The sequence below is a fragment of the Bacteroides caecimuris genome (assembly GCF_001688725.2).
GTDB lineage: Bacteria > Bacteroidota > Bacteroidia > Bacteroidales > Bacteroidaceae > Bacteroides > Bacteroides caecimuris.
In genome coordinates, this window is sequence record NZ_CP015401.2 from 692,057 (window position 1) to 749,727 (window position 57,671).

The 57,671-nt window shown below is 41.4% G+C and carries 47 protein-coding genes, 2 tRNA genes and 3 pseudogenes (2 of these 52 running past the window's edge); 17 read left to right on the forward strand and 35 right to left on the reverse strand.

Annotated features, from left to right (window positions below):
* The 11 genes from prfA to A4V03_RS02630 all read right to left on the reverse strand — a co-directional run.
* Positions 1-588, reverse strand: partial view of a peptide chain release factor 1 gene (gene prfA, locus A4V03_RS02580; RefSeq protein WP_065537838.1) — the 5' portion only. It extends 525 nt beyond the left edge of the window; only the first 588 of its 1,113 coding nucleotides appear in the window; it begins with the start codon at positions 586-588; the stop codon falls past the left edge of the window.
* 3 nt (positions 589-591) lie between these two features.
* Positions 592-1,758, reverse strand: a complete 1,167-nt coding sequence (locus A4V03_RS02585; RefSeq protein ID WP_065537839.1) for an AIR synthase related protein — start codon at positions 1,756-1,758, stop codon at positions 592-594.
* 270 nt (positions 1,759-2,028) lie between these two features.
* A complete protein-coding gene (locus tag A4V03_RS02590) occupies positions 2,029-2,610 on the reverse strand; it encodes a LemA family protein (RefSeq protein ID WP_065537840.1) in 582 nt (193 codons plus the stop codon).
* Between the two features lie 49 nt (positions 2,611-2,659).
* A complete protein-coding gene (locus A4V03_RS02595) occupies positions 2,660-3,559 on the reverse strand; it encodes a TPM domain-containing protein (protein WP_065537841.1) in 900 nt (299 codons plus the stop codon).
* A 72-nt stretch (positions 3,560-3,631) separates the two neighbouring features.
* A complete protein-coding gene (locus A4V03_RS02600; protein WP_065537842.1) occupies positions 3,632-4,582 on the reverse strand; it encodes an alpha/beta hydrolase in 951 nt (316 codons plus the stop codon).
* A gap of 18 nt (positions 4,583-4,600) precedes the next feature.
* A complete protein-coding gene (locus tag A4V03_RS02605; protein ID WP_065537843.1) occupies positions 4,601-5,347 on the reverse strand; it encodes a shikimate dehydrogenase family protein in 747 nt (248 codons plus the stop codon).
* 39 nt (positions 5,348-5,386) lie between these two features.
* Positions 5,387-6,124: a bifunctional demethylmenaquinone methyltransferase/2-methoxy-6-polyprenyl-1,4-benzoquinol methylase UbiE gene (gene ubiE, locus A4V03_RS02610; protein WP_065537844.1), complete on the reverse strand. Its 738-nt coding sequence runs from the start codon at positions 6,122-6,124 to the stop codon at positions 5,387-5,389.
* Between the two features lie 163 nt (positions 6,125-6,287).
* Positions 6,288-7,232: a phosphoribosylaminoimidazolesuccinocarboxamide synthase gene (locus A4V03_RS02615; protein WP_065540255.1), complete on the reverse strand. Its 945-nt coding sequence runs from the start codon at positions 7,230-7,232 to the stop codon at positions 6,288-6,290.
* Positions 7,233-7,245: 13 nt separating this feature from the next.
* On the reverse strand, positions 7,246-8,193 hold the full coding sequence (locus tag A4V03_RS02620) for a PhoH family protein (RefSeq protein WP_065537845.1): 948 nt from the start codon (positions 8,191-8,193) through the stop codon (positions 7,246-7,248).
* A gap of 74 nt (positions 8,194-8,267) precedes the next feature.
* Positions 8,268-9,824 carry an ATP-binding protein gene (locus A4V03_RS02625; RefSeq protein ID WP_065537846.1) on the reverse strand — a complete coding sequence of 519 codons (1,557 nt, stop codon included), beginning with the start codon at positions 9,822-9,824 and terminating at the stop codon, positions 8,268-8,270.
* Between the two features lie 113 nt (positions 9,825-9,937).
* Entirely contained in the window at positions 9,938-10,615 is a 678-nt protein-coding gene (locus A4V03_RS02630) for a DUF5715 family protein (protein WP_065537847.1), read from the reverse strand.
* Positions 10,616-10,707: 92 nt separating this feature from the next.
* Here A4V03_RS02630 and A4V03_RS02635 point away from each other — a divergent pair, with 92 nt between their 5' ends.
* Positions 10,708-11,145, forward strand: a complete 438-nt coding sequence (locus A4V03_RS02635; RefSeq protein ID WP_024986530.1) for a DUF6078 family protein — start codon at positions 10,708-10,710, stop codon at positions 11,143-11,145.
* A 415-nt stretch (positions 11,146-11,560) separates the two neighbouring features.
* Here A4V03_RS02635 and A4V03_RS02640 read toward each other — a convergent pair whose 3' ends face one another.
* The 3 genes from A4V03_RS02640 to A4V03_RS02650 all read right to left on the reverse strand — a co-directional run bounded on the left by A4V03_RS02640 (position 11,561) and on the right by A4V03_RS02650 (position 15,021).
* Positions 11,561-12,691: an AAA family ATPase gene (locus A4V03_RS02640; protein ID WP_024986529.1), complete on the reverse strand. Its 1,131-nt coding sequence runs from the start codon at positions 12,689-12,691 to the stop codon at positions 11,561-11,563.
* Between the two features lie 165 nt (positions 12,692-12,856).
* Positions 12,857-14,503, reverse strand: a complete 1,647-nt coding sequence (locus A4V03_RS02645) for a flotillin family protein (RefSeq protein WP_065537848.1) — start codon at positions 14,501-14,503, stop codon at positions 12,857-12,859.
* Between the two features lie 20 nt (positions 14,504-14,523).
* Positions 14,524-15,021, reverse strand: coding sequence for a hypothetical protein (locus A4V03_RS02650; RefSeq protein WP_065537849.1), 498 nt, complete (start codon positions 15,019-15,021; stop codon positions 14,524-14,526).
* 128 nt (positions 15,022-15,149) lie between these two features.
* On the opposite strand from A4V03_RS02650, the gene truA reads away from it, so the two are divergent.
* Genes truA through A4V03_RS02665 form a run of 3 tightly spaced genes read left to right on the forward strand, consistent with a single transcriptional unit; the run spans position 15,150 to position 17,548 of the window.
* Positions 15,150-15,908 carry a tRNA pseudouridine(38-40) synthase TruA gene (gene truA / locus A4V03_RS02655; RefSeq protein ID WP_065537850.1) on the forward strand — a complete coding sequence of 253 codons (759 nt, stop codon included), beginning with the start codon at positions 15,150-15,152 and terminating at the stop codon, positions 15,906-15,908.
* Between the two features lie 26 nt (positions 15,909-15,934).
* Entirely contained in the window at positions 15,935-16,837 is a 903-nt protein-coding gene (locus A4V03_RS02660; protein WP_065537851.1) for a DMT family transporter, read from the forward strand.
* Positions 16,838-16,882: 45 nt separating this feature from the next.
* A complete protein-coding gene (locus tag A4V03_RS02665) occupies positions 16,883-17,548 on the forward strand; it encodes a DUF3256 family protein (RefSeq protein ID WP_065537852.1) in 666 nt (221 codons plus the stop codon).
* Between the two features lie 209 nt (positions 17,549-17,757).
* Here A4V03_RS02665 and A4V03_RS02670 read toward each other — a convergent pair whose 3' ends face one another.
* The 8 genes from A4V03_RS02670 to A4V03_RS02705 all read right to left on the reverse strand — a co-directional run bounded on the left by A4V03_RS02670 (position 17,758) and on the right by A4V03_RS02705 (position 26,446).
* On the reverse strand, positions 17,758-18,846 hold the full coding sequence (locus tag A4V03_RS02670) for a phosphotransferase enzyme family protein (RefSeq protein WP_065537853.1): 1,089 nt from the start codon (positions 18,844-18,846) through the stop codon (positions 17,758-17,760).
* Positions 18,847-18,876: 30 nt separating this feature from the next.
* Positions 18,877-22,218 carry a glycoside hydrolase family 2 TIM barrel-domain containing protein gene (locus A4V03_RS02675; protein ID WP_167371335.1) on the reverse strand — a complete coding sequence of 1,114 codons (3,342 nt, stop codon included), beginning with the start codon at positions 22,216-22,218 and terminating at the stop codon, positions 18,877-18,879.
* Between the two features lie 72 nt (positions 22,219-22,290).
* Positions 22,291-23,181: a YitT family protein gene (locus A4V03_RS02680; RefSeq protein WP_065537855.1), complete on the reverse strand. Its 891-nt coding sequence runs from the start codon at positions 23,179-23,181 to the stop codon at positions 22,291-22,293.
* 114 nt (positions 23,182-23,295) lie between these two features.
* Positions 23,296-24,705, reverse strand: a complete 1,410-nt coding sequence (locus A4V03_RS02685; protein WP_065540256.1) for a Gfo/Idh/MocA family protein — start codon at positions 24,703-24,705, stop codon at positions 23,296-23,298.
* 193 nt (positions 24,706-24,898) lie between these two features.
* Positions 24,899-24,971, reverse strand: a tRNA-Gly gene (locus A4V03_RS02690).
* Positions 24,972-24,980: 9 nt separating this feature from the next.
* A tRNA-Tyr gene (locus A4V03_RS02695) sits at positions 24,981-25,063 on the reverse strand.
* Between the two features lie 50 nt (positions 25,064-25,113).
* Positions 25,114-25,608 carry a 6,7-dimethyl-8-ribityllumazine synthase gene (ribH, locus tag A4V03_RS02700; RefSeq protein WP_065537856.1) on the reverse strand — a complete coding sequence of 165 codons (495 nt, stop codon included), beginning with the start codon at positions 25,606-25,608 and terminating at the stop codon, positions 25,114-25,116.
* A 154-nt stretch (positions 25,609-25,762) separates the two neighbouring features.
* Positions 25,763-26,446, reverse strand: a complete 684-nt coding sequence (locus A4V03_RS02705; protein ID WP_065537857.1) for a tetratricopeptide repeat protein — start codon at positions 26,444-26,446, stop codon at positions 25,763-25,765.
* A 160-nt stretch (positions 26,447-26,606) separates the two neighbouring features.
* Here A4V03_RS02705 and recF point away from each other — a divergent pair, with 160 nt between their 5' ends.
* Together recF and A4V03_RS02715 are read left to right on the forward strand one after the other, a co-directional pair.
* Positions 26,607-27,725 (forward strand): DNA replication/repair protein RecF, encoded by a 1,119-nt coding sequence (recF, locus tag A4V03_RS02710; protein ID WP_065537858.1) that lies wholly within the window; start codon positions 26,607-26,609, stop codon positions 27,723-27,725.
* Positions 27,712-27,999: a DUF721 domain-containing protein gene (locus A4V03_RS02715; RefSeq protein WP_065537859.1), complete on the forward strand. Its 288-nt coding sequence runs from the start codon at positions 27,712-27,714 to the stop codon at positions 27,997-27,999. Before recF ends, A4V03_RS02715 begins: the two co-directional genes overlap by 14 nt.
* 53 nt (positions 28,000-28,052) lie before the next feature.
* Here the strand turns inward: A4V03_RS02715 and A4V03_RS02720 are convergent, their stop codons facing one another.
* The 6 genes from A4V03_RS02720 to gap form a co-directional block, all read right to left on the reverse strand.
* The gene (locus A4V03_RS02720; RefSeq protein ID WP_065537860.1) at positions 28,053-28,580 is read right to left on the reverse strand and encodes a 5-formyltetrahydrofolate cyclo-ligase; all 528 of its coding nucleotides are present in this window, start codon (positions 28,578-28,580) and stop codon (positions 28,053-28,055) included.
* The gene (locus A4V03_RS02725) at positions 28,558-30,309 is read right to left on the reverse strand and encodes a S41 family peptidase (RefSeq protein ID WP_065537861.1); all 1,752 of its coding nucleotides are present in this window, start codon (positions 30,307-30,309) and stop codon (positions 28,558-28,560) included. The genes A4V03_RS02720 and A4V03_RS02725 overlap by 23 nt, the downstream gene beginning before the upstream one ends.
* A gap of 30 nt (positions 30,310-30,339) precedes the next feature.
* On the reverse strand, positions 30,340-30,789 hold the full coding sequence (locus A4V03_RS02730; protein WP_065537862.1) for a dCMP deaminase family protein: 450 nt from the start codon (positions 30,787-30,789) through the stop codon (positions 30,340-30,342).
* Positions 30,790-30,798: 9 nt separating this feature from the next.
* Positions 30,799-31,314 (reverse strand): DUF4847 family protein, encoded by a 516-nt coding sequence (locus A4V03_RS02735; protein WP_065537863.1) that lies wholly within the window; start codon positions 31,312-31,314, stop codon positions 30,799-30,801.
* 38 nt (positions 31,315-31,352) lie between these two features.
* Positions 31,353-33,413 carry a M3 family metallopeptidase gene (locus A4V03_RS02740; protein WP_065537864.1) on the reverse strand — a complete coding sequence of 687 codons (2,061 nt, stop codon included), beginning with the start codon at positions 33,411-33,413 and terminating at the stop codon, positions 31,353-31,355.
* A 175-nt stretch (positions 33,414-33,588) separates the two neighbouring features.
* Positions 33,589-34,599: a type I glyceraldehyde-3-phosphate dehydrogenase gene (gene gap, locus A4V03_RS02745; protein WP_007765077.1), complete on the reverse strand. Its 1,011-nt coding sequence runs from the start codon at positions 34,597-34,599 to the stop codon at positions 33,589-33,591.
* Positions 34,600-34,741: 142 nt separating this feature from the next.
* Between gap and mscL the strand changes: the two genes are divergently transcribed.
* Entirely contained in the window at positions 34,742-35,185 is a 444-nt protein-coding gene (gene mscL / locus A4V03_RS02750) for a large-conductance mechanosensitive channel protein MscL (protein WP_065537865.1), read from the forward strand.
* A gap of 125 nt (positions 35,186-35,310) precedes the next feature.
* Here the strand turns inward: mscL and A4V03_RS02755 are convergent, their stop codons facing one another.
* The 6 genes and pseudogenes from A4V03_RS02755 to grpE form a co-directional block, all read right to left on the reverse strand.
* Positions 35,311-36,366, reverse strand: a complete 1,056-nt coding sequence (locus A4V03_RS02755) for an SH3 domain-containing protein (RefSeq protein WP_065537866.1) — start codon at positions 36,364-36,366, stop codon at positions 35,311-35,313.
* Between the two features lie 12 nt (positions 36,367-36,378).
* Positions 36,379-36,915: a L,D-transpeptidase gene (locus A4V03_RS02760; protein WP_024987574.1), complete on the reverse strand. Its 537-nt coding sequence runs from the start codon at positions 36,913-36,915 to the stop codon at positions 36,379-36,381.
* Positions 36,916-37,221 (reverse strand): annotated as a pseudogene (locus A4V03_RS21230) (energy transducer TonB); the annotation flags it as partial.
* Positions 37,222-38,127: 906 nt separating this feature from the next.
* Positions 38,128-39,228 (reverse strand): annotated as a pseudogene (locus A4V03_RS21515) (SH3 domain-containing protein); the annotation flags it as partial.
* Positions 39,229-39,235: 7 nt separating this feature from the next.
* Positions 39,236-40,708, reverse strand: a complete 1,473-nt coding sequence (locus tag A4V03_RS02770) for an Hsp70 family protein (RefSeq protein WP_024987571.1) — start codon at positions 40,706-40,708, stop codon at positions 39,236-39,238.
* A gap of 13 nt (positions 40,709-40,721) precedes the next feature.
* A complete protein-coding gene (grpE, locus tag A4V03_RS02775) occupies positions 40,722-41,684 on the reverse strand; it encodes a nucleotide exchange factor GrpE (protein ID WP_024987570.1) in 963 nt (320 codons plus the stop codon).
* An 804-nt stretch (positions 41,685-42,488) separates the two neighbouring features.
* Between grpE and guaA the strand changes: the two genes are divergently transcribed.
* From guaA to A4V03_RS21240, 3 genes and pseudogenes are all read left to right on the forward strand, one after another.
* Positions 42,489-44,012, forward strand: a complete 1,524-nt coding sequence (gene guaA / locus A4V03_RS02785; protein WP_065537870.1) for a glutamine-hydrolyzing GMP synthase — start codon at positions 42,489-42,491, stop codon at positions 44,010-44,012.
* An 856-nt stretch (positions 44,013-44,868) separates the two neighbouring features.
* A pseudogene (locus A4V03_RS02790) lies at positions 44,869-46,143 on the forward strand (BT4734/BF3469 family protein); the annotation flags it as partial.
* Positions 46,144-46,145: 2 nt separating this feature from the next.
* Positions 46,146-46,289 carry a DUF3874 domain-containing protein gene (locus A4V03_RS21240; protein WP_236838455.1) on the forward strand — a complete coding sequence of 48 codons (144 nt, stop codon included), beginning with the start codon at positions 46,146-46,148 and terminating at the stop codon, positions 46,287-46,289.
* Positions 46,290-46,314: 25 nt separating this feature from the next.
* Here the strand turns inward: A4V03_RS21240 and A4V03_RS02795 are convergent, their stop codons facing one another.
* Positions 46,315-46,977 carry a Crp/Fnr family transcriptional regulator gene (locus tag A4V03_RS02795; protein ID WP_065537871.1) on the reverse strand — a complete coding sequence of 221 codons (663 nt, stop codon included), beginning with the start codon at positions 46,975-46,977 and terminating at the stop codon, positions 46,315-46,317.
* A 137-nt stretch (positions 46,978-47,114) separates the two neighbouring features.
* Here A4V03_RS02795 and A4V03_RS02800 point away from each other — a divergent pair, with 137 nt between their 5' ends.
* From A4V03_RS02800 to A4V03_RS02830, 7 genes are all read left to right on the forward strand, one after another.
* Positions 47,115-47,714 (forward strand): MarC family protein, encoded by a 600-nt coding sequence (locus tag A4V03_RS02800; RefSeq protein ID WP_065537872.1) that lies wholly within the window; start codon positions 47,115-47,117, stop codon positions 47,712-47,714.
* Between the two features lie 111 nt (positions 47,715-47,825).
* The gene (locus tag A4V03_RS02805; RefSeq protein WP_084081101.1) at positions 47,826-48,347 is read left to right on the forward strand and encodes an RNA polymerase sigma-70 factor; all 522 of its coding nucleotides are present in this window, start codon (positions 47,826-47,828) and stop codon (positions 48,345-48,347) included.
* A gap of 57 nt (positions 48,348-48,404) precedes the next feature.
* Positions 48,405-49,493: a FecR family protein gene (locus A4V03_RS02810; RefSeq protein ID WP_084081102.1), complete on the forward strand. Its 1,089-nt coding sequence runs from the start codon at positions 48,405-48,407 to the stop codon at positions 49,491-49,493.
* Between the two features lie 107 nt (positions 49,494-49,600).
* The gene (locus tag A4V03_RS02815) at positions 49,601-53,218 is read left to right on the forward strand and encodes a SusC/RagA family TonB-linked outer membrane protein (RefSeq protein ID WP_065537873.1); all 3,618 of its coding nucleotides are present in this window, start codon (positions 49,601-49,603) and stop codon (positions 53,216-53,218) included.
* A 23-nt stretch (positions 53,219-53,241) separates the two neighbouring features.
* Positions 53,242-54,723, forward strand: a complete 1,482-nt coding sequence (locus A4V03_RS02820; RefSeq protein ID WP_065537874.1) for a RagB/SusD family nutrient uptake outer membrane protein — start codon at positions 53,242-53,244, stop codon at positions 54,721-54,723.
* 34 nt (positions 54,724-54,757) lie between these two features.
* Positions 54,758-55,684, forward strand: coding sequence for a hypothetical protein (locus A4V03_RS02825; protein ID WP_065537875.1), 927 nt, complete (start codon positions 54,758-54,760; stop codon positions 55,682-55,684).
* A 31-nt stretch (positions 55,685-55,715) separates the two neighbouring features.
* Positions 55,716-57,671, forward strand: partial view of a TlpA family protein disulfide reductase gene (locus A4V03_RS02830; protein ID WP_065537876.1) — the 5' portion only. The gene runs 30 nt beyond the window's last position; 1,956 of the gene's 1,986 nt are visible here — the first part of the coding sequence; its start codon is at positions 55,716-55,718; its stop codon lies beyond the right edge, outside the window.

The following is a 57,671-nucleotide window of genomic DNA, read 5'->3' on the forward strand; positions in this document are numbered from 1 at the left end:
TTCCGTAGCAGGAACACGCTGTACGCGGTGTACTCCCGATTCGTATTTTAAAATTCCGTATACATTATCGCCTGTCACACTACAAACAATTTCTTTGAATCCGCCGGCTGTTCCTTCGTTTGCATTGGAGACTTCCATTTTCCAACCTTTGGTTTCACAGAATTTGGCATACATACGGAAGAGGTCACCGGCAAAGATAGCTGCTTCGTCGCCTCCTGCACCTCCGCGGATTTCGAGAATAGCGTTCTTGCTGTCTTGCGGGTCGGCAGGAACAAGCATCAGTTTGATTTCTTCTTCCAACGCCGGGAGTCGCTCTTGGCTATTGTCCATTTCTTCTTTCGCCATTTCGCGCATTTCAGCATCCGATTCATTGGCAAGGATATTTTTAGCTTCTTCAATATTACCCAGTAATTGGACATATTCTTTCCTTGCTTTCATCAAGTCGTCTAATTCCTTATATTCTTTAGTCAACTTGACATAACGTTTCTGGTCGGCAATCACTGCCGGGTCTGTGATAAGGGTAGATATTTCTTCAAAACGGGCTACGAGTCCGTCTAATTTTTCTAGTATGGTACTATTGTCTGCCATTCTTTAATATCTAAATTCTCCGAATTCGCTCTTAATGATTAATTCTGTTTGTTCACATGCCTCAACACGTCCTACAATCTGTGCCGGGATACCGAATGATTCGGAGATAGCTATCACTTCTTCCGCATGTTCTGGTGACAGGTAGACTTCGAGGCGATGTCCCATATTGAATACCTTGTACATCTCTGCCCAGTCCGTACCGCTTTGTTCTTGGATCGTTTTGAATAAAGGAGGAACAGGGAAAAGATTATCTTTTACTACACGTACGTTCTCTACAAAATGCAGAACTTTAGTTTGTGCACCACCGGAGCAGTGTACCATTCCGTGGATTTCCGGGCGCAATGCATCAAGTAATTTTTTGACTACCGGTGCGTATGTACGGGTAGGAGAGAGTACTAACTTTCCAGCATCAACCGGAGAATCTTCCACGCTGTCTGTTAGTTTTAACTTACCGGAATAAACCAATTCTTCAGGAACTGCAGCATCATAGCTTTCCGGATATTTTTCAGCAAGATATTTGCTGAATACGTCGTGGCGGGCACTCGTCAAACCGTTGCTGCCCATACCGCCATTGTATTCTTTTTCGTAAGTAGCTTGTCCGTAAGAAGCCAGACCAACGATCACGTCATCCGGACTGATATTGGCATTGTCGATAACGTCTGAACGTTTCATGCGGCAAGTTACGGTAGAGTCAACGATGATGGTACGTACCAAATCGCCGACATCAGCAGTTTCACCACCGGTTGCATATACGCCTACACCCATTTCACGGAGTTCGGCCAGCAATTCGTCTGTTCCGTTGATGATGGCGGAGATTACTTCTCCCGGAACCAACAGTTTGTTACGTCCAATAGTAGATGAAACAAGGATATTGTCTACGGCACCTACACAAAGCAGGTCGTCGATATTCATAATCAATGCATCCTGTGCAATACCTTTCCAAACGGATAAGTCACCCGTTTCTTTCCAGTACATATAAGCAAGAGATGATTTGGTTCCGGCACCATCGGCATGCATAATGTTGCAATATTCCGGGTCACCTCCCAATATATCGGGAATAATTTTACAGAATGCTTTCGGGAAGATTCCTTTGTCGATGTTCTTGATGGCGTTGTGCACATCTTCTTTCGATGCGCTTACTCCACGCATCATGTATCGTTGATTACTCATGAGTTATAGAATTATTTTGTATACGGCTACAAAAGTACAGCTTTTTTTTGGTACAGCCAACTAGGTGCTAGTAAATGTTAATCATTAACTTTTGTACTTTGGGTTATTCTATTGAAAAGGAGAAGAATAATAGAAAATTAAGAGTTAAATTCATAATAATGAAAACTATGAATTTAACTCTTAATATAGAAGTGTTTTATCTAATGAAAAAATGCCGAGATAAATATCTCAGATGATATCAGATCTCTCTTTGGGTAAATCAAATCTTTTTTAGAATTCTACCTTCGGAGCTTTCTCGCTTCCTTCTTCTGCTTCAAAGTATGCTTTCTTGTCGAAGCCGAACATTCCTGCAAAGATATTCTTCGGGAAACGGCGGATATTGATGTTATAAGCTTGTGCAGCATCATTGAAGTTTTTGCGTGCTACATTGATACGGTTTTCCGTTCCTTCCAGTTGAGCTTGAAGTTCCAGGAAGTTTTGGTTAGCTTTCAGGTCCGGATAATTCTCGGTGATGGCTAATAACTTGCCCAATGCTGATGTTACAGCACCTTGTGCTTTTTGATATTGCGTCAGCTTTTCCGGTGTCAGGTCGGCAGCGTCTACTTTGATTTGAGTAGCCTGGCTACGTGCGGCAACAACTCCTTCCAAGGTTTCCTTTTCATGCGTTGCATATCCTTTCACTGTGTTTACCAAGTTAGGAATCAAGTCGGCACGACGTTGGTATTGAGTTTCTACATTTGCCCATTGGCCACTTACATTCTCCTCCATGGTTACTAGACCGTTATATACACTTACTGCCCATATCGCAAGGATAGCCACAACGGCTAAGATGATAATAATTGACTTCTTCATGTTTCTTGTTTTTATAGAATTTGATAATTTGTTTTTTTACTTGTTTTCTTTAGAAGCGAGAGCCGGCACCACCGCCTCCGCCCATTCCTCCGCCGAAACTGCCCCCACCGAAACTACCTCCGCCAAAACCCCCGATAAAAGGACCGCCTCCACCATCTCTCCGGTGATGGTAGTCATTATCATAACTTTGTTGGCGGCGTATGATAGTATGTCCGCAGTTTCTACATGTATAGGTGACATCTTCTGTCTTCACTCCATGAATCCGGGATACGACTCTGCTTCCGCTTCTTTGCAATTGATGTTTACCACAATTCGGACAGCGACTTTGTTTGCGTGCCGAAAAGAAAGCAAGACCTCCGCCAATGGCGATAAAACAAAGGATGGCAAGAATAAAATCAAAAGAACCACCGCTGTTAGAATCGGAGAGAGCGTCATTTTCCATCGAACCGTCGAGTCGCTGGCAAGTCGCTTTTAGACCAGCCACCATTCCTGTGTCCCAATTCCCGTTTTTCAGGTAAGGAAGCATATATCTTGTTTGAATCCTTTTGCAGATAGCATCGGGAAGTACTCCTTCCAGACCATAACCGGTATAGAACTGTATACAGCGTTGATCGGTGACTAATAAAATGACCAATCCGTTGTTTTTGCCTTTTTTTCCTACACCCCATTGGTTAAGAAGTTGGTGACAGAAGTCGAAACAATCTTCTTCTCCGATTGAGGGAACTACGGCAACCACTGTTTCAATTCCAGTTTGTTGTTCCAAAGCATAAAGCATGGAGTCTATACTGTCACAAGCAGCCTGTGAAAGTATTCCGGCTGGGTTGCAAACATATTGCATTTTGTTTTGCAGGTGAACTTTCGGAAGGTTGTCTACCGTATATACTTTCTCTTGAGCTTGTAGTGGGAACAGAAGAAAAGTAGCTAATATAAAAGTAAATATTGATTTCATAACGATTATTTTACGTGTACAAATATAGAGACTTTTTCTGTTATGAATCTTAAACTCCTTGTTATAATAGGTTTAATGAATATATTGTCCGACGAATGTACGAACTCGGTCGGTATATTCCTGTTTATTCTCTTGGTACGAAACGGCATGAGCAGCTCCAGGCACAATCCACAGCTCCTTGGGCTCCGGTTTGGCTTCGTAGAGCGGGTATACCATCCAGGTAGGCACATACGTGTCCTTGTCCCCGTGGATAAATAACATTGGAAGTTGTGATTTGGCTACTTGTTTCAGTGAAGAAGCTTCTTTGAAATTCCATCCATATTTCTTTTCGCAAAGCCAGCTTGTGGTGTACATAAGTGGAAAAGGAGGAAGATGGAAACTGGCTTTAAGTTCGTGAGAGAATTCGTCCCATACGCTGGTATAGCCGCAATCCTCTACAAAGCATTTGACAAATGGCTTTTGTTCCTCACCAGATACCATCATGGTGGTGGCACCTCCCATTGAAATTCCGTGTACAACCATTTGCGTGCTGTCTCCAAAGATTTCATTGGCGATGTTCATCCATTGCAATACATCTAGACGGTCTTTCCAGCCCATTTGAATGGCTGGGCCTTCACTTTCTCCCTGATGTTGCAGGTCGGGGAGTAATATATTATATCCTAAATCACGATTATACAGATAACCGATCATAAACATGCGGATAGCATTATCCGTATATCCGTGTACAATGACTGCGGTCTTGTTGGTAGGTTGGGGAGCAGCCACATAATACGCATGTAGTTGTATACCGTGTGGGTTTATGATAAAAGTGTCTTTCAGTGCATCCGCTTGTTTCAGACTATCCACCCATGGACGCAAAAAAGGGTAGTTTTTATACATGAAAGGATAAGAGTCCGCATCTTTAGACAGAATTTTGCCATTCGGAGTCAATGAGAAGTTTAACATATAAAAACTTCCTCCGATGGTGCAGCCGGTCAATGCCAGCATGATAATAATGATGCTATATACTACTTTTTTCCTCATAAAAACTACTTTTAATCCTTATTTATGCCATATCTCCCAGGCGGCAAATGCCTGAAGCAGGAGCATTTCCAGACCGTTTTTCACAACAGCCCCTTGCGCTTCTCCTTTTTTCATGAACAGCGTAACGTTCGGATTATATAACAAATCGTAGAGCAAATGGTTTGGTGTCAGAAGTTCATAAGGGATATTAGGGCAGAAATCTACCTTAGGAAACATTCCTACGGGGGTACTATTGACAATGACTGTGTATTCTGCCATAATTTCGGGAGTCAGTTCTTCATAAGTCAGCATACCATCGGCTTTGTGGGTGCGCGATACGAAGATGCTTTCGATACCTAGATTTTTCAGACCGTGATAGACTGCTTTGGAAGCTCCGCCGGTACCCAAAATCAGCGCTTTCTTGTGATGAGGTTGCAACAAAGGTTGGATGGATTGAGTGAATCCAATGATATCGGAGTTATACCCCACCAGTTTGACTTTTCCTTTGGGCTGACGGATAATTTTAATCACATTGACTGCACCTATCTTTGCAGTGTCACGATCAAGCTCATCCAGAAAAGGAATCACTTGTTCTTTGTAAGGGATGGTGACATTGAGTCCGCATAGGTTGGGATTCTCTTCGATCACTTCCATGAAGTTATTGATACTGGGAATCTCAAAATTCACATACTCTGCGTTGATTCCTTCGGATTTGAACTTCTCATTAAAGTACCCGATAGAAAATGAATGTCGCAGAGGATAGCCGATTAAACCATATTTTTCCATAATATAATAAGGGGTAAATTAATTATTCACAATGAATTACTATTTTGTTGCAGTATAAAGCGTGCAGATGCCAAAGGTCAGCCGTTTGAAGTTGACTTCGCTAAATCCGGCTCGGGCGATGACTCCTTTCATCACTTCCCCTTGAGGAAATACTTTGATGGTGTCCGGCAGATAGCGGTAGGCACTCTTATCTTTGGAGAGCAGTTTGCCTAATAATGGAATGACGACTTTTGAGTAGATGGAAAATAACTGTTTCATCGGGAAGCGGTCCGGAGTGGTAAGTTCCAGAATCACAAGATGACCTCCCGGTCTCAATACACGGCACATTTCGGAGAGTCCTTTGTCGAGGTCTTCGAAGTTGCGGATCCCGAAAGCCACGGTGATGGCGTCAAAATCATTGTCGGCAAAAGAGAGTGAAGTACAGTCCTCCCGGGCAAAAGAAATCTTGTCTGACAGTCCTTCCTTTTTTACTTTTTCACGTCCCACATTCATCATACCTTCCGAGATATCCGTGCCGATCAGTTCGGCAGGCTGTAGTTTGCGGCAGGCGAGGATAGCAAAATCTCCTGTGCCGGTAGCTACATCCATCATACGCTGCGGTTGGAAAGGGCGTAACCAGGCAATCGCTTTTTTGCGCCAGCTGCGGTCGATACCTAAAGATAAGGTATGGTTCAGCTTATCGTATGTATGCGCGATGTTGTCGAACATTCGTTCCACTTGCTCGGTCTTTTTTCCTTCTTCGTCGTAAGGTTTGATATGTTGTTGTGGGTAGTCCATTCTTTTTAATTGATAGTTGATAAATGATAGTTGGAAGATGATAGTTGATAAATGATAGTTGGCGGATAATTAAGGTAAGGTTGAAGTTATATGCAATGAATTGCATACGAACTGTTATTTATTATCTGTCAACTATCATTTATTATCTGTCATTTGTTGACTATCAACGATTCAAGAACGTTTCAACGTTTTTGAATATGCGTTCAGCGATGTTGGTAGTATCTTCTTTCACAAACTTCTCACCGGTGATGTTTTCGAACAATTCGATGTAACGGTCACTGATGCTTTGTACGATAGCCGGAGTCATCTCAGGCACTTCCTGACCTTCTTTGCCCTGAAAACCGTTTTCCATCAACCATTCGCGAACGAACTCTTTAGAAAGTTGTTTCTGTGGTTCGCCTTTTTTGAAACGTTCCTGGTAACCTTCAGCATAGAAATAACGGCTTGAATCCGGAGTGTGGATTTCGTCCATCAGGTAGATGGTACCGTTGTGCTTGCCGAATTCGTATTTTGTATCTACGAGAATCAGTCCGCGTTCTGCTGCTATTTCAGTACCGCGTTTGAAAAGGGCTAATGTATATTTTTCGAGGATTTCATACTCTTCCGGAGTAGCCAATCCCTGTTTCAGGATTTCTTCTTTAGAGATGTCTTCGTCGTGCAATCCCATTTCTGCTTTCGTAGTCGGAGTGACGATCGGTTCAGGGAATTTTTGGTTTTCGCGCATTCCGTCCGGCAATTTCACGCCGCAAATCTCGCGGACACCGCTTTTATAGGCCCGCCATGCGCTACCGCACAGGTAACCACGCACAATCATTTCCACCGGAAAACCTTCACACAACACACCCACTGTCACCATTGGGTCCGGAGTAGCCAGTTTCCAGTTCGGACAGATGTCAGTAGTGGCATCAAGGAATTTTGCTGCAATTTGGTTCAGCATTTGTCCTTTGTAAGGAATACCTTCAGGCAGTACTACGTCAAAGGCCGAAATACGGTCGGTTGCTACCATGACGAGTTTTTCGCCGTTGATGTTGTACACATCGCGCACTTTTCCGTGGTACACACTTTTCTGTCCCGGAAAGTTGAAATCTGTTTTTGTTAATGCTTTCATAATGATATATATATTAAAATTTCGCTTCTTTATCGAACTTTTCGTAAGCATCCACGATACGTTCCACCAGTTTATGGCGTACAATATCTTTCTTATTCAGTTCAACAAAACTAATCCCTTTCACTCCCTTCAAGATGCGGAGGGCTTGCACCAATCCCGATGTTTGTGAAGCGGGAAGGTCAATCTGTGTCATATCTCCCGTCACAATCATCTTGGTGTTCATACCCATACGGGTGAGGAACATTTTGATTTGTTGGGCGGTAGTATTCTGGGCTTCGTCCAATATGACGACTGCGTCATTCAGCGTACGTCCGCGCATGAAGGCTAACGGGGCAATCTGGATAATGTTCAATTCCATGTATTCCTTTAACTTGGCGGCAGGTATCATATCTTGCAGGGCATCGTATAAAGGTTGCAGGTATGGATCGATCTTATCTTTCATGTCGCCGGGCAGGAAACCGAGTTTTTCTCCGGCTTCTACGGCGGGGCGGCTAAGAATGATTTTTTTGATTTCTTTGTTTTTCAATGCACGCACGGCAAGGGCGATAGCGGTGTATGTTTTTCCCGAACCTGCCGGACCGATGGCGAACACCATATCGTTCTTTGCGAATCCTTCCACCAGTTTCAACTGATTTTCACTTCGGGGGATGATAGGCTTTCCCGTGACGCTGAACACAATCACGTTTCCTGTCTGTTCCGCTTGCGGAGCATTTCCTTTTATAATGTCAATGATAACTTCTTCTTTCAGTGAATTATATTCGGCGCAGTACTTTTCAAGTTTGGTGATATTTTCCTCGAAGGCACACATTTCCTCCTCGTCGCCCAGCACTTTGATGACATTGCCACGGGCAACGATACGCAGCTTTGGATGTAAAGCTTTAATTAATTGCATGTTGGCGTTGTTTACACCGTAAAAAATAACAGGATCAACATCCTCAAGAACAATTGCTTTCTCTATCATTAAGTTGTATTAAAGAAAAATTTCTGCAAATTTAATCAAACGTTTTGGATTCTCTGATTGTTTGGAGGTGAATTTTATTGCAAATCTTCTACTATCCACTTTTCGATGTTTCTTGTTTCATTACTGAAATTGATGCCTATTTTAAATATTTGTCGCTTGTCGGCAGTAAACGCTTGTGCATAATGTTTATCATTGATTTGTTGCAGAGCCTCTTCGGCAGTTCCTTCCAGTTTGAATTCCATCACATAGATGAAATGATCGGTTTGCAGGACGAGGGCAATGCGCCCTTGTGAGGTATGATATTCTGCTTTTACATAGAATCCAATGAGTTTAAATACGATGAAGAGTACATTTTGATAATGTAGTTCCAAATCGCGTACCAATTCGTAAGGTGTATCGGCAAAGAAACTTTGCAGGCGGCGGAAAAAGGCATCATAATCACCTTGTTCCACTTCATCGACAAACTGCCGTATTTGGAAAGGAGATTCGATTACGTCTATATTGGTATAGAACGGAAGGAGGTATTTTACAAAACCTTCTTCTACTTCTCGATTGGGAAATCCTAGTCGATAAATTTCAAAGCGATTGTCAAATCCTTTGATCGTTAGATATCCGCTTTGATAGATAACCGGAATAGGATTTCGGGACGTCGAATCAATGCTGTTCAGTACATCTGCATCCGTTTCTTCATGCGTGATACGTTGGAGATTATAATTAGATTTCTTTAGTAATTCTACCAGATAAGTCGGGGTGCCGGTCTCAAACCAGTAACTACCGAATTTCATCTTGTAGAATGTGTTGAGCAAACTGAATGGATTGTATATTCCTATGGAATTTTCTACGAAATGATAACCATCATAACATTCTTTCAGTTCGGAGCATACCTCTTCATAAGTCATTTTTTGCTTATCAGCCAAGATATGCAAGTCTTCTTCCATATTGTCGTGGATTTCTTTCTCTGTGATACCGCAGAGTTCCACGTACTGTTCATCCATTGAAATATCAATCAGATTGTTCAGGTCGCTGAATACACTGACTTTTCCGAATTTGGTAACACCTGTAAGGAATCCGAGTTTGATGCATCCGTCTTTACTCTTTAATGCTCCATAGAAAGGCTTTAGTGTGTTTCGGTAATATTTTTGCAGTTCTTCGTTTCCGATGGCTTGCAGCATCGGTTTGTCATATTCGTCTACAAGGATAACGACACGTTGCCCGGTCTGTTCGTAAGCCCGCTGTATGATGCCTGCAAAGCGTAAAGAAAAGGAAACTTCCGACGGGCGTGTGCCATACAGGCTTTCCCAATGTTCCAGATTGTCATTGAGTATTTGGTCCAGACTTTCGGGAGTATCATATTTCTCGATATTTAAATCAAGGTGTAATATCGGATGTTTGATCCAGTCTTTTTCCAGTTGTTCGATAGCCAATCCTTCGAATAGTTCTTTCTTTCCCTGATAGTATGCTTCAAGAGTAGATATTAGCAGACTTTTCCCAAAGCGGCGGGGGCGGCTAAGAAAATAGTAACGACCGGTTTTTACTAATTGGTAAATGAGTCGGGTTTTATCTATATAAAGATAACCGTCGTTACGGAGACTTTCAAAATTCTGTATGCCGATAGGATATAGCTTGCTCATAATCTGATTTTTTTAGCGTTGGATTCATACAAAGATAGCTGTTTTCCATCTTAACGCAAAATTTACCTTGAAGGTTTTATGATATGCTGGTCAAAAATTTTGAAAAAAGGTATTTATCGGGCGGTGATATGGAAACATCCTTGCTTTAATTCATATTTAATATAGCATTTTTCCGCTTTCCGCAAGTCCCTTAATACCTCAGACAGAACGAGTTTCAGAGTATCTGAGCTTACGTCCTGTAAGGGACGTCCGTCTTTGTCTTCTACCTTTTTGAAGCGTTTCCAACTGACGTCGAAAGTGGCTCCGAAGCAATGTGCCGAGTTTGCCGAAGCATTTCGGTTGCGACGACGGAGGCGTTTCACATCGTTTTCGGTACGCAACACCGAAGTAACGATTACCTGATTCGGATTCAAGCCTTTGGCAGTCAATGAATCGAGGAAATTGGAACCGATCGTATCGAGTAGCGCGCTGGCACAAGGAACGAGATAGGGGATGGAGTGTGTCAGTGAATCTACTACATAAAACTCATTGTCGGTAATATGAGTTAGCTTTTCTTTCATAGCTTCTGCTGCCTCCCGGTCTGCCAATGGACGGATCCCAGTCTTTTTGGCTGCTTCCAGATGTGCATCGTTCAAATCAGGGAAAGAACGTTTGTAGCTGACTACGCCACGAACATTGCGCGGCTCGTTCAGTTTCAGCGACATGTCTTTCTTTTTGCAACCCGAAGTAAGCGTTGTAAGCCCGATAACTAGTAAAGATAGCGGTAATATGCGAAGCTTATAAATAGTCATTTTATATTTTTTGTTCGCAAATATACGCTATTTTTTCATACATTTGTAGCGATTTATAAAAATAGGTCACTTTCCCACTAAACATAATACACATGAAAACTGATTTCGATTACAATTCTATGCCCGTTAGCTTCGCTCATTGCTTGAACGGACATTGTTTGCGTGCGGACAAATGTCTGCGACGACAAGTATCTCTCCGAATGCCGAAAGAGCGGGCTACTGTAATGGTTATTAATCCCGAACATATCGCTTCCGATGGTGGGGACTGTACGTACTTTATTGATGAAAAGCCGGTGCTCTTTGCACGGGGCATGAAACATTTGCTGGACCAGGTGCCGCTGGCTGATGCCACCGTTATCAAACGACAGATGATGGCCTACTTCGGCAAAACGATCTATTACCGTTGTTGCAACAAGGAACGGCTGATTAAACCGAAGGAGCAGGAATACATACAGGGACTTTTCCGCAGGCGGGGAATTACCGAAATGCCTCAATTTGACGAATATGTAGAATACTATGATCTTGGGTAAGTATATCCGTTAGTTCCATTAGTCCCATATATTGTGGGAAAGTATTCCCTCATATTATGGGAATTTGTTCCCACAAAATGAGGGAATAAATTCCCACCGGCTAGGGAATCTTTTCCCACAATATGTGGGACTATCTGATTCTGTAATCCCCTGATAATAGTTGACTACCTTTTTCCCTTATCTTCGGGTTGGGTTGACATTGATTAGATAGGTATTATATAGCAGTCCCGGTATGAGAAATGCATGATGAAGGTATGAGAAATGCCTGTTTTTTATGGCATTTCAGGCAAAATACTATGAGAAATACCTTTTTGGAAAGTATTTCTCATAGTGTTAATCTTTTGAATTATAGATGATTATCCCGCAAAGTATGAGAATATGAGAAATGATTTCGAAAAATCTTTTCTAGTGCATATTAGATTACTGCATCTTTCAGCCATTTTCCGAAAAAACGGTCATAGACAATATACCCATCTGGTGTATTATATATCAGTTCTTTATTTAGTAAGGATTTTAGTGCTACGTTAACGCTACTGGGCGTTTTTAGATGGTGCTTTTTGATGAAGTCATTGGCATTTATGTTTTTTATACAGCCTTCTGTGGCAATAGCTTTCAATAAATCTACTTGATTGTTGGTTAGTAGAGTCAGGTTACTTTGATATATGGTTTCCTGTTCATCTAAAATGTCATTTATACATCTATCTACCAGTCGGTTATCAATGGGGCTGATTTTCTTTTCATACAATCGGTTGAGTATACTTTGGACGTACCATGTGTGTCCGTTTTCAAGTTGGTACAAATAGGAAAATGTTTCTAGTGTCAATTCTCTTTTTTTCTTAGCAAAGAATGAGTGTGCGAACGAATAATAATTCTCCAGTGGGATTTCCGTTAATACAATGATTTGGGTACTTTGATAAAAAGGACGTTTTGCAGAAGTAAACATTTCCTCCATTACATGTTTTTTACTTCCGGAAAAGATAAAGTGTACATTGGGCATGAATTGGATATGAGAGCGGAGCAATGCTTCTACACCTTTTTCCGGATATTCTGTAATTTGTTGGAATTCATCAATGGCAAGATAACATTGCTTCTTTGAGGCTACCATATAATTGAGTATTTCTTTCAATGTTTGTTCAGCGTGGGTGGGAGCAAAGTCTAATGTTATGGTAGGCATACCACTTCTTTCGTCAGCACTGATAATAGGACGGCAAGATTTGAAGAAAGCAGTCATTTGCCGGAGTATGTTTTGGGACAGAGTATCTAATTCTCCAAGTACATTTTGAGCAAGTAACTGGATGAATGCTTTTAAATCACGTGTAGAGTAAATGTCCATATAAAAATAGGCAGCATTCGGATTATTTTCCCGCTTCATTCGATAGAATACATTTTTGATGAGTCCCGTCTTTCCCATGCGTCGGGGGGATATTAAGGTCAGGTTACGTTCATTTAGTAAAGCTGAAATCATTTTATCAGTTTCTTTCTCCCGATCGCAAAAGTATTCGGGACTGTTGTAACCGTATACAAGGAATGGATTGTATGGCTTCATGACTTATTACATATTTTACGTTACATATTTTATGTAACACAAAGAACGTAATAAATTGGGAATATTCAAAGATTTATTTGAATTATATAAAAAAACAAACGCTGATGAGAACAAGCGATCATTCTTTTCTCATCAGCGTATATTATGTCGGATTACAACTATTTCTTATCTTTTTTCTCCGTCAGCTTTGGTTGCAGGCTTTTCCTCCGTTTTGCTTTCCGGATTGATAATACCTTTCACTGTTTCACCGATAGGAAGCTTGTCTAATACGCCAAGGCTTGGAGCTACTGTTTTTACTAATGTATTCAGGAAATTACTTGTACTGCCGTTTCCTCCGTCGAATACGGTGATATTTCCTAAGTTCATGTGTTCGAACGCCTTCACCTGTTCGCCGGCGATTTCCTTCCATTGGTCTACCATCTTATATTGGATAGCGATAGCCGGATTCGATTCGGCTGCTCTTACCATTGCTTCGAAACCTTCCGCTTCAGCAAGCAATGACCGTTTCTTACCTTCCGCTTCTGCTTCCAGTTTCATTTGAATAGCTTTTGCTTCCGCTTCGGCTTGTGCTAAAGTAGCCTTTGCGCGTGCTTCCGCTTCGCGGGTAATCTTTTCGGCGATGGCATTTGCTTGCAGGATAGCTTCCTGTCTGGCGATTTCCGCAGGAACAATCTTTTCAGCCTTCAATGAAGATTCTACTTTCCGTGCCTTAGCTTCTTCCACTTCCTTTTGTGCAATTTCGCGTGCAGTTTGTATGGCAGCCTCTGATTTTGCGGCAGCTTCACCTGCTTGCTTATCGGCATTGGCTTGTGTTACCGCCAGTTCTGCATTGGAAAGTGCTACCTCTTTCTGTGCGTCATTTCGTCCGATGGCAGCTTTCTTGGCAGCTTCCGCCTGTTTGATTTCCATATCCGAGTTTAGTTCGGCAACGCGGCTTTCTTTTTCTGTATTTGCCTGCTCGATACGGATACTCTTTTCAGCCTCAGCCTTTGCTACTTGTGATTCTTTTTCTGCATTGGCAATGGCTACTTGTGAGATTCTGTCTTTATCTGCATTTGCAACGGAAATTTCCTGTAGTTTTTTGGTTTCCGCAATAGCAATATCCTGGTCTTTGCGGGTTTCCGCTACTTTCGTTTCACGCTCCTTTATCTGGTTGGCAATTTTGATAGCACCCAGCTTTTCCTGTTCTTCAATGTTAGCCTGTGCTTCGTTCAGTGCTTTACTTTCAGCTTCCTTACCTAAATTGACAATGTAGTTGGCAGCGTCGCGAATGTCACTGATGTTGATGTTCATCAGATATAAACCGAATTTGCGAAGTTCGGTATCGATGTTGTCTTTCACTTTAGCCAGGAACTTATCTCGGTCTGAATTTAATTCTTCGATAGTCATATCGGCGATCACCATACGCATCTGACCATATACTACATCAGTGATTAAGTTCTGCTTGTCATCCATCGTTAATCCCAGCATACGTTCAGCAGCGTTTTGCATCACTTCAGGATCGGTGCTGATAGCTACAGTGATGGTAGTCGGCACATCTACACGAATGTTTTGAGCGGATAGTGCACCGGTCAGTTTACATTCGATCTGCATCGGTTTCATGGACAGGAATTCGTATCCCTGAATAATCGGCCATACAAAAGCCGCGCCACCATGATATAGCTTTGCCGACTTTTTATCTCCTCCTGTTTTACCATATACAACGAGGACTTCATCACTCTTACATTTGCGGTAGCGCGAAAGGATACCAATAAAAGTAAGTAGGATGACTGCCACTAATATAGCAGCCATGATTAACATTTCTTGTGTCATAAAATAGTGTATTTGAATAGTTATTGAATGAATAGTGTTCCGTCTTTGTAGCTGGTGATCATTGTTCTGTCGCCAGTCTGGTATGCTTTTCCGGATTCGGAGATGACGTCTACTTCGCGCATGGCTCCGTCCCGGGTGGTCTGTACGGTATATTTGCTGTTACTTTGTTTGAAATAGATTACACATTCCCGTCCCACCAGCTGGTCGGTCTGCTCGGAGCGGTTTACTTGTTGCAGTTGATAAGCTTTTTTATAAAGGAACCACACGGCGAAAACAAAGAAGAGTCCAATCAGGATGGCGATGATATAGCTTTGGATTTCCGTGTTGCCTGCCAAGTACATGTACCAGCCAAATCCGATTCCGAAATGGGTGAGTCCTTTAAAAGAAACTACGCTACTAATATCAGCATCCACGTCCATATCTGCATCTACATCTCCGAAAAAGATGGATAATACGAATTGGATAATAAAGATTCCTGTCGTAACGAGGGCGATGGTGAGGAAAATGCTACTACTCATAATTGTAAAGTATTAGTAAATCATGATTATTTTGTCCTGTAAATATACAGGTTTATGCGAATTATACAAAGATAAATGAGATAAAATGATTAATTTTGCGCGCGAAAACCCTAAAAAGAGGAATTAGCGTGCAAAGGTATTTTATTTATTTGGCTTACGACGGGGCCAACTATCATGGTTGGCAAATTCAACCGAATGGGATTAGTGTGCAGGAATGCCTGATGAAAGCATTGTCTACCTTTCTGCGTCGCGAAATAGAAATAATAGGAGCGGGTCGTACGGACGCCGGAGTGCATGCTTCTCTGATGGTTGCTCATTTTGACTTCGATGAGCTGTTGGATGAAATATCAGTTGCCGACAAATTAAACCGTCTGTTGCCTCCCGATATTTCCATTTATCGTGTTTGCCGGGTCCGGCCGGATGCACATGCTCGCTTTGATGCGACTGCGCGAACTTACAAGTATTATGTAACGACATCAAAATATCCTTTTAACCGGCAATATCGTTGGCGGGTTTATAATCAGTTGGATTATGCGCTCATGAATGAAGCTGCACGTACCCTTTTCGAGTACACTGACTTTACGAGCTTCAGCAAACTTCATACGGATGTAAAAACCAATATATGCCATATCACTCATGCCGAATGGACGCAAGAAGATGATGCTACCTGGGTATTTACCATCCGTGCCGACCGTTTCCTGCGAAATATGGTGCGAGCCATTGTAGGTACGCTGATTGAAGTGGGACGGGGGAAACTTACTATCGAAGGGTTCCGTAAGGTCATTGAACAACAAGACCGTGGCAAAGCGGGTACTTCTGCACCAGGAAATGCTCTTTTCCTGGTAAATGTAGAATACCCCGAAAGTATATTTGAAAGTAGTAAATAGTAAATCTTAAAATAGTAAATATCCTCATGTGGTTATTATTAGCATTTCTCTCGGCTACTTTGCTGGGCTTTTATGATGTATTCAAGAAGAAATCGTTGAAGGATAATGCGGTACTTCCCGTTTTGTTTCTAAATACATTTTTTTCCAGTCTCATCTTTCTGCCGTTTATCCTGATATCCGTATATAAACCGGACCTGTTGGGAGGAACGATATTTAATGTTCCCGTTGTTGGCTGGGAACAACATAAATATATCATCATCAAGTCGTTCATCGTACTGGCTTCGTGGATATTTGGATATTTCGGAATGAAACATCTGCCTTTAACCATAGTAGGACCTATCAACGCTACCCGTCCGGTGATGGTGCTCGTGGGGGCGATGCTGGTATTTGGCGAACGGTTGAATCTCTATCAATGGATCGGGGTAATGCTGGCTATTGTTTCTTTCTTTATGTTAAGTCGTTCGGGGAAGAAAGAAGGAATTGATTTTAAGCATAACAAATGGATATTCTTTATCGTGCTGGCTGCTATTACAGGTGCTATCAGCGGATTGTATGACAAGTATCTGATGAAGTCTCTGAATCCGATGTTGGTACAATCCTGGTATAATGTTTATCAGGTCTTTATTATGTGTCCGATCCTGTTATTGCTTTGGTGGCCTAAAAGAAAGTCTACCACCCCGTTTCGCTGGGACTGGACGATTATCCTGATTTCTATCTTTCTTTCGGCTGCCGATTTCGTTTACTTTTATGCATTGAGTTATGACGATTCTATGATTTCCATTGTTTCGATGGTCCGTCGGGGAAGTGTAGTAGTCTCTTTCACTTTCGGTGCGCTTATCTTCCGTGAAAAGAATTTAAAAAGCAAAGCGATTGATCTGATACTGGTGTTAATCGGAATGATATTCTTATATTTGGGGTCTAAAAGTTAAAACAGTTACATAAAATCTGTTTGCCACAGGTTAAATAAGATAGATATGAAAATAAATAAATTTGTAATCACTATATTCTTTTCTGCTGTCGGGCTCTTTGCTTCGAACACTCTTTGGGCACAAGAAGCCAAAACGCTGTTTGTGAATATGCCGGATTCTCTAAGCCCGTTACTAACCAAAGTGAACCGGGAAGATTGTATTGACTTTCTGGAAAGTAAGATGAAAGCGCAAGTAGAGAATCGTTTTGGCAAGAAGTCGGAGATGACTGATCTAAGTAAAGATTATATCCGTATGCAGATGTCTTCTCAATCTACCTGGCAGATGAAAGTATTGGCTTTGAATGACTCTACGAACGTGATCTGTACAGTCTCTACAGCTTGTGCACCTGCCTGCGATAGCAGCATCCGTTTCTATGCAGATGACTGGAAACCGCTTACGGCATCTCTCTTTATTACCCTGCCTGTGATGGGCGACTTTCTGAATACACCGGATTCAGCAGGCGTTTATGAGTTTGACGAAGCACGCCGTTCGGCAGATATGCTATTGATGAAGGCCGATTTTAATAAGGAAAATACAGAATTGACTGTTACATTAACCACTCCTGACTATATGTCAAAGGAGGCGGCAGAGAAGCTGAAACCATTTCTCCGTCGTCCTATTGTCTATCATTGGAAGAATGGGGCATTTGTTAAATTGAAAACAGAGGATTAAAAATTGAGAAATAGGGATGATTCAATAATATCCCTGATTAAAGATTTCAAAAAAAGGCTGGCTAACAAGTCTCTCATTAATAATTTCACCCGCGCTACAGATAGTTATAGCGCGGGTGATTTTCAATATTTAAAGCTCGCTAGACAGCTCCTTATATTTTAAATTCTGAGAATCTCTCAAAATAGCTGCGCCATCGCGTAGCTTATTTTTTAATTTAACAAGCAATCGTTGATGAATGCGATCATTTCCGGTGTGTTTGCTTCCACACTTTGAAGTAATTTGAATTGTGCTTTAGTACGAACCAAATTATGTTCCGGATATTTGATTTTATAATAAGTATCTCCATTGATATAGTCTGCCAAGAATCGTACACACTGCATGTATGGGAATAAAGCGGCTGCATAAGGGAGATTCTCAATCTCAATTGGAGTCAGGAATGATTTGGCTCCTTTCAGATAACCTTTAGTAAACGCTTTGAATATTTCCATATTGAGGTTTACGCGATCAAGGTCTTTATCGTCTTCATCACCCGTGTTGGCGCCTGTACGAAGGAAATCGCCATAATCGGAGAAGATAAAGCTGGGCATTACTGTATCCAGGTCGATAACGCAAAGCACTTTACCATTTTCGTCGAACATCATGTTATTCACTTTCGTATCGCAGTGGCAAACACGTTTGGGGAGTTTTCCTTCGCGATATAAACGTTCTGCTTTGCACATTTCATCTGCACGCTTCTCTATTTCATCCAGATAGTATTTCATTTCTGCTACTCGTCCGGCAGCATCTTTTGCAACAGCTTCGCGTAGTTGTTTGAGGCGGAACTCCATGTTGTGGAAGTCAGGTATGGTTTCACCCAATGTTTCCGGGATATCTGCCAGCATGGCTTGGAAGTTACCAAATGCTTCTCCAGCATAATTTGAATATTCGGGATTCACCGTCTCATACGTTTTGGCACGTGGAATGAATACCATCACACGCCAATAGTTATCACCGTCGAACCAGTATGTCTTACCCTCTTCTGTTTCAAGGAAGCTCAACACTTTGCGTTCTATATCCGATTCTCCTGCTTCCGCCAGTTTTTTGCGAATATGATTGGTGACAGCAGTAATATTGGATTGAAGCATTTCTACGTTTTGAAAAATGGCATGATTGATGCGTTGCAAAACGTAGTCGGGAGCATCTGTTTCTTTGGTGTTTACTTTGTAAGTGTCGTTGATTAGTCCTGCACCCAAAGGTTTGATTTCTTCTACTGTACCTTGGACTTTAAATTTAGCTACAATGCTAGATAAATCTTTCATGGGTTTTTTCTTTAAAAATTTATACTAAGGTTATCGATAATCGTATTTAGCCGCTTCATTAGCTTGACTAACCGAGCGAACAGGTACTAATGTGAATCCCCAATGATAATCACGGTTAGCCGGGATTTGGTGGAAAGGTTCCGGGCGTGCACCCCAACTGTCATATCCGCCTACACCTTGTTGCTTCATGTCCACACAAACCTCTACGAAATCTCTTGGAACGATGTCATTAACATGATGCATTCTCCGCAATACATTACGGGCGGCATTCTTATCATGATTGGCAACTTCTTTCGGGCTAAAGTTATTCCATTGGTAAGGGTGGGGCAGAGCTTCTTCAGAGTCAAAGTCTTCGATAGAGTTGCGCAAGGCATTGAAACCGATCGTGCTGTCGGCTACCAAAACCAGGCCGTTTCCTTTGGCTGGAGATAAAGCAACCCAACGGGTATCTGTGTGATGTCCGTTTTCCTGTGGACGTACATAGTTGAAGTACATTTTATCTGCTGTTGTCTTATATACGCCAACGAGTGTTCCATGATTGCGGTCGATATAATTCTCTTCCGGACCACGACCAAAGTATTGTACATGGTTCATCTGTGCCGGCAAGCGGAAACGAACGCCTATACGGGGAACTTCCAGTTTGGAAGCGGCCTTGCGGGCAGCGTCACTTCCGGGAGTAAACGTAGCCATGCGGGTAGCTTCGGAAACTTCAGTTTCTGTTGCCTGCATATCTGTTGACGTGAATTTGGCATGTACATTGACTACTCCGTTCGGATAGATTTTGTATGTGACAACATACAAGTTGCCGGCAGCCAATAAGTAGCTCACATGTAAGGAAACTATCTTATTCTCTGTTGTCATGGTTGCATCCGTTACGTGGAAGTTTTTGCTTGATTGCTTCCATACCTGTAAACGTTTAGGAGCGCCATTACCATAATCATTATCATTAGGAGCACGCCAGAAGTTAGGCTGAATACCAAATCTGTCTTTGAAATATTCTGTGCCGTCCACTTTATACGAGGTAACTAATCCGCTATTTTTGTTGAATACAAAGTTCACTTTGGAAGAAGAAACGATTAGCTCATCTCCTTGGCTCGTTGTTTTCAGTGCCGGACCGTTTGCTTTATAAATAGCTTTCTCTGCCTGGATAGGAAGTTGGAACTGATCGTATGCTATTTCATATCCGGTGGGAATCAACGGTTCAGGTTCTGTGGTTGTCACGCTGAAGTTTACAAAATATTCCACTCCCGGTTGGGCTTTCAAGCCGTTTACCGGTACGGTGAATTCTTTGGATGCCTGCGGAGCAATATCCAAAGATACTTTTCCACCTTTTATAGTCTTTCCGTTAGCGAGTACGCTATAGTGAATCTGATACTTTTTCAGATTGGTGAAATAGAAGCGGTTGGTGATTTTGAATATACCGGCTGCGGCATCTATTGCCTCAAAGCCTACATTCTGATGTACATATTTCACTTCAGCCATTGCCGGATGCGGACCACGATCCGGATTGACAAGACCGTTGCAGAGGAAGTTGCCATCGCTCGGCGCGTCTACGCCAAAGTCACCTCCGTAAGCCCAGTATTCTCTTCCATTCTCATCTTTCTGGAGAAGACCTTGGTCTACCCAGTCCCAGATATATCCACCCTGGAGGTTCGGGTATTTGTAAATCGCCTGCCATTGTCCCCACAGGTTTCCGGTGGAGTTTCCCATGGCATGTGCATATTCGGAAGGAGCTACAGGGCGGTCGCTGCCGTTCTTTCCTGTATTTTCCAACCAGTCGGCACCCGGATATTGGGGTACATACATATCGGAGTTCCATTCCCATTGAGCACGCTCATAGTTGACCGGACGATCCATCAGGTCTTTGTCAGCTTCTTTCAGCCACAAGTAAGTCTGATAGAAATTATATCCGTTTCCGGCTTCATTTCCCAGCGACCAGAAGGTGACGCTCGGATAGTTCTTGTTACGTTCGAACATATTGATGGTACGGTCCATGTGCGGTTTCAGCCATTCGGGATTGTTACCCAACGAACCGCCTTTCCGAAGATCGTAATACATTCCGTGGCTTTCGATATTGGCTTCATCGTATACGTAAAGACCGTATTCATCGCAAAGTTCGTAGAAACGACGGTCTTGCGGATAGTGGCAGAGGCGTACGCTGTTCAGGTTATGTTGCTTCATAAGCTCGAAGTCACGACGCATCAACTCTTCTGTTACATAATGACCTGTTGACGGGTTGTGTTCATGGATATTTACCCCTTTCAGTTTCAGTGGCTGACCATTGATGAACAGGCAAACGTATGGTTTTCCGTTAGCAGCTTTTTGTTCGATAGGTTTGATCTCAATACGGCGGAATCCTACATTAAAAGGAATGATTTCATTTACTTTGCCATTCTCTTTGACGGTCATCAGCAGTTTGTACAGATTCGGATGTTCGGATGTCCATGTGCTGATATTTGCCAACTTCTTATCGAAAGAAAGTGTACGTACTTCGTTCGATGGGATATAGGCGGTCTTCTCTTCAGTAGAGATTACTTTTCCCTGTGTATCCAATAGCTCATAAACTAATGTAAGATTAGTTGCTGCCTTCTCGTGATTTCTCAAATCGACATTCAAGCTGAAGATTCCATTCTTGTAGCTGTCATCCAGGGTAGACTTCACCCGGAAATCTTTGAGGGCTGCTTTAGGTTGTGAATATAGATAAACATCGCGTTCAATACCGCTCATGCGCCAGAAGTCCTGACATTCTAGATAGGAACCAGTGCTCCAACGGAAGATTTTAACGGTAAGCACGTTTTTGCCGGGCTTCACATAGTTGTTAATAAGAAACTCTGCCGGGTTTTTGGAGTCTTCGCTATATCCAACTTCTTGCCCGTTGATATATACATATACGCCGGACTTGGCTCCTGCCAAATGCAGGTAGATATCCCGTCCGTCCCAGTCTGCCGGAATATCGATATCCCGGCGGTAAACTCCCACCGGATTCGCTTCGGGAAGAGCCGGAGGTTGCGGATTGCGTGGCTTGAATTCATAACCATGATTGGTGTAGATGGCTATTCCGTGTCCTTGTACTTCCCAGTTGCCGGGTACCTGAATATCATTCCACGAATCTGTATTTGTATTCGGGTCAATAATGTTGTCGGGAAGCTTTTTGTAAGAGTCTACGAAGTAGAATTTCCAGGTTCCGTTCAGCAAGCGGTAATACTTGCTCCGTTCGAACTTGCCACTCAAGGCATCAGCGCGATTGTTGTATGTCATAAAAGAAGTGCGTGGATACTCTTTGTTGACTTCAACTACTTGCACATCCTGCCAATAGGGTTTCACGGCTTTTTCAGCCATTACATTAAATGTTGTCAGGGAAAATATTCCCATGAAAATGCCTGTTAATAAATGGGGGGTTGGTCGAAATCTCATGTTTCTCAATATTGGTTTTTCATTTCTTTTTTATTTTACTTTGATATGATCGAATCCTTCTCCATAAACTCCGATGACAGCACTTTGTGATACAAATGCATTCGGGTCTATATCTTTAATCAACCGGAAGATGATAGGCGATTCCCTCTTCTTGGCTAATACGAACATCATCTTTACTTCTCGTCCTGTATAAAAGCCGGTTGCATTGATAATCGTAACTCCCCGGTGTGGATATTCGTTGATATGCCGTCCTATTTCTTCATATTTATTGGATATGATAAAGAACTGTACAGATTGGCGGGCACTATTCACTACCTGGTCAAGAACGAAACTACAAATATAAAGAGTTACAAACCCATACACTACTTTTTCCCAGTCTTTTAAGACAAAATAACTGGAAGAAATAATAATCATGTCGCAGATAAGTACCACTCTTCCTAAAGTGATGTCCCGGTATTTGTTGATGATGGCGGCGATAATATCCGTGCCTCCTGTACTTCCATTAGCCGAAAAAGCAATTCCTATACCACCTCCACAGAAGGATGCTCCGATGACACATGCCATAAAGGGCTGGTCGTGAAGAAGACCGAACCCTGTTGTCAGCTTTTGGATGACAGACAGAAAGAAGGTGAGGGTAAATACTCCAAAAATAGTTTTAATGCAAAACTTCATCCCCAGCAATTTGAGGGCTAGTAGCAATAAAAAGAAGTTGATGCTGAAGTACGTATACTGTACGGGGAAACCCGTAGCCCAATATACAATAGAAGCAATACCCGGTACTCCCCCGGTAGTGATATCGTTCGGAAGTAGAAAAACGGTCCAACCGATGCCATACAAAATCATGCCGATGGCAATCATTACATAATCTCTGGCTTCACGGATAATGCTTTGCTTAGAAGGTTTTGGAATAGCTGTTTTCATAAAAGTGATTATGATAATCTATAAAATGTTCAAACACGACCTCATGAATAATCTGGCTTTGGGGGAGAAGCCGGATTGGTTCATTATGTTCGTGCTAAAAGGATATATTCAGTTTTATTTCACAAAAGCGTGACGATAACCTTGCACTTTATTCCATCCACCGCGAGTGAAATCGGGGACTTCTACCGGAGCAGAATTGTTTTCGATAGAAAGTCTGGTAAGTTCGGCCATGCAACACCATTCTGCCAAGTCATAAACGTCCATGTCTAATGGTAATCCATTCTGCAAGCAGTATGCCAGACGGTAGTCCATAATAAAGTCCATACCACCGTGGCCGCCTACTTTCTTGGCAGTTTCTTCCAACTCTATGTGAATCGGATCTTTATATTTATCCATTAAGGCTTTCTTTACATTTTCAGGTACGGAACCATGTGCATTCAGATTTTCATGATTGGGTACATTTTTAGAATCAACTTGTGAAGGTCTCAGGCAATATTCTTCAATCGGATATTTACTTGCATAACCATCGGCTCCCACTATTTGATACATGCGGCTGTATGGACGGGGTGTCATTACATTGTGCTGGATCAGCATCGTTTTGCCATTTTCCGTGCGAATCAAGGTCGAAGTCTGGTCACCGTTTTGGAAGTCGGTCACTTCTTTTCCTGTTTGTTTCTTAATGTAAGCCGGTCCGTTGACAGCTTTCGTATCCATAGATACCAATGTCTTCATACGGTCGCCACGGTGGATGTTAAGTACCTGACAAGCGGGACCCATACCGTGAGTCGCATATACGTCACCGCGATGCAGGTGGTTATAATCCATTCGCCAGTTGTTCCAGTATTCAGGCCAGAAGTCTTCCAGATTGTGGATATATGAACCTTCTACATGAAGCACTTCTCCGAATACACCCTGTTGTGCCATATTTAAAGAAGTTAGTTCAAAGAAATCATATACACAGTTTTCGAGCTGCATACAATGTTTTCGAGTTTTTTCAGAAGTGTTGATTAACTGCCAGATTTCATCCAATGTCATAGCGGCAGGAACTTCGATGGCTACATGCTTGCCGTGTTCCATGGCATAGACACCCATTGCAGCATGATGTTTCCAGTCTGTAGCTATGTATACAAGATCAATATCATCTCGTTCGCAAAGTTTTTTCCATGCATCTTCCTCTCCGCTGTAAGAAGCAGCTGCAGGGAGTCCGGCATTCTTCAAAATTTCTTGTGATTTTTCAACACGTTCGGGAAGCAGGTCGCATAACGCTACAATCTTAGTTCCCGGAATATGAGTCCAGCGTGCTACGGCGCCGGGACCACGCATTCCTAAGCCGATGAAACCGACACGTACGGTATCAATTTTAGGAGTAACGAGTTGGATTACATCTTCTTGTCTAGCAGGGCGGACAGGAGTTTCTACTTTGATAGGAGTAAAGGCTTCCGGAGCTTTTGGTTGTTGGGTACAACTGGTATGCCAGGTTAACAAAGTCAGGCCGATGGCAGTGACTGTGAGTAGTTTTTTCATCATCTTTTAAGTTTTTAATAGGGGTTATTTGCTGTTTTTCATTTACGTGTCAAAAATAGCAAATAATTAGTCAATTATTTATATTTATAACTGATATTTTCATCATGAGCTACCGTAATCCCAATGTGCCGCATGCTTGGTGGGCTAAGTAAAACAAAAAAAGAGAATCTAATTTCTTAGATTCTCTTTGGAGAGCGGAAGACGGGGCTCAAACCCGCGACCCTCAGCTTGGAAGGCTAATGCTCTATCAACTGAGCTACTTCCGCAGATTTTTGTGGGCAAAGATGGATTCGAACCACCGAAGTCGAAAGACAGCAGATTTACAGTCTGCCCCATTTGGCCACTCTGGTATTTGCCCTTTTTTGCTTTTGAGGAGGTTTGTTTCTCAATTGCGGTGCAAAGATACAACTATTTATTTAAACTCCAAACAAAATCGATCATTTTTATTGCAGAAATTGCACATTCGTCTCCTTTGTTACCCAGTTTGCCACCGGCACGATCCTCTGCTTGCTCCATTGTATTTGTGGTAATTAACCCGTAAATGACTGGTATATCGCCAGTTGCGTTTAATTCGGTAATTCCTTGTGTTGCTCCCATACAAACATAATCAAAATGTGGAGTATCTCCTTTAATTACGCAACCAATTGCAATAATTGCATCAATATCGCAATTTTCCATCATTTGATTGGCGCCAAAAGTTAATTCGAAACTTCCCGGTACAGTTTTTACCAGAATATTTTCGTCTTTTGCTCCATGTTTTTTTAATGTATCTACTGCGCCTTTCAGTAAAGCACCGGTAATATTGAAGTTCCATTCAGATACGACAATGCCAAATTTCATTGCTTCTGCATTCGGAACGGAATTGAAATCATATTCGGATAAGTTATGGTAAGCTGTTGCCATAGTAAATTAAAAGTTGAGAATTATAAAATGAAGTTTTTTGGGGTATGGGGAAATTTAAGAAGAAAGGCACGGATTTCACGGATTTCACGGTTTGAATAGATAATCCGCTTAATCCGGTGTAATCCGTGCCTCGATCTCCTTATATAATAAAGTATTATTTTTTCATCAATTTAGCCTGTTCGATATATTTGTCGATGTCCATAGCTTGATAAGACTGGAAGTATTTATCCTTGATCTTAGTGTAAGCGTTTATTGCATCGTCATATTTTCCTTGTTTTACCAGGATTTCTCCGGCTTGTATCAGGAAAATCGGGCTTAATGTGTTGTTGTCAGCTTTGTCTGCTGCCGATAGTAAAGTAGAAGCAGCTTTGTCCAGTTGACCAAGTTGTGCATAGCAGTTACCTGCAGCACCCAGGATTGCCGGAGCAACCATTTGGTCTTTTCCATTGAAGCTATCCAGCATCTTCACAGCTTCTTCATATTTGCCAAGTTGTGCGTAGCAAATACCAGCATAAGCTTTTGCCAAATTAGCTGCTTTTGTTCCGCTGTACTCATCAGCAACTTTCAGGAATCCTGTGTAACCGATGCTGTCACCGTTCAAAGCCTGTTCAAAAGCATCCTGCTCAAAGTATTCCTGTCCTTTGAAAAGAGCTGCTTGTGCTTTTTCTTCACGCGGTTCAGCATAGAGGTTTTTGTACATGATAAAACCTGCTACAATAATAATCACAGCAACAACACCGCCAATAATTGCGTTTTTGTACTTGATAAGAAATGCTTCTGATTGTGTCAGTGCATCTTCTACGTTCAGATGTTCGTTCTGATTCTTTTGTTCTGCCATTTTATATGATTCTTTTTGTTATTATTCACAGTTTGATATTTCGACTCGCAAAAGTAGTTTTTTTATATCTACAAATGAAATTTAGAAGCATCTTTTTTTGTTTTACACCCGAAAACCACGAAAATCTTGCTACTTTTGTGAACAAATTAACGTGTGCACAATGATACTGAAACGAATATCCATATTAAATTATAAAAATCTGGAAGAGGTGGAGCTGGGATTCTCTGCCAAACTGAATTGTTTTTTCGGACTGAATGGGATGGGGAAGACGAATTTGCTGGATGCAGTGTATTTCTTGTCCTTCTGTAAAAGTTCCGGCAATCCGATTGATTCTCAGAATATTCGTCATGAACAAGACTTCTTTGTCATCCAGGGTTTCTATGAAGCGGAGGACGGAACTCCTGAAGAGATTTATTGCGGGATGAAACGTCGTTCGAAGAAACAGTTTAAACGGAATAAGAAAGAATATAGTCGTTTCTCGGACCACATCGGCTTCCTGCCTTTGGTGATGGTTTCACCTGCCGATTCTGAATTGATAGCTGGAGGGAGTGATGAACGTCGCCGATTTATGGATGTAGTGATTTCGCAGTATGATAAAGAATATCTTGAAGCATTGATACGGTATAATAAAGCATTGGTGCAGCGTAATACATTGCTGAAGAGTGAGTTCCCGGTGGAGGAGGAGTTGTTTCTTGTATGGGAGGAAATGATGTCTCAAGCCGGTGAAATCGTATTTCGGAAACGTGAAGCGTTTATCCGGGAGTTTATTCCTATTTTCCAATCTTTCTATTCTTTTATTTCTCAGGATAAAGAGGCTGTGGGATTATCTTATGAGTCTCATGCACGGGATACTTCTTTGCTGGAAGTGTTGAAGCAGAGCAGGGAGCGGGATAAGATAATGGGATTCTCTTTGCGGGGGATTCATAAAGATGAGTTAAACATGTTGTTGGGTGAATTTCCGATAAAGAAAGAAGGTTCGCAGGGACAGAATAAAACATATCTGGTGGCATTGAAACTGGCACAGTTCGATTTCTTGAAACGTACGGGCAGAACTGTTCCTTTATTATTATTAGATGATATTTTTGATAAATTGGATGCTTCCCGTGTAGAGCAAATAGTGAAGCTGGTGGCCGGAGACAATTTCGGGCAGATATTTATAACGGATACGAACCGGGAACATCTCGACCGTATTTTATATAAGGTAGGTAGTGATTATAAGATATTTCGTGTAGACGAGGGTACAATTCAAGAAATGGAGGCTGACAATGAAGCGCAATGATGCCGAACAAATAGGAAAACTGATTCAACAGTTTCTTCGTCAGGAGAGTTTGGAGTCTCCGCTGAACGAACAAAGGCTGTTGGATGCCTGGCCTCAAATCTTAGGACCGGCGGCAGCTTATACCAACAATCTTTATATTCGTAATCAGACATTGTATGTGCATCTTACTTCTGCTGCTCTTCGGCAGGAGTTGATGATGGGGCGTGAAGTATTGGTGCGCACTCTCAATCAGAAAGTCGGTGCTATGGTTATTACAAACATCATTTTTCGTTGAGGAAAGGGATTCTGTCTATAATCTTTATACCCAGCTTGCGAAGTGTTTCTTCGTCACTTCCTGTCGCATGTTGGCAGTGGGCGGGATGGGTGTGATAATTCGTCTTCATTAATGGTTATAATTATATCCATGCGGACGTCGAATGATTCCGCAGGGACTTCTTCCACTAATTGAAATGGGAAACAAATTCCAGCTTTATAGGCTGATGGTATGCGTGGCAGGAGACGGTCATAATAACCTTTTCCCCGTCCCAAACGGTTACCTTTAGCATCAAAAGCTACTCCGGGAACGACAATGAAGTCGATGGCTGCATAGTCTGTGAATGCTTCCCCAGTTGGTTCTTCTATGCCATAGACACTGCAGATTGACATGTTTTCAGGTCCGGTATATATCCGAAGCTCCAAATCATCGCCTACCACTACGGGGAGCAAGATTCGCTTCTTATTGCTCCATTTTTGGATAAATTCATGTGTATCTACTTCGTCATTTAGCGAATGGTATAATAGTACGGTATTTGCCGCCCTGAAAGCCGGGTGGGCTTCAAGGGCGGTCAGTATGTTAGCTGATTGCAGCTTTCGCATAGTCGAATCCGCATGTTGGGTCTTCAGTAATGCTATACGCTTGCGCAGTTCTTTTTTTCTTTCCATCTTTTTTGTCCTTCGTCACTTCTTCCTCCTCAACGGCTACCGGAGCTTTTGGGAAAGCTTCTCCTTTTTCAAGTATCTCAATACCTTTAATAACAGTAGCATCTGTCTTGTTAAAATATTGAAGATAAGCTTCCAGTCCAAGCATATTGTAGATGATGTTACCAAAGAGGTTTTTCTCCAATAGTTTGTATGACTTTTGAATGAGGATATTTCTTCTTTTCACTCCTTTGCTGTCGGCAAAACGGACAAACTGTTCTACCAATCCTTGATGACGAAGATAATTCAGCAATTCTTCCTCTGTTTCATATTGGCTAAGTTTCTTCCGGTTGTTGTCGGTGTACCGGAATGTGAATTGAATAGTCAATCCCCGGTTGATAACAGTAGAAAGATAAGAGGTGACTCCCGTTGTATCTTGCGGTACGAATATATCCGGCATGATACCACCACCGCCGTAAACAGTACGTCCCAGGCTGGTGTTATAACGTTCGCTTTCATTCTGCTTGATACTGTCGCGTGAGAAGAATTCCCCATGTTCATAACGGGTATATAAATCCAGTTCGTAGTTGCGATCTTTACCGCTTTCGTATGGACGTTGGATGCAGCGTCCGGATGGAGTGTAGTAGCGGGCGATTGTCAAGCGGATAGCTGAACCGTCACTGAAGTCGATCGGTTGTTGCACAAGTCCTTTACCAAAGGAACGGCGTCCTACAACTGTACCCCGGTCGTTATCCTGAATAGCTCCGGTGAAGATTTCACTGGCAGAAGCAGAACCTTCGTCAATCAATACAACGAGTGGCATTTTCTGACAGCTGCCTGTACCGTTGGCGAATTCTTCTGCACGTGGATATTTACGGCCTTGAGTGTATACAATTAATTTGCCTTCGGGCAGGAACTCATTCACCATGCGGATGGCAGCTTCCATATATCCTCCAGTGTTACCTCGGAGGTCAATGATCAGACCTTTGCATTTTTTATGGTTGAGTTGTGCCAGTGCATTCAACAATTCTACATGGCTGGTACGTCCGAATTTGCTGACTTTCACGTAACCAATGTCATCGTTTAACATATAAGCTGCATCAACGGTATTTTGAGGAATGTCTCCGCGGGTTATGTTGAAATGCAGTAAGTCTTTTTCTCCCGTTCGTTTGATACCTAATTTCACTTGTGAACCTTTCGGACCTTTCAGAGTGCGCATAGCCCGTTCGTTGGTTACTTTCTTACCGACAAACAAACTGTCGTCTACAGTAACAATACGGTCGCCCGCCATCAATCCTATCTTTTCAGAAGGACCACCCTGAACAACTGCATTCACATGAATGGTGTCATTCTGTATGGTAAACTGGATACCGATTCCGCTAAAGCTACCTTCCAGTTCCGAGTTGACTTCTTCGAGATTTTGGGCTGGGATATACGTTGAATGTGGATCTAATTCGGCCAGAATCTGCGGCATGGCTTTTTCCACTAAATCGGTCATGTTTACAGTGTCGACGTATTGATCGTCTATAATGCGTAATAATGCGTTTAGCTTATTGGAGGAACCGTTGATAATACCCAAACGGTTGCCGGCAAAATGCTTGGCATAAAATGTCCCGATAAGAATCCCGACTACCACGCTGACTGCTATGATGACAGGTGTAAAACGTGAAGAGTTTTTTGTACTCATGTCTATTCCTTTTTTAAAACGTTCGTCTTCTTATTTATTCGGAGAGGAATGGTTATCTAATTCTGTGTAGATAACTTCAATTCCTGCCCGTTTTAATAACTCAATTCCATCTTCCAGGCGATAATGTTCGGAGTAAACTACCCGTTTGATTCCTGCCTGTATGATTAACTTCGCACATTCGATGCAAGGAGAGGCGGTGACATACATGGTAGCACCGTCGCTACTGTTGTTTGAACGTGCAATTTTAGTAATGGCATTTGCTTCCGCATGCAGAACGTATGGTTTTGTCAGATTGTTTTCATCTTCGCATACATTCTCAAAACCGGAAGGCGTTCCATTATATCCGTCGGAGATAATCATTTTATCTTTAACAATTAAAGCTCCTACTTTACGGCGTTGGCAATAGGAATTTTCAGCCCATATACTGGCCATACGAATATAACGTTTGTCTAGTTCTAATTGTTTCTTTTCAGTGCTCATGTTTGTTTATTATTTATTACTTACTACCCGGAAAACCATACGGAAAGTTTGTTTACCGGATGTCGGTTTGTATAAAAGGTATAAGTTGTTACTATCTCCTTCGTAAGATGTGGCTGTATTAAGTCCCTCTATAAAATTTCTGGCGAGTTGGTCGTTACCATAATTACCAGCAGTGGTAACAGTAGCTTTAAAGCTGTTGTTTTTGGCATTGGCACTCCATTTTCCTTCAAAAGTACCGGTTGCAATAATACTTCCTTTTATATTTCCGTTCATAACATCTCCATCTACTGTGCCATCAAATACGATGTTGTATGTACCGTTTTTATTAAGTTCTTTGATACTTGCTTTTTCTTGTTCCTCATTTTCCCAGAAGGGAAACATCTCATGACCTCCATCCACAGTGATATAATTTAGTTTCCACGTTTTTCCTGTAAAGATAGCGGCTACATCGTCCGAATCATTACACCCTGAAAATAAAGGAAGCAATAGTAATAATCCTACTATTTTATAGATATTCTTCTTCATGCGGTTATGTTTAATACTTAATACCTTATACTTAATACTTATTTCTTTATTCCATTTCTGATTAATAAAGCATCAATACTTGGTTCCTGTCCGCGGAAACGTTTATAAAGTACCATTGGATGTTCCGTTCCTCCTTTCGACAGAATATTATCGCGGAACGAGTCTGCAACTTCCTGATTGAATATTCCTTTTTGCTTGAACAATGAGAATGCATCGGCATCCAGTACTTCCGCCCATTTATAACTGTAATATCCTGCAGCATATCCACCGGCAAAGATATGGGAGAACTGTGTACTCATGCATGCTTCTGGTACAACCGGCAATATTTGTGCATCTTTCCAGGCTTCCTGTTCATAAGCTTTCACGTCTCCTTCAAAAGGAGTGTTGCGAGTATACCACGCCATATCAAGTAAGCCGAAACTCAGTTGTCGCAGACACGCATAAGCAATATTGAAATTAGAAGCGTCTACAAGACGTTTTATTAATTCATCCGGTAAAACTTCTCCTGTCTGATAATGACGGGCAAATGTATTGAGGAAATCTTTCTCTATGGCGAAGTTTTCCATAATTTGCGAAGGAAGCTCCACAAAATCCCAATATACATTGGTTCCGCTTAAACTTCTGTAAGTGGAATTGGCAAACATACCATGCAGGCTATGTCCAAACTCATGCAAGAATGTTTCTACCTCATTGAATGTTAATAAAGCAGGCTTATTCTCGGTTGGCTTGGTAAAGTTCATCACAACGGATACATGCGGACGACTGTTTTCGCCAGTCTTTTTATCTATCCATTGATCTTTGTAACTCGTCATCCAAGCTCCGGAGCGCTTACCTAAACGCGGGTGGAAGTCAGTATATAAGACGGCTAAGAATTTTCCGTTTTTATCAAACACTTCAAAGGCTTCCACTTCTTTGTGATAAACTGGGATCTCTGTATTTTTCCGGAAGGTAATTCCATATAACTTTTCTGCAAGCCCAAACACTCCTTTCTTCACTTGTTCCAATTCGAAGTAAGGGCGAAGCATTTCTTCATTGATATTGAATTTTTTGTCTTTCAATTTGTTTGAGTAATAACTCCAGTCCCAAGGCATTACAACAAAATCATTACCCTGTTCTTCGCGGGCCAGTTCTTGGATTTCTTTGTATTCCTGTTGTGCGGTAGGAGTGTATGCTTCCAGCAGTTGGTTGAGCAGCTTGTATACAGACTCGCTGTTTTCGGCCATTCTTTTCTTTAGCGTATATTCTGCATAATCTTTGTATCCCAATAGCTGGGCTATTTTCATGCGTGTATTAGCTATCTTTTTTACGATATCGATATTGTTGAATTCGTTATCATGTGTGCATTTGGTATTATAAGCCATATACAACTTCTGGCGTAAATCACGATTGTCGGAATACGTCATGAAAGGAACATAGCTTGGAGCATGAAGCGTGAACACCCATCCTTTTTTTCCTTCGCTTTTGGCTGTTTCAGCAGCAGCTTCTATGATAATTTCGGGTAATCCGGCGAGACTTTCCTTTTTTGTCAACAGCATCTGATAGGCATTTGTTTCTTTCAGGTTGTTTTCACTGAAAGTGAGTGTCAGTTTACTCAATTCGGTAGTCAGGCGTCGGTATTCTTCCCGCGCTTCCCCTTTCAGATTGGCACCATGACGAACAAAACTGTTGTATGCATTTTCCAGTAACTGTTTTTGTTCCTGTGTCAGTTGCAAAGTCTCTTTTTGATTATACACTTCTTTCACACGTGCGAATAATTTTTCATTCAGTGTGATATTGTTGCTGTGTTCACTAAGCAACGGCATAATCTTTTGAGCGAGTTCTTGCAAATCATCATTCGTTTCTGCGCTCAACATATTACCAAAGACAGCAACTACCTTATCCAGTAATTCCCCTGATTCTTCGAAAGCTTCTATTGTATTGGTAAAATCGGGCTTTTCCGGATTCTGTATGATAGCCTCTATTTCTGCATTTTGCAGCTTGATTCCTTCGAGGATAGCAGGCTCATAATGCTCAGTTTTAATCCGGTCGAACGGCACGGTTCCGTGCGGCGTATGATATTGCCCGTAGAAAGGATTCTGGGCATTTGTTATATTGTTCATAGTGCAAACTAGTATCAATGTTATTAATAATCTCTCCATAGAAGTACAAAGCTACTAAAATTGTAGCTTATTCAACGGATAACACGTTGCTTTTTAACAATATATAAAATGAAATGTATAAAAAAAGACCGCTATGGTTTCCCGCAGCGGTCTTCTATATGGTTCAGGCTTCTAATTAAGCGTTTACTGATGCCATGTGAGCGATCAAGTCAAGAACTTTGTTAGAGTAACCGATTTCGTTGTCATACCAAGATACAACTTTAACGAAAGTATCAGTCAAAGCGATACCTGCTTTAGCGTCGAAGATAGAAGTACGAGTGTCACCTAAGAAGTCAGAAGAAACTACTGCATCTTCAGTGTAACCCAGGATACCTTTCAATTCGCCTTCAGAAGCTTCTTTCATTGCAGCGCAGATTTCAGCATAAGTAGCCGGTTTAGCCAAGTTAACTGTCAAGTCAACTACAGATACGTCCAAAGTCGGAACACGCATAGACATACCTGTCAATTTGCCGTTCAATGCAGGAATTACTTTACCTACAGCTTTAGCAGCACCAGTAGAAGAAGGGATGATGTTGCCAGAAGCAGCACGACCACCTCTCCAGTCTTTCATAGAAGGACCGTCAACTGTTTTCTGAGTAGCAGTTGTAGAGTGAACTGTAGTCATCAAACCGTCAAGGATACCGAACTTGTCGTTCAATACTTTAGCGATAGGAGCCAAACAGTTAGTAGTACAAGAAGCGTTAGATACAAATTGAGTACCTTTTACGTATGTTTTTTCGTTTACACCGCAAACGAACATCGGGGTATCATCTTTAGAAGGAGCTGACATTACAACATATTTTGCACCAGCTTCGATGTGAGCCTGAGCTTTGTCTTTGCTCAAGAATAAACCTGTAGATTCAACAACGTATTCAGCTTCTACTTCATTCCATTTCAAGTCAGCCGGATTTCTTTCAGCTGTGATACGGATAGCTTGACCGTTAACGATCAATTTGCTGTTTTCAACATCTGCTTCGATAGTACCGTCGAACTGACCGTGCATTGTGTCATATTTCAGCATATAAGCCAAGTAATCAACCGGGCAAAGGTCATTGATACCTACGATTTGAATATCGTTTCTTTTCATTGCAGCGCGGAAAACGAAACGTCCGATACGTCCGAATCCATTAATACCTACTTTAATCATTTTGTTTAAACTTTTAAGGGTTTTATAATATTTGTTCAAATATCTCTCTACCTCCGCATTTGTTTTATTTTCAAATGCGGGGCAAAATTACAAAAATGTTTTTATATTCGCGCATTAAATTCACATTAAATATTGAAAAAAGATGGGAAAGAGTACATTTTTACAGGACTTTAAGGCGTTTGCGATGAAAGGCAACGTCATCGATATGGCTGTCGGTGTAGTTATTGGTGGTGCATTTGGCAAAATCGTATCATCATTGGTGGCTAATGTTATTATGCCTCCGATTGGTTTACTGGTTGGTGGTGTGAACTTTACAGATTTGAAGTGGGTAATGAAAGCGGCGGAAGTGGGAGCCGACGGTAAGGAGATAGCTCCGGCGGTTTCTTTGGATTACGGTCAGTTTCTACAGGCTACGTTCGACTTTCTGATTATTGCTTTTTCTATATTTTTATTTATACGTTTGATAACGAAGTTGACAACAAAGAAAAAAGAGGAAGTTGCAGCTACGCCGCCTGCTCCTCCGGCACCTACCAAGGAGGAAGTGCTGTTGACGGAGATCCGCGACTTGCTGAAAGAGAAAAAGTAATGGATCCAGACCCGATGACTCGGATTCTAAAATATAAGAAGCTTGGAGTTGTCGGGTCTGAAACATGGTTGCAAGGCAAAAATTGGTGCATACCAAGTAGGGACTTATGCGTGAAAAAGGGTGGGTCAACTATAATTGCTGCACTTTTTATTGCATGCGTCACTGTCGCTGATTTGGATATTGTGATAATGGCAATAACCGTTGCTATAATGGTTACAGTTCGCACAACATTCCTTAGATGAACGCTTGCTGCTTTCTCCGATGATATAAAGTATGAAGTATCCTATCAGTACAATAATGAGTAGTACGACAAAGTGTGCCAGAATCAATATCGTGGATAAAGAGCCCAACAAATAGACGGCCACGCAAAGAAAAGCCCTTGTCCACCCTCCTTTAGGGACCACTCCTTTGAATATTAATACTATTTGAATAATTTGGCATACAATGAATGCAATGGTTACAAATGTAACAGCAACCGGGAAAAATATTCCGGTTACAATACCGGCAATAATACCGCCTACCCAAGAGTAGATTCCCCATCGTTTGTCAAAAGAACCGTAACTGTTGTATTCTACATCTTCCAGTGTGTTGAAGAAACATACGAACTGGTTGAATACCACAAAGCCGAACAACAGAAAATTGATAATCGTCCATAGCCAACCTACAGTGTCCGGAATGCAAAACCAAATGGCATTTCCTCCCATCAATATCAAATAGACAAGCTCTGATATAGCGGTTGTCAAAAACAGTAGCCAATTAACGGTATGTAAACCATCTTCCAATGGCGTTTCTCCTCTGCTTTTTCTGATGAAGAATAGTGCCACAGAAAGAGCGGCAATTAAATAAACCATCCATTCCGCATTGCCTGTCGCCAGGTTTAATAAGGGAAAATGGAATTTGGAGTCTGTAGGATTGGAGACCGTGCTGTTTTCCTCCACTCTCTTCAGGTATTGTGCGCTGACATACGCATAACCGTTGTCATATCCGATTTTAGCCCATCCGTCATTTATTTCATACACATCTATTTTCCCGCCTTTGTCTATTGTTCCTAACACCGGAGCCTCTTTGTCTGCGTAGCTACGGATATTCAGAAAAGTGTTGGCGGTTACTTCGTACTTTGTTTGTGCCGTGCACCACAGGCAATAACACAACAGAATGATTGTCCATACATAAGTTTTCATAGGCTTTGGATTTTAGTTGTTTATTTCATCTTGTGCGGAAGGGGTTATTACTACGGTCATCGGCACGTTCAGCATGGGCACCAGTCTTTCCAAATCTTCATTCTTTAAACGGATGCAACCTTCGGTCGCTCTTGTGCCAATGGAAAGAGAATCATGCGTGCCGTGAATGCCTATGCCTTTATGTCCGGGAGTAGCCAGGCGGATGAAGAAGGGACCGTATGCCCCTTTTATTTCTCCTTTTCCATCGTGGAAGTCGTGTGTCCATTTCTGTGAATTTTGAATGTCGCAAATGGAAAAGACTCCTTCGGGTGTTTTCATGTCTCCCGGTTTTTGTTTGTTTCCATAGTTTAATCCACAAGCGATATGGGCGGCAAACAATTCCCTTCCTTTATAATCAATCAATCTTAGCTTCATCTCCTGCTTGGATATAAGCAGGAGATTGGCGTTTTGTATGTTCTGCAATGTGTTATCGAAATAACACTTATAAGCAAACCATGCTGCTACGGCACCTAATATGAAGCACCCTAATAATTTCGTTGTTTTTCTCATCTAAGTAAGTTTGAAAGTAATAGGCAGGGTGTATTTCACACGTATAGCTTTCCCGCCTGTTTTTCCGGGTGTCCATTTGGGCATATTTGTAACTACACGTATGGCTTCTTTGTCCAAGTATGGATCGGCACCTCTTACTACTTTTACATCCGTGATACTACCGTCTTTGTTAACTACAAATTGCACGATCACACGCCCTTGAGTTCCATTTTCCTGTGCGATAGCCGGATATTTGATATTTCTACTCAAATATTGCATTACTCCTGCCATTCCACCATGAGGGAATTCCGGCATCTGTTCGGCAGCATCATATATGTGGTCGTCAGAAAGATTTGTGTTTTCTTCTTCTTTTTTCTTTTCTTTGATGTTTATGGATTTAGTGTATAGTTTGGCTCCATCCATCCAGATTTCATAGTGGTATGTTCCCGGTAGATATGATTTTCCTCCGCTGCTTCCCCATCCGGTCGTTTCAAAAGTGCCTTCTTTTTCCGATAAGGTAATCTTTTGTTCAAAGGTATACCCTGCCGGTGATACTTTGCCTTTGGCAACCGTACCGTTCGGGCTTATGATTTTAACTTTTAATGTAACCGTTTCCGGAGTGGCTGATTGTCTTCTGTAAGAAACTTTACCGATTAAATATTGCATGTCGGAATAAAGCTGCTGACCATATTCACTTGAGATGTCTCCATTGTCATCCATGTTGGCGAAAACAGTGGAAAGCACCGTCAACTTGTTGGAAGAAACAGGTTGTGTCTCTTTCACGGGTTCTTTCTTTGTCTTTGGCGGAGTGCCGGATTCTTGATTCGAATAAGTTACTTTATACTTATTATTCCATTTGTTGTAAGTGATGGACTTGATGTCACCTTTGACTGGTGCGTCTTCCGTATAGCGGAACACGGGTGTCTCATCCTCTTCAAAGGAATACAAAGCGAGTCTCCTGTTTCCGGTTTGATTGTCCTTCAATATGAATGCAAATTCGGTGAAGTTGTCATAACCATCGTTCAAACGAGGATACAAGACACTGTTCGGTTTTATTTCTTTGGGCTTAGCGTATAGTTGCCAAGCTGTACTTCCTGTCTTTATACCATTGTTCTTTAAATAATTTAATATAGCCAGTCTGCATTTGGCTGTGGATACGGCATCTTTGGCATCTTCATTTCCCCAGACACCATTCAGTAAATGAAATTCTTCTGAGTTCAACAAATAGTCAGAAGCGACATAACCTTTTTTCCCGTCTGCCTTGACATGAGCCCATCCGTTTTCATTGGAATAGGTAATCAGTTCCGAACCGTATGGGATGGTGGTTATCCGGTTGTATTCTACATCTGCTATGGCGGAAGAACGTAAAAAAAGATTGGTAGCGTATACATAGCTCCGCGGGGCGTTTTTGTCCCGTTTGTAGTCTTTATACCAGAATTGATAACCGGCCCAAAATATTCCGATGAGGAATAGGAACCATAAGCAACCGTGCGAGTTTTTCTCTTTCTTTCGTTCTTTTCCTTTGGTTCTAGGTTCTTCCTTTTCTCTTTTGTTTCTTTCTTCTTCCTCTTTTCTCCTGTCTTCTTCTCTTCTTTTGTTTTCTCCTTCTTCTTTTATTTTCTTGATAAATGAATTGTAAGTTTCTATCCATTTATCAAGGATTCCTTTGTTGGCAAGTGTCCTTTGGAAAAGATCCATCTTTCCATTGCTGAAGTATTTGTCGGACAATGCTGCGAATTTCTGTACATCGGCAGCTAGTTGCGCCTCTTTACCACTGATTTGATTGGCAAAGGTAATCAGTCTTTTAATTTCAGCAGAAGGAACACTTTTTTCTGCGTTTATCATATTGAATAACACTATGAGGAAGTCGTTTGCCACAGAATCGTAGGCCCAGATGTTGCCGGTCCACAGTTTGGACGTGGCATTGTCCCATGCTATGGTGTCCATTTCTACGATGGTTTTTCCGTTGTCTTTGGGTTGAGGACGCGGTTTTTCTTTTTCTGGCGATGACAACAGGTCTGCCGCCAGCTTCTCTTTGATGGCTACCGATTTGAAATCGGGATTTCCGAATAGCGTTTCGCTCAATGTCAGAAAAGAGTTAAGTGCGGCGGACAGATCCGGCTTGATTCCGGCTATTCCTAAGGCAAACTCACGTAGTTGCACGATACGCTCGTTCATCTCTTTCTTTTTGACCGGACTGCTGAAAGCCATTTGTTCCAATTCGGTGAAATAGCTTTCTTGTTCATTGTAATGGGGATCGGAGATGCCTTTGCGCACCTCCAATCTTTTGCGTTCCCATTCTTTTACTTTGTTTTCAAATACAGGAGTAACCATTTCTTATTTATCGGTTTAGTGATACACCTTTGGTGTTGATAACAAAATCAGCTGTTTTGCCTTCTATTTCACAATGTACCTTGATGATGCCATCTTTTCCTCTGTTCACGACATACTTTAAAGGTGTTCCTTTAGGAACGGGATATCCCCATGTCACATCGCCATCTTGTAGTAGTATGGACATGGGTACTTCGCAAAGACTTTTATTGACACGGTTCTCGTAGAGAGCTACTCTTACGGATGTTTGTCCATCGTTCAAAGTAGAAAATTCATCGAAGGTTTTCTCTACACACAGATTGTCGCTCATCAGAATCAAGTTGCATACCATTTCTTTTCCGTTGACATAGGCTGCCACACCATAAGAGGCCGAGCCTTTGTCGTTGCCCAATTGTATGCCGACTTCGGTGTATCCTTTTTCTTCTTGTGCCGCATACAAAGCTGCTCCTTTGGCCACGGCGAGGTCGGGCTCAAATATACGGGGAGTGATTCCGAATTTCTTTTCAATAAATGCCTTTACCATGGGCATGCGTGAGGAACCGCCTACAAGTAACACATCGTCCAGTTTAGGATTGCCCGCCATTTCCATGGTGGTATCGATAAGCTGGTCGGTCATCTTCATCAGTTCGATGGTGAGTTCCTCAAATTCGCTTCGGGTGATTTCTGTGTTGTGTATTCCCTTGTAGTTGTAGCGAAGGGTTGTTTTTTCCCGGCTGGGAGTGGACAGGATTTTCTTAGCCTCTTCTGCGCCTATGATCAAGGAGCCGTAGTTGGCCATATCGTGTTCTTTCAACTCTTTGCATGTAGTGTTGAAGTTTTCTTTTTGCAGGACATAGTCGACTATTTGCTCGTCCCAGTCCACACCGCCCAATTGGTGATTTCCGTTGGTGGCTAAAGTGTCCATCACTCCATTTTGTATTTTCATGATGCTGACGTCAAACGTACCACCGCCCAAATCATATACCAGGATTGTGCGGTTCTGCCTGTTCTTGATACCGAAGGACAAGGCTGCCGCTGTAGGTTCGTTGATTAAGGAGATGACTTCCAATCCGGCACGTTTGCCGGCTTCCATGGTACGTGTCCGTTCCGCGTTTCCGAAGTAGGCCGGTACGGTGATTACTACTTTATGTATCGGGTCTTTTCCTTCTTCGTCTTGCCGTTTTTGATTGGCGTCTCTCACTAGCTTTTTAAGGATTTCGGCGGAAACGTCTATAGGATTGATATCGATGTTTCCTATTCTCCGTTTGTAATTATCGTTAGACATCTCTCGTTTGATGAAGGAAACCGTGCGTTCCGGATCGTTTGCCATATTGGATTTGGCGGCTGTTCCCACGTATGGAGAGCCGTCTTCGTCATAAGCCACTACAGAAGGAGTGGTCAGTTGTCCTTCTTCGTTGGTGACTACCGTTACCGAGTCTTCTTCATCGATGATTGCAATACAAGAGTTGGTGGTTCCCAAGTCTATTCCGTAAAATTCTTCCATGTTGTTGTATTTTTTATTGTTTTTTATCCATGTATTTGTAGCATTCCACTTGCTCGCGGCGGAATATCATGCGGTATTCTTTCAACGGATGTGCTTCTCCATTGGCTTTGGCTCTTAAAATGTAGGGTAACGTCCAAATATAACCGGGGTTTATTGTCCGACGGATCTTTTTGTCGAGCGTGATGTCATCGGTAAGGTAATCGAATGATTGCTGGGTGTGCGGGTCGAAGCGTGTATCCTCTTCATCGTGTCGGAACACCTCTACGGAGAAGTCTCTTAAGATGAAGTCTATACTATCTATCAATTGTTCAAACTGCTTTAAGAGATAGGGGGCTGAAGTTTCCGTATCTGTCGGATTCTCTTCTACTACTTTGCGCATCATATCGCCCAAGTGGATGAATTGTTTTAAGAAAGGAGCGGTAGCCTTCAAATATGAGTCTTCTTGGAATCCTTGTAAGTCGGCTTCCTTGCGCATCAGTTTGTCTTCTACCTTATCCAGTATGCGCGTCAGTTCGTGGTTCTCGTGTTCGATCTTGCCTGATAAGGTTTCCAGAATTTGTGTAAGGTTGCTTTGCAACTCATTTTTCAGTTCGTTCAAATCAAGAGGTGTGGTAGTGGAAGGAGTGACTGTCTTTTTCTCTTCTTGCAGCTCTTTTTCTCCTTCGGCAATGTTTTGCCGGATCTCTTTTAGTTTGGCAGACAGTTCCTGATATTCTCTGTCCAAAGCCTCCTTTTCCTTTTCCTGTTTCTCCAGTTCGGCGATGGTGTCGGTCAACTTCTTGTGCGTTTCGGCCAGCTGTCTTTCTTCTTCCTCTTCTTCACCGCATTTGGGGAGTGTGATGTTCTGTTCGGACAACCATTCTGCTGTCCAGCATCCTTCTTCTTCTAAATTTGTTTGTAAAGATTTGAGGAGGCTAATCTTCTCTTTGTCAGACATTTTGGAAACTTCTTTCTTTCCACTGATTAAAAATCCCATAGTATTCAATCAGTCAATCGATTCCCCTGAGTTGACATTTTAGTAAATGATTAAGTGTGGGCATATAAAGAAAGCGCGGGAATCTGTACCTGTCACTCGTCCCGCAACTCAAGGCCTTCGCATTGCCCAATTCTGTTGAACGAGCAACGCAGAAGCCCACGCCGATATGTATACTCCTAGCACACTTCTCTTTCTTCACGCGAAGAGAGAAAAGTGGTAAGAAGAAAATAACATATCCCACGGACATCTATCGTTGCTTTGTTTAGACAGAATTTATATAAAACCGCGAAGTTTTGAGTTGCCTGAACAAAACGCCAAATAAACGTCTTTTCTTTAATATGTCCGTTTCCCTCCCTATCCACCTTGTCGAGCAAGGTTTTCGGCGTAGGAAACGCGGCAAAATTAATGTTTAATTTTGAATTAATGAAATATTTGATTGTTTTTGTAGGGTAACCGCCACGGCTTTTTTCATTTAAGAAATATGTCTTATAGGATTTGGACAAGCGTATCTCTAAAAGCAGGTTTATATATCGGTACAGAAATGAATAAGATACTCTCTTTCATATTATATGAGAGAGTATTTTACTCCAATCCGTTTTTTCAGATTAATCCGGATATTGGTAAACCATTTATGCCGACTGCATAAGAAAGTGGTGTAGAATCTTTCAACTTCATGTGTGACGGTCTAACCTACTTATCAGCCAAAAAAAGATTTAATAGTAGATTTTTATGCCTATTCTTCTATCTCTTTGCTGACTTTTTCCTACTTTTGCACATCATTTATTCAAAATCCAACCAATTGATATGCAGGAAAAAATAATAATTCTTGATTTCGGTTCGCAGACAACACAGCTTATAGGCCGTCGTGTACGTGAATTGGATACGTATTGTGAAATTGTTCCTTATAACAAATTTCCTAAAGAAGACCCGACTATTAAAGGAGTCATTCTCTCCGGAAGTCCTTTTTCGGTTTACGATAAAGATGCTTTCAAAGTAGATTTGAGTGAAATTCGTGGTAAATATCCGATATTGGGTATTTGTTATGGTGCACAGTTTATGTCATACACCAATGGCGGAAAAGTGGAACCGGCCGGCACACGTGAATACGGACGTGCACACTTGGCGTCTTTTTGCAAAGACAATGTGCTGTTTAAAGGTGTGCGCGACTGTTCGCAGGTATGGATGAGCCACGGCGATACGATTACTGCTATCCCGGATAATTTCAAGAAAATAGCTTCGACGGATAAGGTCGAGATTGCCGCCTATCAGATAGAAGGCGAGCAAGTATGGGGTGTACAGTTCCATCCGGAAGTGTTCCATAGTGAAGACGGAACTCAAATCTTGAAGAACTTTGTGGTAGATGTTTGCGGTTGCAAGCAAGACTGGTCGCCGGCTTCTTTTATTGAGAGCACAGTTGCCGAACTGAAAGCCCAGTTGGGTGGTGATAAAGTCGTTCTTGGTTTAAGCGGTGGAGTTGATTCTTCCGTTGCTGCGGTGTTGTTGAACAAAGCTATTGGCAAAAACTTGACTTGTATCTTTGTAGATCACGGTATGCTACGCAAGAATGAGTTCAAGAATGTGATGGCTGATTATGAATGTCTCGGCTTGAACGTAATCGGCGTAGATGCCAGTGAGAAGTTCTTCACTGAATTGGCTGGCGTAACCGAACCGGAACGTAAGCGTAAGATTATAGGTAAGGGCTTTATTGATGTGTTCGATGTAGAAGCTCATAAGATCAAAGATGTGAAATGGCTGGCACAGGGTACCATTTATCCGGATTGCATCGAGTCATTGTCTATTACGGGCACAGTGATAAAGAGCCATCATAATGTAGGCGGTCTTCCTGAAAAGATGAACCTGAAGTTATGTGAACCACTTCGTTTGTTGTTTAAGGATGAGGTGCGTCGGGTAGGTCGTGAGTTGGGCATGCCCGAACATCTGATTACTCGTCATCCGTTCCCGGGACCCGGGTTGGCCGTGCGTATTCTGGGTGATATTACTCCGGAGAAAGTGCGCATCCTGCAAGATGCTGATGATATTTTCATTCAAGGATTGCGTGACTGGGGATTGTATGATAAAGTATGGCAGGCAGGAGTTATCTTGTTGCCGGTACAGTCTGTCGGTGTAATGGGAGATGAGCGTACATACGAAAGAGCCGTTGCTTTGCGTGCTGTGACATCTACGGATGCTATGACAGCTGACTGGGCGCATTTGCCTTATGAATTTATGGGTAAGGTGTCGAATGATATTATTAATAAGGTGAAAGGTGTAAACCGTGTAACCTATGATATAAGTTCCAAGCCGCCTGCAACCATAGAGTGGGAATAATTGTTCCTGTTGATATATAAATCCCAAGGCTGCAAACCGCTTTGGGATTTTTTTTGTGGAAAAAGTGAGAGAATCGGCTCAACCTGATAGATAAAATGCTATTTTGGTAGTAGTTATAAAAAAAATCGGATTCTGCGGAAAATAGAAGAGACTATTCGATGTTGTGTTTGAGGTAATCAGGCATAATCTGCCTCCTTTGTTAGATGCTATTAAAATTATAATTCATGATATAGGATGAACTGCATTCTCCTTAAAACTCCACATGCAATTTGATAGCAGTTTTGCCCTCATGCTCTCACTATTCGCCTGTATCCCTTTATTCATCGATGTTTCGGGTGTGGTAGCAAGTATGAGAGCAAGTATGAGAGCAACCGCTTGCCCTCACTCTGTTACAGAGTATTACACATCGTTTTTTGGGTGTTGTTGTTTGATTTACAGAGTGTTAATATCTGAAGTGTCAACTATTAACGATTGTCATTTCAGCCATTAATAACTGAGAAATCAGGTGTTAATAGCTGATAACTCACGCATTATTGACCGATATGTGATTGAATGCTTCCTGAAAGATCAGGTTCATTGAAACATTTCATGCGGTCAAGTCAATCCAATCATATAGGCGAAGTGGCAGTTTCCTGCTTGGGAAACAGCAAGCCATTCAGATACAATGATATAGGAAAATCTTGGTAAGAACGGAATGAAACATCTACGTGTGATTGATGTCGCATTTTGTTATAAGGTTAATGCTAGAAAAAAGCCTGTTTTTATTAGAGGAAAAGTTTGTATGCCGTAATATAATATCGTATCTTTACAGGAATTGAATGATAAGCAATATTGGTAGATAAACAGATAATAAAGGATGAAAATAACTTTAATCAGACAAGACAGCGGGAGTGGAAAAGAAGCTCTAAGTATCTGCGAAGCAGGTACATTATTCAACAAAATGAAAACGGAGACAAAATCGAGACACATTACGGCTTTGCGAAACCTGATACCGATGCTGGAAGGTACGTACAGCCGGTACGAACATATAGACAAACTGCCATACATCTATTCTGCCGTAGCATATACCCGCACTAAAGAAGGCGAACGAAAAATGAAACATTATAACGGACTGGTACAGTTGGAAGTGAAACGGCTGGCAGGCCCGTCCGAAATGGAATATGTGAAACGGCAGGCGGCGCTTTTGCCCCAGACTTTTGCCGCATTCTGTGGTTCCAGTGGCCGTAGCGTGAAGATATGGGTGCGTTTTGCCTTGCCGGACGACAGAGGACTGCCCAAAAAAGAAGCGGAAGCGGAATTATTTCATGCCCATGCCTACTGGCTGGCAGTAAAGTGCTACCAGCCGATGCTTCCTTACGATATTAATCTGCAAGCACCAGTGCTGACGCAGAAATGCCGCATGACATTGGACGAATCTCCTTATTATAATCCCGAAGCGGTTCCTTTCTGTCTGGAACAACCGCTCACGATGCCCGGTGAGGAAACTTTCCGGCAGCGTAAGCAGGGCGAGAAGAATCTCTTGTCGCGCCTGCAACCGGGATATGAGTCTGCGAAAACTTTCACAAAAATTTATGAAGCAGCGTTGAACAGGGCATTTCAGGAAATGGAAGACTGGAAGCGTGGAGATGATTTGCAACCTTTGCTTGTACACCTTGCCGAGCATTGTTTCAAAGCGGGCATCCCCGAAGAAGAAGCAGTGCGGCAGACGCTCATTCATTACTATCGGGAAGAAGATGAGCAAATCATACGCTCGACGATTCATAATCTTTATCAGGAATGTAAGGGTTTTGGCAAGAAAAACAGCATCGGAAGGGAGCAGCAGACGGCTTTTCTGCTGGAAGAATTTATGAACCGTCGTTACGAATTCCGCTATAACACCGTATTGGATGATCTGGAATACCGCCAGCGTGATTCCATCCACTTTTACTTTAAGCCCGTGGACAAACGTGTGCGCAACAGTGTCTCTATCTGTGCCTTGAAAGAAGGTATCAATGCCTGGGATCGTGATGTAGACCGTTTCCTGAATTCAGAATTTGTTCCTTTGTACAATCCTGTAGAAGAATATCTTTATGATGTCGGCTGTTGGGACGGGAAAGACCGTATCCGTGCATTGGCAGGATTGGTTCCATGCAGATTCTGAATTATTTGCAGACGAAGACACGAGACAAGTTGGCTATCAATAAAGTAGCTGTGTTTGGCCGTGCGCTTCAGAAGCTGAATATTCCCTGCCGGAAGTCCGTTAAGGGGACACTTTATCATTTACTGAAAATAGAATGAATGGTAGCAACGTGAGGGCAAACCTTTAAAGTAGTTTTTGAGCATCCGGAATCAGAATCTCTTTTCTGTGTAACTCGATTAAACCACTATCCTGTAATTCATTCAGTGTTTTAGAAATGTTTAATCGCGTATCATCCAGGCAGCGTGCCAAATCGTCCATCTTTACTTTAAAAGTCTTTTCCCCTTGTGGCTTTTCGCAATGTGACAAGAAGAAGCGGATAATTTTGCCTTTCAGATCCGGCGTGGGTTCATTCCATAAACGGGAGTAAAGATTTTGTGCCCGGTTGCTCACGATATTCATATAGTTGAGGCGGAATATTTCATATTTGAACAAATCGCTAAGTACAAATGCTTTGCTGATACTGACAGTATGTGCTTCCGTATGTGCTACATAAGAAGAGGTGTAATTGGTGTTCATGCCAAACAGCGACTGTGGTTCCAGCAGGTAAGGTGCTTCCATCTGTTCGATAACGGTGTAAATATTCTCTTTGGAATTAGTGACGATAGAAATCTCGCCTTTTAACAGGAAGCATAGTTGTTTACACGGACTACCACTCTCAATGATAGTTTCTCCCACTTTGTGTTTGATAAAGTGTAGTTTGACTTTATCCAGAATACATGTGAAATCTTCATGACAAAGTCCTTGGAATAAAGGCAATTGGAGCAAAGTGTCGAACATTGTTTCCATAAGTTGTAATCTCTTGTTAATCGTACAAATTTACTTATAATACAACACGGCTGCCAATATCTGACCCTTCTTTTTGTTTTTTTTATTGTTTGAATGTATAAAAATAGAGTATATTTGCAGAAAAAAAGGAGGAAATTATGTTTGCAGGCTTCAATTGGCAACAGATGGTTAGTGCGTTTATCGTACTTTTTGCGGTGATAGACATTATCGGCTCTATACCTATTATAATTAACCTGAAAGAAAAAGGGAAAGATGTGAATGCAATGAAAGCTACCGTCATCTCTTTTATTTTGCTGATCGGATTTTTCTATGCGGGAGATATGATGCTGAAGCTCTTCCATGTAGATATTGAATCGTTTGCAGTTGCCGGTGCGTTTGTTATCTTCCTCATGTCCTTGGAGATGATTCTGGATATTGAGATATTCAAGAACCAAGGTCCTATCAAAGAAGCTACTTTGGTGCCACTTGTCTTTCCTTTGTTGGCAGGTGCTGGAGCTTTCACAACATTGCTTTCTCTTCGGGCGGAATATGCCAGTGTCAATATCATTATAGCTTTAGTATTGAACATGATTTGGGTTTACTTTGTAGTGAGTATGACTGGTCGTGTAGAGCGTTTCCTGGGAAAAGGAGGTATCTATATTATTCGTAAGTTCTTTGGTATCATCTTATTGGCTATTTCTGTAAGGTTGTTTACCGCCAATATAACGTTATTGCTTGAAGCGTTGCATAAATCCTGAGTATTATCTCCCCTTTTTTTGCTTTTTATTTGTTCTTTTTATATATTTGGCGGTTTTACTCGCATTCTCACTGAAGTGAGGTAGAAAAATAAACCGCCAAATCATTCGCAGATGAAGACGCATAAAGATAGTTCGAAGATTACGATGGACGAATTTGACAGGATATATGATAAATATTATCCTCAACTCCTTTATTATGCCTATGGTTTTGTGGAAGACTCAGAGATCTGTCGTGATATTGTATCGGATGTGTTCGGTCAGGCATGGGAAAATGTAGAGCGTTTGGGAAATGCTACTGTGGGTAGTTTCCTGTATTCGTGCGTACGGAATAAATGCATTGATTATTTGAGACATGACCAGGCTGCCCGGCAGTATGCGGAATATTTGCAAGAGGCAGTAGAAGATGAAGAAGGAATGACTCCGGAGGAATACGAAGAACGGATGAACAATGTGAAACAGATTATATCGGAATTACCGCCTCGTACGCGTTTTGTTTTGGAACAGTGTTATTTTAATAATAAAAAGTATAGGGAAGTAGCAGAAATTCTCGATATCACTTCGAGTGCGGTAAAGAAACACATTATGAAGGCATTGGCTATACTTCGTGAACGTTTATCTGTTATAAAACCGTAAAAAAAGTGCCTCAAAAAGGATCGACTCCGTATAAATATAAAAGACAGTTGTAGCAATATGATAGAAGATATAAACGATAAGGAAGATATTCGCCTGATATTGGATTATAAACGTGCCATGGCTATGGATAAGGTTCCTCTTCCCAATATGGAAGAGGAGCGGAAGCGTTTTTGGGAGAAGCAAAAACAAGTACGTCCCTCTTCCCATGAAATGCAACAGAGCGTAAATGTAAAGATGTTACGTTTGAAACGCTGGTGTATTGCTGCATCGGTAGCGGCTGTACTTTTTCTCGGATTATTTTTGGGCGCCTTCTTTTATCATCCTTCTGTAGTGCAGCTTCAAGTGTTTGCTGCCGATAAGTCGGCAGTAGATCCAAAGTTGAATTTTGGAGATATTACTTATGTAATTAAGGAAGAAACACCGGACCGGCAGTTATATGCTCATGGAATAATTGCTACCCATAAATCTATTGATTTGAGTACAAAGAAAGCTGCCACTTTGCCTATTGAGGAGCAATTGCAAACGTTGACCACTCCTTGCGGGCAGGATTATACGGTTACTCTTTCCGACGGGACTACTGTTTTGCTTAATGCTGCCAGTCAATTGATTTTTCCGGATGTATTTGTGAAAGAACAGCGCATTGTCTATTTGAAAGGAGAAGCCTATTTTGATGTAGCTCCTGATAAAGAACATCCTTTTATTGTAAAAACGGACTATTTTGAAACGGTAGTTCTCGGAACAAAGTTTAATGTGCGTTCCTACTCTAAACTTGATGCTCATGTTACTTTATTGGAAGGTAAAGTGACTGTTGCCAACGATATGGCGCCAGCGTTGACTTTACAGCCGGAAGAACAAGCGTCGCTGACGGAAGATGGAATGTTAAGAAAACAAGCGGTGGACATTTACCCTTATCTGGAATGGCAGAACGGCTATTTCTATTTTGATAATGTATCGCTTGTAGAGATAATGCAGGAGTTGGGACGTTGGTACAATGTAGATGTGGTATTTGAGAATGATGAGATGCTCGATTATAAAATGCACTTTGTAGCCAGTCGTACGGAAAGTCTGATGTATGCAGTCCGCAATTTGAATGCACTTGGTATATTTTATGTAACTTTGGATGGAAACCGAATAATAATTCAGTAAAATCTATTATCTATTAACTTTTTGATATTTTTCTTTTAAAATCCGGTACCCGATTATCGTTGATTACGTATTATTTGTGACTTTACATTTAAATTAGCAAATAATATATGATGAAACGATTGAATGAAGAGCGTAGAGAAAGACCGTGTATACAGAGTTGGAAGTATCTGGTCGGTTTCCTGTTAATGTTTGCCTTTGTTACAGGATTGGCAGCGCAGGAGAAAGAGAAAAAGGTCACGATGAAATGCGTGAATGAGAAGTTGACAGATGCTTTAAAAAGGGTAGAAAAGCAATCTGGTTACAAAATTGTATTTAGTTACAATGAACTCCACTCCATTCGTGTTAATGCTTCTATTCAGGAGTTGGCAGCTCCGGAAGCTGTGAAAAAACTCATTGCCGGTCATCCTGTTAAAAGTTCGGTTGATGGCAGGTATATCCATGTGTTTCTAAAAAAAGATAAAAAGGAAACTTTAGAGAAAGGCTTATTAAGAGGGCAGGTAGTGGATGAAAATGATGAACCGCTGCCCGGTGTGTCTGTCAGGGTGAAGAATGGTCGTTCTACAGGTACACTGACGGATTTGAATGGCGGCTTTTCCATCCCCGTAAAGGAAGGGCAAAGTGCTATGCTGACTTTTTCTTTCATAGGTAAAAAGACTGTGGAAAAAATGGTGAATGACGGTTGGGGAGTACAGGTGAAACTGGAAGAAATGGTGAACGCAGTTGATGAGGTGGTGGTTACCGGTTATCAGGTGATGGACAAGCGTTTGATGGCAAGTGCTACCTCTACGGTGAAGATGGATGACATAAAGATACCGACTATCAATTCTGTAGATAAGATGTTGCAAGGTACTATACCAGGACTGATGGTGCAAAACAGTTCCGGTTCTCCTAATGCAACTCCGCGTATCCGTATGCGTGGTTCCTCGACGATTTACGGTAATGCTTCTCCGTTGTGGGTGGTAGATGGGATTGTTTATGAAGATCCTATTGATTTGTCTAATGACGAACTCAATAATGTGTTGATGGGAAGCGATATGCTTGATCAGGTGAATCAAAATGCTACTCGCAGTTTGTTAGGCAATGCGATAGCAGGGGTAAATCCCAATGATATTGAATCTATTACGTTTTTGAAAGATGCTTCAGCCACAGCTATATATGGTACACGTGCAGCCAATGGGGTGATTGTGCTGACTACCAAGAAAGGTAAAATAGGGAAACCTTCGATTAGTTTTTCCGCATCTTTAGGATTTACGGGACGTCCTCGCTATTCGCAGTATAATCTGATGAATTCGAAAGAGCGTGTAGGTATTTCAAGAGAAGTGGTAGAGAAAGGATATTTGTATGATTATATGCCCTATGCTACCGGTTTCGAAGGTGCTTTGTTTGATTTTTACAGTATGAAAATTACAAAAAGCGAATTTGACGAGCAAGTGGCTAAATATGAAACAATGAATACCGACTGGTTCAAGCTTCTTTGTCGCAACGCTTTAAATCAAGATTATAGTGCCAGTATTTCAGGAGGTAACGAGAAAGTCAATTATTATACATCTATCGGATATAATAATTCCAAGGGAACTACTAAAGGAGATAACTCAACCAGTTACAGTTTGACTTCTAATATCTCAGCCTATCTGACTAAAAAAGTCAGAGCTTATACTCGTTTAAGTTTCTCAGACCAGAAAAGTGATGGTTTTTATACCACGAATCCTTATACTTATGCGTTGCAGACTACTCGCGCTATTGGCCCTGATGAATATTACACGACTCAGATTAATACTATTGATGGGTTATCCAATAACTATCTGTTGACATATAATATATTTAATGAGCTGGCACATACCGGTAATGAGGCAAAATCCCGTAATTTCAGTGGCAATGTAGGTATTGATGTGAAAATATGGAAAGGATTGACGCTTCAGACGCTTTTTGGTCTGCGTTATGTCAACTCTACTAATTATCAGTGGGCGGACGAACGTTCTTATTATATTGCAGGCATTCGTGGATATGATTATGGTACGGTGATTCCCAACGGTGAAGAAGAAAAGAAAAGCAAATTGCCTCATGGAGGAATTTTGAATTATAATTCGATGAATAATGTGGGCTATACAGCTCGTGCTCAACTTTCGTATGCTACCACCTTTGGAGAGATGCAGCAACATGCCATTAATGGTATGATTGGCTATGAGGCAATCTCCAATCAATATGACGGTTTTAATGATGTGGAATATGGATATTATCCGGATCGTGGGATGGCTGTCAGTTATGAATATGATAAGGAAAGTGCCGGAAGCGAGGTTCTGAATAATTCTTCGTTGGAAAAACATACTGTGTCTCGTAAGAATACGAAGAATAATGCAGTATCTGCTTATGCGACTTTGGTTTATGCGTTGAAGAACCGCTATATTTTTAACGCTAATTTGCGTGGGGATGCTTCCAATCGTTTCGGACAATACACAAATCATAAATTTCTTCCTGTATGGAGTTTGGCAGCAAGGTGGAAGATAAATGATGAAAGTTGGTTTAGAGGCTGGAAAGCTTTAGATAATTTCAGTATACGTTTTTCTTATGGTCAACAGGGGAATATTCCTACTTCTGTAGGACCAAATCTTGTAGCACAATACATGGCGCTTGCAGTTAATCGTTTTTCTGGGAACTACCAATTGGGAATTAAACGCCTGCCTTATCCTGATTTGCGTTGGGAAAAGACGGTTACAACTAATTATGGATTGGATTTCTCTTTGTTGAACGGCAGAATCTCGGGTACTGTCGATTATTATGTGCGTAAAGGTAAGGACTTGATTTTTAATTTGCCGGTAGCCAGTGAATATGGAACAACTCAAACTTTCCGTAATGGTGCCAGTATGAAGAATTATGGTATTGAAGTGGGATTGACTTTTATTCCTGTTCAAACGCGTGACTTTACTTGGACATTAACTCCGATTTATTCGAAAAACACCAATAATATAAGCAATACTGCAAAGCAGGATTATACTTATCTGGATTACCTGGCTGGTAATGCTTTTGAAAATGGAAAGCCGGTAAATGCACTGTATGCCTGGGAGTTCAAGGGACTGGATCATGAAACAGGCCGCGCGATGTTTGAACATTGTTCGGCAAATGAATCAGAAGTAGAGAAAAGTAATGATCCGAAAAGTTATCTGAAATATTGTGGTTCGACTGATCCGAAGTTTAACGGGGGACTTTCCACTTCGTTGCGTTATAAGAATTTTATATTAAATGCTCAGTTTGCTTATGCTTTCGGGCATGTGAAACGTTTGAATTTCCTTTTCAGCGGAACGATGAAGATGCCTACTCCGCAAACAAATCTGACGACAGATTTCTTGCATTGCTGGCGGGAACCGGGCGATGAGGAGCATACTGATATTCCGGGTATTGCTTTTGATGAGGCACGGAATTATTTTGTTTATACTCCGATTGCGAATGCAACTCAACAGAATACATACGATATGTATAATTATTCGGATGTACGTGTAGTAAAAGCCGATTTCTTTCGTTGTCGTAATCTGATGTTGACTTATACTTTGCCGGATAAATGGCTTCAACCGTTAAATATCGCAGGTATGTCCTGTTCGTTTAATGTGACCAATCTTTTTACATTGTGTAGCTCAAAATTTAATGGACAAGATCCAGAGGTAGATTCTACTGGAAGTGTTGCATTACCTATTACACGGACTTATTCGTTCTCAGTAAGTCTTAATTTCTAATCCTTAAAAATCTTTTGTAGATTATGAATAGTAAATATATATCAATATTCCTTTCTGTATACATAATGTGTATATGTTCCTCTTGCAGTGATTTCCTGAAAGAAGTTTCGCAAGATGAGTTTGAACCGAAAACAGCTTCTGCTTTTCAAGAATTGTTGAATGGTGAGGGATATTCAACTACCATTTGTCTCGATCCTATCACAGATGTATTGACTGATGATGTGGAGGGAGCTCAGGGACAATCTGATAATTACATAGATGAAAACTTGGCTCATCGTGCAGTCTATACGTGGCAATCTAATATGTACTTGTTGCTGGCTGATTATGATATGACTAACCTGCTACACACCTATCAGAAACTTTATAAATGTATTATGGCCTGTAATTTGGTTATAGACGGGCTGACAGATGCGGATGGAACAGAAGATGAAAAAATGCAGACAAGAGGTGAGGCTTTGGCACTTCGTGCTTACTATTATTTCTTATTGGTGAATTTATATGCTATGCCTTACAATTGTGCTGGGACTAATCCGGAGAGTCTTTTGGGAGTGCCTCTAGTTATCAAACCGGAAATTAGAGATGAGGGAATTGCACGTAATACAGTTGCGGAAGTTTATACTCAAATATGTAAGGATATTGAAGAAGCCTGTAGTTTGCTGGATGGTAAAGCTGACAACACTCTAGGATTGTTTCGTATAAATAATGTAGCAGCACATCTTCTAGCTTCCCGAATTTATTTGTATATGGAAAATTGGGATAAGGTGCTAGAGCATGCTGATGTGGCTTTGGCCGATGCTCCGGCATTGGTTGACCTGACTACATATCAGCTAAGTAATCCGGCTTTTCCTCATTATGCTATTAACAATATAATTTCTAGGAATTTCCCGGAAGTAATATTTATTAATGGAAGCATGAGCGGGAGTATAAAAACAGAAGGTACGTTAATCAGGGTGTCTGAGAGCGGTTCGAATGCTTTATTGAGACTATATGATTCTTCGGATGCCCGTCGAAATATATTTTTTAGTGATATGAGTCCTTTGTATTACAAATATTGGATGGCCAAACGTGGAACTCAGGAACAGGGGTTTGTATGGCGTACTGCCGAACTTTATTTAAATCGTGCGGAAGCTTATGCTGCTAAATATATGGCAGGAGATAACTCTTGTGGACAAAAGGCTGTTGATGACCTGGATGCTCTTCGCAGTAAACGTTTGTCGAATTTTGTGGCTTATACGTTAACCACGCCTGCAGCTCTGATGGAATTTTGTCATGAAGAACGTCGCCGTGAACTTTGTTTTGAATCACATCGCTGGTTTGATCTCCGTCGTTATGGTATGCCTTCTATTGAACATACATGGTATGATGCATCAGGAAACCGTACCGTATATACATTGAAGGAGAAAGATCTGGGTTATGTATTACCTATTCCACAGGATGCAATGGATACAAATTCAGCTTTAATACAGAATGAATTGGCACCGGAGCGTGTAGGCGAGGTAAACTAAATATTAATATGGAACAATAAAATAGAATAGTAGTATGAAGAAGTTTATATATTTAATATCCTGTTTGCTCTTGGTTGGAGTATGCTCATGTGGGGAAGATGCTTTGACACCTTCCGAACCGATGGGTTTTGGAGAGTTTCCTCAAGGAAATGCTTCATATGATCGTGAGATAGTTGAGTTCTATGATAAATATGGGGTGCAAGTTTTGTATAGGTTTGGCGAGGTTGATTTCCGTTGGAATATTACAGAGTATATTCCTTACTATGCAGTAGAAGCCGAAACTTCCTCTATAGGTGAAGGATGGAACTTCCTGAAAGAAAATTGCTTGTCTATTTGGAGTGACGATTTTCTGAGAAAATATATGCCGTATAGAATCCTGTTAGCTTCCGAAATTTATAGTTTAAAGGATACATACGAGTATGATGATGAGGGAAATAAAATCTATCAAAAGATTCCTAAAAAAGCTATGTATGGTCTTAATCATCTGACTTTTGGTGCAGTGAATAGTCGTTTGTCTTCACTTTCCGTTGAGGAAAAAAAGGAACTGATTGGCGAGGTTGCTTTTGCCATTGCCGGTTATGCTGCTTCGAAAGGTAAGATAGAGGTTCCTGAAAAGTTTCAGACATATCACGACGATTATATAAACAATGCAGGAGGTGATTATGAAGGCGAATGGGGATATAACGGCGGAGGCTGTCTGGAGTATCGTGATGGTGGAATGGACTATTATTATGATTTCGGATTATTTGTGAAATATCTGGTTATGATGAGTAAGGAAGAATTTGAGAACAGGTTTTTGACCGAAGAATTTGATTGCGGAACCCAGTATGATAGTGTTTCGGGGAATTCTGTTAAGGGCTATCCGATACGTAATAAATATGAAGCAGTGATAGAGTATTTTCAAAATACGTTAGGTATTGATCTTCATGAGATTGGAGCCAGGACCTCTCAATTGCATTAATTGAAATATAAAGAATAAGATATAAAACCAAATGAAAAAATTATTTGTATTGTTTGTTTTCTGTGCGTACTTTATAACTACTTATGCACAGTCTCGTTTGTCCGGTATTGAAAAACCGCAGGCAGGTTCTCTGATCTCATTTAATTATCAGGCATCAGGAGGACCATTGGAAAACCGGGATACATTGTCTTGTACGATCTATCTCTATGAGGATTATTTATGGAGGATGGACGATGTAACTTTAATCCGTAGCGGAAAGAATCAGTGGAAAGGAAATTATCGGTTGGCTGACAATTGTGCCCTGTTCGCTTTATCATTTCTAGCTGGTGAAGCATGGAACCGCACGATAGATAATAATGACGAAAACGGAGGATATGTGTTTACGACATTAGATGCACAGGGGAAAATGTTACCTGGCGGTTATTTGGGATGGGGGACATTCCGTAAACCTTCTTGTTTCCATATTGGAAATTACTTCCAAAAGTTTGATATTCAGGATGAGGCGGTAGAGATGTGGACAACTAAGGAAATGGAGCATTATGCTGCAAATTTGCCGAAGTTCGTAAATGTTTATATGAACATGGTAGCCTTACGTATGGGAGAAAAGAATCGGAAAGCTGTTGATTTCTTCTTTCAGAAAATCAATAAAGAGTTTGCTATGACCGAGTTCATCTACTCTACGTTTGAGAATATTTATCGTTTCAGATTGCAGGAGCAGGCAACGGCGGACTCGATAAAGAGTATTATATTAAAACAATATCCTCACGGGTTTTCTGCTCGTGCACAAATGTTTCATCAGGTGGAGGCTATGGAGGTAGGCGAAGAACGGGTAAGTAAGACTGAAGAATTTTTTAGGACGTATCCATATAACAAATGTATAGAAGATCCGTTCTCCCGTAAACAAGCTTATATGTATTATAATCTGACCCGTCCCTATGCTTCTTTTCTTTTTGACGGAAAACAGTATGACAAACTTATTGCTGCCTTGCCATCAATGAATTTTGTGACTTTGAGTGAAGTGTTCCGGTGGAATATATTCCGTGCCTATAAATTTCGGTTGGCGAAAAATGACTCAGTCTATCCGGTAGCGAAAGCCTTGATGGAACAAATGGTGCAAAAACGGAATGACCTTTCTAATAATATGGAAGAATTAAGATACACTCCGAAAGAAGCACAGGAATTGCTTGACATTCAGTTTTACGAACGTTTGGGAATTTATCTGCAATTATTAAAGGATTTGAATAAGAATGACGAGGCTTTGACATGGCTCTCTTATTATAAGGATGATGTATTGTCTTATGCGGATGCTACAGTCAATCAGGTACGTTATGAGATTTTGTCAGCTACCGGAAAGAAAGAACAAGCATTGGAGGTTTTGAAAAATTCGGTGAAATATAATACGATTACCACTGATATGATGACTGCTCTGCGTGAGGAAGTGAAACCGGCATCTGATGCCGAGTTTAAAGTCTATCTTGATAAATTGAAAGGTGCGGCATTGAAAGAGGCGTTATATGAGGAAGTGAAATCTCATATGACAGATGTTGAAATCCCTACTTTCGAATTGCTGGATATGGACGGGAATGTTGTGAGCAGTGACAGTTTCAAAGATAAGATTGTAGTGATTGATTTTTGGGCAAACTGGTGCGCACCTTGTAAACGTGCGTTTGAGGGAATGAAACTTGCTGTAGACGCTTATGCGAACGATCCGGAGGTTGTTTTCTATTTTGTAAATACCATGGATTTCGGAATGAAGGGAAAACCGGCAGTCGAGAAGTATTTGAATAATAATGGATACTCACATTTTAAAGTATTGTTCGATACTTTAAAGGAGGGAACCAAAGGGTATAACAAGGTTTTCAGTATTTTCTCTAGTCAATTCAATTCATCCGGTATTCCTCGTAAAGTAATTTTAAAGAATGGTAGGATGCTTTATACGGCTGAAGGATATTCCGGAAGTCCGTCACAACTGGCTGATGAGATTAGT

What these genes read in the sequence shown, in the direction of transcription:
- A4V03_RS02585 (WP_065537839.1), bottom strand. Translation starts at nt 1,758, where the DNA reads ATGAGTAATCAACGATACATGATGCGTGGAGTAAGCGCATCGAAAGAA.
- A4V03_RS02590 (WP_065537840.1), bottom strand. Translation starts at nt 2,610, where the DNA reads ATGAAGAAGTCAATTATTATCATCTTAGCCGTTGTGGCTATCCTTGCG.
- A4V03_RS02595 (WP_065537841.1), bottom strand. Translation starts at nt 3,559, where the DNA reads ATGAAATCAATATTTACTTTTATATTAGCTACTTTTCTTCTGTTCCCA.
- A4V03_RS02600 (WP_065537842.1), bottom strand. Translation starts at nt 4,582, where the DNA reads ATGAGGAAAAAAGTAGTATATAGCATCATTATTATCATGCTGGCATTG.
- A4V03_RS02605 (WP_065537843.1), bottom strand. Translation starts at nt 5,347, where the DNA reads ATGGAAAAATATGGTTTAATCGGCTATCCTCTGCGACATTCATTTTCT.
- ubiE (WP_065537844.1), bottom strand. Translation starts at nt 6,124, where the DNA reads ATGGACTACCCACAACAACATATCAAACCTTACGACGAAGAAGGAAAA.
- A4V03_RS02615 (WP_065540255.1), bottom strand. Translation starts at nt 7,232, where the DNA reads ATGAAAGCATTAACAAAAACAGATTTCAACTTTCCGGGACAGAAAAGT.
- A4V03_RS02620 (WP_065537845.1), bottom strand. Translation starts at nt 8,193, where the DNA reads ATGATAGAGAAAGCAATTGTTCTTGAGGATGTTGATCCTGTTATTTTT.
- A4V03_RS02625 (WP_065537846.1), bottom strand. Translation starts at nt 9,824, where the DNA reads ATGAGCAAGCTATATCCTATCGGCATACAGAATTTTGAAAGTCTCCGT.
- A4V03_RS02630 (WP_065537847.1), bottom strand. Translation starts at nt 10,615, where the DNA reads ATGACTATTTATAAGCTTCGCATATTACCGCTATCTTTACTAGTTATC.
- A4V03_RS02635 (WP_024986530.1), top strand. Translation starts at nt 10,708, where the DNA reads ATGAAAACTGATTTCGATTACAATTCTATGCCCGTTAGCTTCGCTCAT.
- A4V03_RS02640 (WP_024986529.1), bottom strand. Translation starts at nt 12,691, where the DNA reads ATGAAGCCATACAATCCATTCCTTGTATACGGTTACAACAGTCCCGAA.
- A4V03_RS02645 (WP_065537848.1), bottom strand. Translation starts at nt 14,503, where the DNA reads ATGACACAAGAAATGTTAATCATGGCTGCTATATTAGTGGCAGTCATC.
- A4V03_RS02650 (WP_065537849.1), bottom strand. Translation starts at nt 15,021, where the DNA reads ATGAGTAGTAGCATTTTCCTCACCATCGCCCTCGTTACGACAGGAATC.
- A4V03_RS02660 (WP_065537851.1), top strand. Translation starts at nt 15,935, where the DNA reads ATGTGGTTATTATTAGCATTTCTCTCGGCTACTTTGCTGGGCTTTTAT.
- A4V03_RS02665 (WP_065537852.1), top strand. Translation starts at nt 16,883, where the DNA reads ATGAAAATAAATAAATTTGTAATCACTATATTCTTTTCTGCTGTCGGG.
- A4V03_RS02670 (WP_065537853.1), bottom strand. Translation starts at nt 18,846, where the DNA reads ATGAAAGATTTATCTAGCATTGTAGCTAAATTTAAAGTCCAAGGTACA.
- A4V03_RS02675 (WP_167371335.1), bottom strand. Translation starts at nt 22,218, where the DNA reads ATGGGAATATTTTCCCTGACAACATTTAATGTAATGGCTGAAAAAGCC.
- A4V03_RS02680 (WP_065537855.1), bottom strand. Translation starts at nt 23,181, where the DNA reads ATGAAAACAGCTATTCCAAAACCTTCTAAGCAAAGCATTATCCGTGAA.
- A4V03_RS02685 (WP_065540256.1), bottom strand. Translation starts at nt 24,705, where the DNA reads ATGAAAAAACTACTCACAGTCACTGCCATCGGCCTGACTTTGTTAACC.
- ribH (WP_065537856.1), bottom strand. Translation starts at nt 25,608, where the DNA reads ATGGCAACAGCTTACCATAACTTATCCGAATATGATTTCAATTCCGTT.
- A4V03_RS02705 (WP_065537857.1), bottom strand. Translation starts at nt 26,446, where the DNA reads ATGGCAGAACAAAAGAATCAGAACGAACATCTGAACGTAGAAGATGCA.
- recF (WP_065537858.1), top strand. Translation starts at nt 26,607, where the DNA reads ATGATACTGAAACGAATATCCATATTAAATTATAAAAATCTGGAAGAG.
- A4V03_RS02715 (WP_065537859.1), top strand. Translation starts at nt 27,712, where the DNA reads ATGAAGCGCAATGATGCCGAACAAATAGGAAAACTGATTCAACAGTTT.
- A4V03_RS02720 (WP_065537860.1), bottom strand. Translation starts at nt 28,580, where the DNA reads ATGCGAAAGCTGCAATCAGCTAACATACTGACCGCCCTTGAAGCCCAC.
- A4V03_RS02725 (WP_065537861.1), bottom strand. Translation starts at nt 30,309, where the DNA reads ATGAGTACAAAAAACTCTTCACGTTTTACACCTGTCATCATAGCAGTC.
- A4V03_RS02730 (WP_065537862.1), bottom strand. Translation starts at nt 30,789, where the DNA reads ATGAGCACTGAAAAGAAACAATTAGAACTAGACAAACGTTATATTCGT.
- A4V03_RS02735 (WP_065537863.1), bottom strand. Translation starts at nt 31,314, where the DNA reads ATGAAGAAGAATATCTATAAAATAGTAGGATTATTACTATTGCTTCCT.
- A4V03_RS02740 (WP_065537864.1), bottom strand. Translation starts at nt 33,413, where the DNA reads ATGAACAATATAACAAATGCCCAGAATCCTTTCTACGGGCAATATCAT.
- gap (WP_007765077.1), bottom strand. Translation starts at nt 34,599, where the DNA reads ATGATTAAAGTAGGTATTAATGGATTCGGACGTATCGGACGTTTCGTT.
- mscL (WP_065537865.1), top strand. Translation starts at nt 34,742, where the DNA reads ATGGGAAAGAGTACATTTTTACAGGACTTTAAGGCGTTTGCGATGAAA.
- A4V03_RS02755 (WP_065537866.1), bottom strand. Translation starts at nt 36,366, where the DNA reads ATGAAAACTTATGTATGGACAATCATTCTGTTGTGTTATTGCCTGTGG.
- A4V03_RS02760 (WP_024987574.1), bottom strand. Translation starts at nt 36,915, where the DNA reads ATGAGAAAAACAACGAAATTATTAGGGTGCTTCATATTAGGTGCCGTA.
- A4V03_RS02770 (WP_024987571.1), bottom strand. Translation starts at nt 40,708, where the DNA reads ATGGAAGAATTTTACGGAATAGACTTGGGAACCACCAACTCTTGTATT.
- grpE (WP_024987570.1), bottom strand. Translation starts at nt 41,684, where the DNA reads ATGGGATTTTTAATCAGTGGAAAGAAAGAAGTTTCCAAAATGTCTGAC.
- guaA (WP_065537870.1), top strand. Translation starts at nt 42,489, where the DNA reads ATGCAGGAAAAAATAATAATTCTTGATTTCGGTTCGCAGACAACACAG.
- A4V03_RS02795 (WP_065537871.1), bottom strand. Translation starts at nt 46,977, where the DNA reads ATGGAAACAATGTTCGACACTTTGCTCCAATTGCCTTTATTCCAAGGA.
- A4V03_RS02800 (WP_065537872.1), top strand. Translation starts at nt 47,115, where the DNA reads ATGTTTGCAGGCTTCAATTGGCAACAGATGGTTAGTGCGTTTATCGTA.
- A4V03_RS02805 (WP_084081101.1), top strand. Translation starts at nt 47,826, where the DNA reads ATGAAGACGCATAAAGATAGTTCGAAGATTACGATGGACGAATTTGAC.
- A4V03_RS02810 (WP_084081102.1), top strand. Translation starts at nt 48,405, where the DNA reads ATGATAGAAGATATAAACGATAAGGAAGATATTCGCCTGATATTGGAT.
- A4V03_RS02815 (WP_065537873.1), top strand. Translation starts at nt 49,601, where the DNA reads ATGATGAAACGATTGAATGAAGAGCGTAGAGAAAGACCGTGTATACAG.
- A4V03_RS02820 (WP_065537874.1), top strand. Translation starts at nt 53,242, where the DNA reads ATGAATAGTAAATATATATCAATATTCCTTTCTGTATACATAATGTGT.
- A4V03_RS02825 (WP_065537875.1), top strand. Translation starts at nt 54,758, where the DNA reads ATGAAGAAGTTTATATATTTAATATCCTGTTTGCTCTTGGTTGGAGTA.